Origin of the sequence: Verrucomicrobium sp. 3C (assembly GCF_000379365.1) — a bacterium.
Lineage (GTDB): Bacteria > Verrucomicrobiota > Verrucomicrobiia > Methylacidiphilales > Methylacidiphilaceae > Methylacidimicrobium.
In genome coordinates this window covers 1475707-1523816 of sequence record NZ_KB901875.1, presented here as the reverse complement: position 1 = coordinate 1523816, position 48110 = coordinate 1475707, and the positions used below count along the sequence as shown (strand labels likewise).

At 61.1% G+C, this 48110-nt stretch carries 41 protein-coding genes and 1 other RNA gene (1 of these 42 running past the window's edge); 14 read left to right on the top strand and 28 right to left on the bottom strand.

Features of this window, described 5'->3' with window-relative positions; translation table 11 throughout:
• Positions 1-928 (top strand): TatD family hydrolase (locus tag A37A_RS0108060; RefSeq protein ID WP_081616220.1); only part of this gene is annotated, 928 nt, incomplete at its 5' end.
• Between the two features lie 35 nt (positions 929-963).
• The gene (gene ilvD / locus A37A_RS0108055) at positions 964-2712 is read left to right on the top strand and encodes a dihydroxy-acid dehydratase (RefSeq protein ID WP_018291007.1); all 1749 of its coding nucleotides are present in this window, start codon (positions 964-966) and stop codon (positions 2710-2712) included.
• Between the two features lie 306 nt (positions 2713-3018).
• On the opposite strand, the gene ssrS is transcribed toward ilvD, so the two are convergent.
• The 5 genes from ssrS to A37A_RS0108035 form a co-directional block, all read right to left on the bottom strand.
• A non-coding RNA gene (ssrS, locus tag A37A_RS19185) (6S RNA) lies at positions 3019-3203 on the bottom strand.
• 98 nt (positions 3204-3301) lie between these two features.
• Entirely contained in the window at positions 3302-5602 is a 2301-nt protein-coding gene (gene pheT, locus A37A_RS0108050) for a phenylalanine--tRNA ligase subunit beta (protein ID WP_020494179.1), read from the bottom strand.
• Positions 5599-6288 carry a tRNA (guanosine(46)-N(7))-methyltransferase TrmB gene (locus A37A_RS18300; protein WP_081616219.1) on the bottom strand — a complete coding sequence of 230 codons (690 nt, stop codon included), beginning with the start codon at positions 6286-6288 and terminating at the stop codon, positions 5599-5601. The genes pheT and A37A_RS18300 overlap by 4 nt, the downstream gene beginning before the upstream one ends.
• Complete coding sequence (locus A37A_RS0108040; RefSeq protein WP_026195728.1) at positions 6245-6625, bottom strand: dUTPase; 381 nt, start codon at positions 6623-6625, stop codon at positions 6245-6247. The genes A37A_RS18300 and A37A_RS0108040 overlap by 44 nt, the downstream gene beginning before the upstream one ends.
• A gap of 76 nt (positions 6626-6701) precedes the next feature.
• A complete protein-coding gene (locus A37A_RS0108035; RefSeq protein ID WP_018291002.1) occupies positions 6702-7106 on the bottom strand; it encodes a thiol-disulfide oxidoreductase DCC family protein in 405 nt (134 codons plus the stop codon).
• Between the two features lie 187 nt (positions 7107-7293).
• On the opposite strand from A37A_RS0108035, the gene lexA reads away from it, so the two are divergent.
• From lexA to A37A_RS0108010, 4 genes are all read left to right on the top strand, one after another.
• Positions 7294-7902, top strand: coding sequence for a transcriptional repressor LexA (gene lexA / locus A37A_RS0108030; RefSeq protein WP_018291001.1), 609 nt, complete (start codon positions 7294-7296; stop codon positions 7900-7902).
• A gap of 203 nt (positions 7903-8105) precedes the next feature.
• The gene (locus A37A_RS0108020; RefSeq protein ID WP_018291000.1) at positions 8106-8858 is read left to right on the top strand and encodes a glycosyltransferase; all 753 of its coding nucleotides are present in this window, start codon (positions 8106-8108) and stop codon (positions 8856-8858) included.
• Positions 8833-9612 (top strand): polysaccharide deacetylase family protein, encoded by a 780-nt coding sequence (locus tag A37A_RS0108015; RefSeq protein WP_018290999.1) that lies wholly within the window; start codon positions 8833-8835, stop codon positions 9610-9612. Before A37A_RS0108020 ends, A37A_RS0108015 begins: the two co-directional genes overlap by 26 nt.
• Positions 9609-10772: a glycosyltransferase family 87 protein gene (locus tag A37A_RS0108010; protein ID WP_018290998.1), complete on the top strand. Its 1164-nt coding sequence runs from the start codon at positions 9609-9611 to the stop codon at positions 10770-10772. The genes A37A_RS0108015 and A37A_RS0108010 overlap by 4 nt, the downstream gene beginning before the upstream one ends.
• A 40-nt stretch (positions 10773-10812) precedes the next feature.
• Here the strand turns inward: A37A_RS0108010 and A37A_RS0108005 are convergent, their stop codons facing one another.
• The 7 genes from A37A_RS0108005 to trpA all read right to left on the bottom strand — a co-directional run bounded on the left by A37A_RS0108005 (position 10813) and on the right by trpA (position 16453).
• On the bottom strand, positions 10813-12120 hold the full coding sequence (locus A37A_RS0108005) for an aspartyl protease family protein (protein WP_018290997.1): 1308 nt from the start codon (positions 12118-12120) through the stop codon (positions 10813-10815).
• Between the two features lie 6 nt (positions 12121-12126).
• Positions 12127-12900: an imidazole glycerol phosphate synthase subunit HisF gene (hisF, locus tag A37A_RS0108000; protein ID WP_020494176.1), complete on the bottom strand. Its 774-nt coding sequence runs from the start codon at positions 12898-12900 to the stop codon at positions 12127-12129.
• Complete coding sequence (locus A37A_RS0107995) at positions 12890-13402, bottom strand: tRNA (cytidine(34)-2'-O)-methyltransferase (protein ID WP_018290995.1); 513 nt, start codon at positions 13400-13402, stop codon at positions 12890-12892. The genes hisF and A37A_RS0107995 overlap by 11 nt, the downstream gene beginning before the upstream one ends.
• Positions 13399-14298, bottom strand: a complete 900-nt coding sequence (truA, locus tag A37A_RS16465) for a tRNA pseudouridine(38-40) synthase TruA (protein WP_020494175.1) — start codon at positions 14296-14298, stop codon at positions 13399-13401. The genes A37A_RS0107995 and truA overlap by 4 nt, the downstream gene beginning before the upstream one ends.
• A 75-nt stretch (positions 14299-14373) precedes the next feature.
• Positions 14374-15081 (bottom strand): acyloxyacyl hydrolase, encoded by a 708-nt coding sequence (locus tag A37A_RS0107985; protein WP_026195725.1) that lies wholly within the window; start codon positions 15079-15081, stop codon positions 14374-14376.
• A 54-nt stretch (positions 15082-15135) separates the two neighbouring features.
• A complete protein-coding gene (gene ruvX / locus A37A_RS16460) occupies positions 15136-15588 on the bottom strand; it encodes a Holliday junction resolvase RuvX (protein WP_018290992.1) in 453 nt (150 codons plus the stop codon).
• Positions 15569-16453, bottom strand: coding sequence for a tryptophan synthase subunit alpha (gene trpA / locus A37A_RS16455; protein ID WP_018290991.1), 885 nt, complete (start codon positions 16451-16453; stop codon positions 15569-15571). The genes ruvX and trpA overlap by 20 nt, the downstream gene beginning before the upstream one ends.
• A gap of 222 nt (positions 16454-16675) precedes the next feature.
• On the opposite strand from trpA, the gene gltB reads away from it, so the two are divergent.
• On the top strand, positions 16676-21238 hold the full coding sequence (gene gltB / locus A37A_RS0107970; protein ID WP_040888703.1) for a glutamate synthase large subunit: 4563 nt from the start codon (positions 16676-16678) through the stop codon (positions 21236-21238).
• A gap of 6 nt (positions 21239-21244) precedes the next feature.
• Here gltB and A37A_RS0107965 read toward each other — a convergent pair whose 3' ends face one another.
• From A37A_RS0107965 to A37A_RS21370, 4 genes are all read right to left on the bottom strand, one after another.
• Positions 21245-21871 (bottom strand): MIP/aquaporin family protein, encoded by a 627-nt coding sequence (locus A37A_RS0107965; protein ID WP_020494173.1) that lies wholly within the window; start codon positions 21869-21871, stop codon positions 21245-21247.
• 395 nt (positions 21872-22266) lie between these two features.
• A complete protein-coding gene (locus tag A37A_RS0107960; protein ID WP_020494172.1) occupies positions 22267-22899 on the bottom strand; it encodes a hypothetical protein in 633 nt (210 codons plus the stop codon).
• Positions 22896-24299, bottom strand: coding sequence for a selenium-binding protein SBP56-related protein (locus A37A_RS0107955; protein ID WP_018290987.1), 1404 nt, complete (start codon positions 24297-24299; stop codon positions 22896-22898). Before A37A_RS0107955 ends, A37A_RS0107960 begins: the two co-directional genes overlap by 4 nt.
• Before the next feature lie 306 nt (positions 24300-24605).
• Positions 24606-24986: a LysM peptidoglycan-binding domain-containing protein gene (locus A37A_RS21370; protein ID WP_026195724.1), complete on the bottom strand. Its 381-nt coding sequence runs from the start codon at positions 24984-24986 to the stop codon at positions 24606-24608.
• Positions 24987-25268: 282 nt separating this feature from the next.
• On the opposite strand from A37A_RS21370, the gene A37A_RS21365 reads away from it, so the two are divergent.
• From A37A_RS21365 to A37A_RS0107940, 3 genes are all read left to right on the top strand, one after another.
• Positions 25269-26021: an ATP-binding protein gene (locus A37A_RS21365; protein ID WP_343122730.1), complete on the top strand. Its 753-nt coding sequence runs from the start codon at positions 25269-25271 to the stop codon at positions 26019-26021.
• On the top strand, positions 25985-26608 hold the full coding sequence (locus tag A37A_RS21360; RefSeq protein WP_343122724.1) for an ATP-binding protein: 624 nt from the start codon (positions 25985-25987) through the stop codon (positions 26606-26608). Before A37A_RS21365 ends, A37A_RS21360 begins: the two co-directional genes overlap by 37 nt.
• A 123-nt stretch (positions 26609-26731) precedes the next feature.
• On the top strand, positions 26732-27574 hold the full coding sequence (locus A37A_RS0107940; RefSeq protein ID WP_020494170.1) for an outer membrane lipoprotein-sorting protein: 843 nt from the start codon (positions 26732-26734) through the stop codon (positions 27572-27574).
• A gap of 991 nt (positions 27575-28565) precedes the next feature.
• Here A37A_RS0107940 and glmM read toward each other — a convergent pair.
• The 5 genes from glmM to polX form a co-directional block, all read right to left on the bottom strand.
• Complete coding sequence (glmM, locus tag A37A_RS0107935; protein WP_040888701.1) at positions 28566-29936, bottom strand: phosphoglucosamine mutase; 1371 nt, start codon at positions 29934-29936, stop codon at positions 28566-28568.
• 14 nt (positions 29937-29950) lie between these two features.
• The gene (locus A37A_RS20580; RefSeq protein WP_018290983.1) at positions 29951-30088 is read right to left on the bottom strand and encodes a hypothetical protein; all 138 of its coding nucleotides are present in this window, start codon (positions 30086-30088) and stop codon (positions 29951-29953) included.
• Between the two features lie 32 nt (positions 30089-30120).
• Positions 30121-30864 carry a diadenylate cyclase CdaA gene (cdaA, locus tag A37A_RS0107925; RefSeq protein ID WP_018290982.1) on the bottom strand — a complete coding sequence of 248 codons (744 nt, stop codon included), beginning with the start codon at positions 30862-30864 and terminating at the stop codon, positions 30121-30123.
• Positions 30861-31640: a dihydropteroate synthase gene (gene folP / locus A37A_RS0107920; RefSeq protein ID WP_155996523.1), complete on the bottom strand. Its 780-nt coding sequence runs from the start codon at positions 31638-31640 to the stop codon at positions 30861-30863. Before folP ends, cdaA begins: the two co-directional genes overlap by 4 nt.
• A gap of 223 nt (positions 31641-31863) precedes the next feature.
• The gene (gene polX, locus A37A_RS0107915) at positions 31864-33648 is read right to left on the bottom strand and encodes a DNA polymerase/3'-5' exonuclease PolX (protein ID WP_018290980.1); all 1785 of its coding nucleotides are present in this window, start codon (positions 33646-33648) and stop codon (positions 31864-31866) included.
• A gap of 142 nt (positions 33649-33790) precedes the next feature.
• Here polX and hemL point away from each other — a divergent pair, with 142 nt between their 5' ends.
• The 4 genes from hemL to A37A_RS0107895 all read left to right on the top strand — a co-directional run bounded on the left by hemL (position 33791) and on the right by A37A_RS0107895 (position 40219).
• Positions 33791-35077 (top strand): glutamate-1-semialdehyde 2,1-aminomutase, encoded by a 1287-nt coding sequence (hemL, locus tag A37A_RS0107910; protein WP_018290979.1) that lies wholly within the window; start codon positions 33791-33793, stop codon positions 35075-35077.
• A 41-nt stretch (positions 35078-35118) separates the two neighbouring features.
• Positions 35119-36888, top strand: coding sequence for a SpoIVB peptidase S55 domain-containing protein (locus tag A37A_RS0107905; protein WP_018290978.1), 1770 nt, complete (start codon positions 35119-35121; stop codon positions 36886-36888).
• A 133-nt stretch (positions 36889-37021) separates the two neighbouring features.
• Positions 37022-38047, top strand: a complete 1026-nt coding sequence (locus tag A37A_RS0107900) for a cytochrome-c peroxidase (protein WP_018290977.1) — start codon at positions 37022-37024, stop codon at positions 38045-38047.
• Positions 38048-38056: 9 nt separating this feature from the next.
• The gene (locus tag A37A_RS0107895) at positions 38057-40219 is read left to right on the top strand and encodes a WD40 repeat domain-containing protein (protein ID WP_026195723.1); all 2163 of its coding nucleotides are present in this window, start codon (positions 38057-38059) and stop codon (positions 40217-40219) included.
• Positions 40220-40292: 73 nt separating this feature from the next.
• Here the strand turns inward: A37A_RS0107895 and ftsH are convergent, their stop codons facing one another.
• The 7 genes from ftsH to A37A_RS16440 all read right to left on the bottom strand — a co-directional run.
• Positions 40293-42362: an ATP-dependent zinc metalloprotease FtsH gene (gene ftsH, locus A37A_RS16445; RefSeq protein WP_018290975.1), complete on the bottom strand. Its 2070-nt coding sequence runs from the start codon at positions 42360-42362 to the stop codon at positions 40293-40295.
• Positions 42363-42444: 82 nt separating this feature from the next.
• Positions 42445-43584 (bottom strand): aminofutalosine synthase MqnE, encoded by a 1140-nt coding sequence (mqnE, locus tag A37A_RS0107885; RefSeq protein WP_018290974.1) that lies wholly within the window; start codon positions 43582-43584, stop codon positions 42445-42447.
• Positions 43581-44444, bottom strand: a complete 864-nt coding sequence (locus A37A_RS0107880) for a 4-hydroxybenzoate octaprenyltransferase (RefSeq protein ID WP_018290973.1) — start codon at positions 44442-44444, stop codon at positions 43581-43583. The genes mqnE and A37A_RS0107880 overlap by 4 nt, the downstream gene beginning before the upstream one ends.
• Positions 44441-45001 carry a UbiX family flavin prenyltransferase gene (locus A37A_RS0107875; RefSeq protein ID WP_018290972.1) on the bottom strand — a complete coding sequence of 187 codons (561 nt, stop codon included), beginning with the start codon at positions 44999-45001 and terminating at the stop codon, positions 44441-44443. Before A37A_RS0107875 ends, A37A_RS0107880 begins: the two co-directional genes overlap by 4 nt.
• 134 nt (positions 45002-45135) lie before the next feature.
• The gene (locus A37A_RS0107870; protein ID WP_020494167.1) at positions 45136-45783 is read right to left on the bottom strand and encodes a hypothetical protein; all 648 of its coding nucleotides are present in this window, start codon (positions 45781-45783) and stop codon (positions 45136-45138) included.
• 115 nt (positions 45784-45898) lie between these two features.
• Positions 45899-46531, bottom strand: coding sequence for a hypothetical protein (locus tag A37A_RS0107865; RefSeq protein ID WP_018290970.1), 633 nt, complete (start codon positions 46529-46531; stop codon positions 45899-45901).
• A gap of 14 nt (positions 46532-46545) precedes the next feature.
• Positions 46546-48110 carry the 3' portion of an IS200/IS605 family accessory protein TnpB-related protein gene (locus A37A_RS16440; protein WP_231363886.1) on the bottom strand. The gene runs 19 nt beyond the window's last position, so only the last 1565 of its 1584 coding nucleotides appear in the window; the start codon falls outside the window, past its right edge; the stop codon is at positions 46546-46548.

Here is a 48110-nt window from a genome sequence, read left to right as displayed (position 1 = left end):
GGTCGCTCTGCGCCAGACCGGCCGCCGCATTATCCTGGCCTTTACAGGTTCCGAGACAATCGTTCCCTGTGCCGCATCGGACTGCCGGCGCATCATGGGGAGTTCTCGCGCTAAGTCTAAGTGCGACGGGCTGCTAACCATGTGGATGGACACGCATGCTCACTTGTATTTTCCCGAGTTCTCCGAGGATCGGGAGGGAGTCATCGACCGCGCGCAAAAGGAGGGAATCGATCGCATCGTCGTCGTCGCAACCGACCTTGCCTCCAGCCGAGCCGCTCTCGCACTGGCGCAGAAGCACGCGAGTTTAGCCTGCACGGTGGGGATCCACCCAAAGAGCGCCCATGCCGCGCCGCCCGGCTTCCTCGCGGATCTAGAGGAAATCACTGCCCACAAGAAGGTAGCCGCTGTCGGCGAAATCGGCCTCGACTATCACCGCCTCCCCCCGGACCCGGAAGCAGCGGATGCGGAGAAAGATTGTCAACGCCGGGCCTTCCGGGCGCAGCTCGCTTTCGCCAGAGAGAAAAATCTTCCGGTGGTCATCCATCAGAGGTCTGCCTGGGAAGACACCCTTGCGACGCTCGACGAAGTCGACAATGCGGTGAGCTGTGTCTTTCACTGCTTTGGGGAAGGACCGGATCGGCTGCAAGAACTGATCCGGCGCGGCCACTTCGTCTCTTTCACCGGCATCGTCACCTTTCCCAATGCCCCCCTGGCAAGGGCCAGCGCCCAGGCTGTGCCCATGGATAAATTCTTCCTGGAAACCGACTGCCCCTTTTTGGCGCCGGTCCCCTATCGGGGCAAACGGTGCGAGCCATGGCATGTCCGTCTCGTGGCGGAGGCGGTCGCCCGCCTGCGCGCGCTGCCCCCGTCCGTCGTGGCCGAGGCAAGTTCGCAGAACGCGCGGCTCTTTTTCCGATTCGACGATTGACAGCGCGTTCCGCCGCGTTCCAGAAAAGAAGTGCCATGGACAAGACGAACCAGAATCCACACCCCTCCCAAGGCCAATCCTCTGGATGCCATCGGGCCTACTCCCGCGAACTCTTCGAGGGAGCCGCACGCGCCCCGAACCGTTCGATGCTCTACCCGCTAGGTTTCCAAAAGGAGGAGTTCGACCGGAAAGACCTCATTGGCATCGCCTCGACCTGGAGCCAGGTGACTCCGTGCAACATGCACATCGACGGGCTGGCTCGGGAAGCGGCCGCTGGCGCAAAGGAAGCGAACGCCAAAGCCCTGATCTTCAACACGATCACGGTCTCAGACGGAATCTCGATGGGAACCGAAGGAATGAAGTACTCCCTGGTATCCCGGGAGGTGATTGCCGATTCGATCGAAACGGTTGCGGCGGCGGAGGGAATGGATGGGCTCGTGGCCATCGGCGGTTGTGATAAGAACATGCCCGGCTGCCTCATCGCTCTGGCAAGGCTCAATCGGCCCAGCGTGTTCGTCTACGGCGGGAGCATTCTTCCGGGCTGCCATCACGGCAAGAAGATCGACATCGTCTCCGTTTTCGAGGCAGTCGGCGCCCAAGCGAAAGGTGATCTCTCGCTGGAGGAGATGGCCAGCATCGAAAGCCATGCGATTCCCGGGCCGGGCTCTTGCGGGGGAATGTACACGGCCAACACGATGGCCTGCGCCATCGAGGCACTGGGAATGAGCCTCCCGGGAAGCTCGACCGAGCTTGCGGTTTCCAAAGAGAAGCTGGCTGGCTGCCGTGCCGCGGGGATGGCAGTCCTGCAACTGATCGATCGTGGCATCCGGCCTCGCGACATTCTCACGCGGAAGGCCTTCGAGAACGCGATTGCGGTCGTGATGGCACTGGGCGGATCGACCAATGCCGTGCTCCATCTCCTGGCAATCGCTCATGCGGCCGAGGTCAAACTGAGCCTGGACGACTTCCGGCGGATCGGCAAACGCGTGCCCGTTCTCGCCGATCTCAAGCCGAGCGGCCGCTTTGCCGTCGCCGACTGGACGGAGATCGGAGGACTCCCTCCTCTCTTGCGGAGGCTGCTGGGAAAGGGTCTCCTTCACGGAGACTGCCTCACCGTGAGCGGAGCAACCCTTGCGGAAAATCTCCAGACGATCACCGATTATCCCGCCGACCAGAAAATCATCCTTCCGTTCGATCAGCCGATCAAGCCGATGGGCCATATTGTGATCCTTCGCGGGAATCTGGCACCGCTGGGTGCGGTGGCCAAGCTGACCGGGAAGGAAGGGCTCCGCTTCACAGGAAACGCCCGTGTCTTCGACTCGGAGGAAGCGGCGTTGGGCAACATCCTGGACGGCTCGGTCACCAAGGGAGATGTCATCGTCATCCGCTATGAGGGTCCCCAAGGAGGCCCCGGAATGAGGGAGATGCTCTCCCCGACCTCGGCCGTCATGGGCCGCAGCCTCGGAAAGGATGTCGCTCTGATTACCGACGGCCGCTTCTCCGGGGGAAGCCATGGCTTTGTCGTCGGCCACATCTGCCCAGAGGCGGCGGCCGGAGGCCCGCTGGCGATCGTTCAGAACGGAGACCTTATCACCATCGACGCCGAAGCCGAAGAGATCCGGCTCGAACTCCCCGACGAAGAGATCGCGCGCCGGCTGAAAGCTTGGACTCCGCCCCCGTCCCGCTACTCGCGAGGCCTTCTTGCCAAATACCGGGCCCAGGTGGGCTCTGCCCACTTGGGGGCGGTGACCGACGGAGAGAGTTTGAATCGGGAGCGCCGATAACGGCGAACCCACGCAGAGGTTGTCTTCCTCCTCCTGGCTGCGGAGCGTGGTTTCCTACCAGTCGCAGCCTACCCGTCTCACAAGCGTTCTCCTGCGGCTTGCGAAATGGACCCGGCTGCTTCGTCGGGATTTGGTTTTTCCTCCTCGCAGTATGTCGTCATAATACCGCTCCGGGGGAAAACCGGCGCCTCGCCTCGCATCCAAGCCCATTTGCGGCGCCTCGGCTACGAAATTTGTGAGAAATGGCGGTAGGGTACGAACTCTGTGAAACAGGCAGGCCAGCCTCGGATAAGGGCCAAGTTAGAAAAGGTCCCCGTGCTGTCGTGTGGGAATGGGGCCTTTCGACCACTTTGCAAATAAGTGGGAACCTTGCCGCGTGCTTCCGTCTTCCAGTGAAGGCCTGACGTTGGCCGCGCGAGCAACTCCGGCTCCCGTAATCGAACTTATCGGAGGAAAGGCATGCATCCCAAGCACGAGCAGCATAGGGAAATTGTTCGTCGGATCTCTCAACCAAGAAAATAGTTTGCGAAAACCCAGCCGCCCGGGCTCATTACCCGTTTTCGTTCAAAGAACCCGCAGGCCACCGGGCTTACGACTCCCGCAACGACCAGCCTTGAGCTTGCAAGGCCGCCCTGACGTCGCCGAGCCATCCGTTGACCTCTTTGTCTGTTAGGGTGCGGTCGGAGGATCGGAAAGTCAAGGCATAGGCCAACGACTTCTTGCCCGCCGGCAGGCGTGCGCCAGATGGGTCCCGAAACAAGTCGAACAACTGCAATCCCTCCAGGCAGGGGAGCCGGCACGCTGCGACGACGCGGCAGATTTCCGAGTGGGTCACCGGTTCGTCGACGACAACGGCGATATCTCGCCGAACGGGCGGATAGACCGGCAAGGGCCGAAAGACCGCCCTAGACTCTTCGCGCGAAAGCCATGACTCCACATCGTACTCCAAGAGCACGACGTCCGCCTCAATCTCTCGCTTGGCCGCCTCCTCGCGGGGGATGGTTTCCAGCCGCAGACGCGCCTCTTTGGGAAAGGCAAAGGACTTCTCCAGGAAGTCGGCCAGTCCCTTCATGTCGAAAAAGTCGAACCGACGATCGCCGGTCAGCCAATGAGGCTCCTGCGCCTCCCCGGCGAGGAGAAGTGCTAGCCGCTCCCGCTCCTCCACCTGCCCCTGGCAACGATGAAACACTCGGCCCAACTCGAAGAGCCGCAAGCTCCGGTTTCCTTTTGCCCAATTGGTGCGGGCGATCTCGATCAGGCCCGATCCAAGCTCGACACGCAGGAATCGTAAATCGGCGTTCGACGGATTCGACAACTCGATCCCGACTTCTCCCGGATCGGTCGCCGTAAAGGGCACGCTAATGCACTCCTGCCATCCACGCGCACCGAGTGCGGTTCGTACCGTCTCCCGTCGATCCCACCGAGAGTCGGCCCGACTCTTCTCCGCCCATCCGATAGAAATCCGGGGAGCCGCCTCCGCCAGGCCGCGCATCCGAACGACTTCTTCCACAAGGTCGGCTTCTCCTTCCAGATCGGCTCGATGGCTCGGGATTTCCCAAAGCCAGCCATGCTCCTTCTTCTCGAGAAGCGCGAGCCCCAACCGGCCGAGGATCGCCTCGAGTTCCCCGGGCGGAAATGGCTCCCCGCAAAGCCGCTCCACGGTTCTCTTTTGAAGCCAGATCGGAGCCCTTTCCGAAGGGAGCGTGCCGAAAGTGGATGTCCCAACCAGCCGGCCGCCCGCCCATCGAAGCAGCAGTTCGATCGCCCTGTCCCGCGCAAGCCCCACGATCCCGGGGTCGACCCTTCTCTCAAAGCGGTAGGAGGCTTCGGTCGAAATCGAATGCCGGCGGCCGCCCGCTCGGATCTCGTTCGGGCGAAACCAAGCGCACTCCAAGAGGACGCGTGCGGTCCTCTCGGACACGGCGGAACGTCTGCCCCCAATCACCCCCCCTAAAGCCTCCGGCCCATGCCTGCTGGCAATCACCAGATCTGCTGGCTCCAGCACCATCTCCTGATCGCCTAGAGTGACCAGACGCTCTCCCTCCCTGGCGCGCCTGACCGCGACCTCGCAATCTGCAAACGCATCCGCATCAAAGGCATGGAGTGGCTCTCCAAGCTCAAAGAGAACGAAGTTGGTGACATCGACCACTACATTCACAGGACGCAGACCTGAGCTGCGCAACCGCTCTTGCAGCCACGGAGGGCTCGGCTTTACCTCGATTCCCTCGATCAGGCTTGCGGCATACCAAGGCGCCGCCTCCGGGACACTCAAGACGACCCTTCCGGGCAAGCGCTCGATGACGGAGGGAACATCGGGCCGAGGAAAGGGGAGCAAGCGTCCACAGCGCAATGCGGCCAGTTCTCGCGCCAATCCCCGGTAGGAGAGGAGGTCCGGTCGATTGGGCGTGACCTCGACGATCAACTCGACGTCCGTCGGGAGAATCGATCCAACAGGAACGCCAAGCTCGCTGCCGGTCGGCAGTAGGAGGATTCCCTCCGATCTCCTCTCCTCCAGCCCCAGCTCCTCCGCCGAGCAGAGCATCCCCTCGGACTCCTCCCCGCGAATCCGCCTCCGTGCGATTTCCAATCCTCCGGGGAGCACGGCTCCCACGAGGGCAAGAGCGACTCGATCTCCCCGATCGAAGTTCGTGGCGCCGCAGACCAGATCCACTTCCTTCTCCGGAATCCGTGCCCGCACGAGCCGGAGCCGATCAGCACCCGGATGGGGCCGCCATTCGACCACCTCGGCCACTACGATCCTCGGATCTTCTGGCCCCCGTTTCCTCCAATGCGTGACCTCCAGGCCGCTCATCGTCAAACGATCGACAGCCTCCTCGACTGGGACCGTGGATTCGCAATATTGATTCAACCATTGCCAGGAAATTTTCATGCCTTCCCCGTCCCTTTCTCCCCTATTCCGTGCTCCCCTGCTTTCCGCCAAATGGCTCCATGGAGAGCATCGCCTTTGGTCTGAAAGATGGTCTCGAAGTGACTTTTAGGGAATCCACGGAGATCTTCCGCCCGTTCGAACCCAGCCAGAGCGGCAGCCGCTTGCTCGACGGTCGCAGAATAGGCGGCATCATCCGTCAGGAGACGGAAAAAGCCGCCCGGCTCCAGCACTCGAAAGATGGCTGTCACGACCCTCACGCTCAGCGTCCGACGAATCTGATGACGTCGCTTCGGCCAGGGATCCGGGAAGAGCACATGGATTTCCCTGCAGGAATCCGGTCGCGACCAAAAGAGCAGCAGCTCGTCCCATTCCATCCAGAGAACCCTGAGATTAGGAAGCCTGCGAAGCTCCTCAGCTCGCTGGATCTTCCGGACCCTTGGGAGCCTGCGCTCCACCGCCAAGACATTCCATTCCGGATGGAGTTCCGCGTAGGCAGCCGCAAAGCGGCCGTTGCCGGCTCCCAGATCGCAGACGATCGGAGCCGGACGGCAAAACATCCTCTGCCAGTCGTCCTGAGGAACGAGGAGATTGGTCTCGCCCGTCCCAGGCGTCCAAACCCCGCATAGAGGGAGGTCTACGGACTCACACATGCCGGCAGTCGTCCGGGTCCTTCTGGCGATAGCCATCGGCGATCCTCTCCCGGTTGACTTGATGCTTCTTTTGATAGGCCAGGAAGAGGTCGTCGGCGCTCATGCCGAGCACCTGTGCCGCGGAGACTAGGAAGTGGAAGAGGTCGACGAGCTCCACTCGGGCATTCTGAAAATCGCGCTTCTGGTAACGCGCCCACCATTTCCAGGGCACGCTGTCCGTCAACTCAGCAATTTCTTGACTCATGGCCCGCGCATAGTTGAGCAGCCATCGCTCCCTTCCCTCGTCATCGAGCAAGGCGGTTTCGATTCCGATTTGGCGGTTGAGGCCTTCCTGCAGCGCAAAAATCGCCTCGAGCTTGTCCGAATTGTTCACCTTTTCTCCCTTCCTCCGGCCCTTCCTAATGCGGATGCGCGGCAACTGAAGAGAAAAGAAACACTCCTCCGCCGTTTCAATCGAGAAAATACCGCTGCTCCTTCCCGGTCGGCTTTCGACAGCTCGCGCTCTTCCCACAAAGACGATACCGATTGGTCGCCACCAAGTCATAAAGCCAATCCAGGCATGGCAAGGGGAGGATCCGCAACAAGGTCGCCAGGAACCAATACCCTCGCAACCGCTGCAAGACCTCAAGAACGGCTTGCCCGCGCACAAACACGGCCGGTCCGCCTTTCCCCGCCTCCCAAACGACCACCAAGGAATCGGAGCCATTCAGACCTTCCTTCCCCTCCGCGTAACGACGGAATTTCTTTCCCTGAAGCGGCGCGAAGCGGAAAACATGTTCGGGATCGTGGCGCAATACAAACCGGACAAAGCGGTTGCAAAGGCCGCAGACCCCATCGAAGTAGATGATTCCCATCTCCGTATTCCGGATTGCGTCTCGAAGTAATCTGAGGCGCTCACCAACCGCCGCAAAGGAGAAACGTCGGTGAGCGCGGCGAATATCCCATCCAGGATCCCTCTCCCATGCCGATTTTGGCAGGCGAGGCGGCTGTCCACTCGGGAAAACATTTGACAAGCTTTCTTTACGCGATCACTGATTCGTTATGCTCGTGGATAAGCGAGGGTCGCGAACGCGCATTCTCCAGTTCATCCATTCCTATCTTCAACGCCATCACCGGCCTCCCACCGTGCGAGAAATTCAACACGGCTGCGGCTTCCGGAGTCCGCGAGCCGTCTCCTATCAACTCGAGCGCCTCGAGGCGATTGGATCGATTTCCCGTCAAAAAAACTCTCGAGGGATCCTCCTGCGAAAACCGTTGGAAGAGGGATTCCCCATTCCGTTTTTTCCCGCCATTCCCGCCGGACCTCCGGCCCCGATGCAGGAACCGGAGGTCGACAGCGTGCGCTTGACTCCGGAATTCTTGGGCATTTCCGATCGGTCCGCCTGCTTTGCCGTGCGAGTGCGCGGATCGAGCATGGTCGGCGCGGGGATTCTCGATGGCGACCTGGCGCTGATCGAAAAGAGACCTCCTCGGGAGGGGCAGATCGTTGCCGCACTGATTGATGGAGAATGCACGCTCAAAAGACTGATCCTCGATCCGGCGCATGGTTTCATTCTTCGATCGGAAAATCCGGCCTTCGCCGACCTGCTGCCAGCGCGCGATCTGGCGATTCAGGGAGTGTTGATCGCCGTCTTGCGAAAAGTAACATGAACGAGGGGACGAAACCGCCCGACGGCGGGGAGACTTCTTTCCGCTTTTGCGTCTTGCCAGAAAACCTATCTTCTCCGTTTAATTCGTTCGCGAGTCTCGGAAAGGCAGCGCGCGCGACCGGCAAACCCACGAGCTGAGGCCGGCCGATCCTGCGGAGGACTCAAGCTCATCGCCATTGTCGCGCACCCCTCCCTTAAGTTTTCATGCACCCTTCCTTAACCATCGTGCTGCCGGTTTACAATGAGGCGGGAATCGCCAGGGAGGTCGCCACCCGGGTCACGAGCTTTGCGGAAAGCCACCCCAGCTACGAGTTTCTCCTGGTCGACGATGGTTCGATCGACGCGACGGCGACGATTCTTTGCGGGATCCTCGAGAAGGAAGGCGTGCCCAATGTTTCCCTTCTCCGCTATGCTCCCCATCGGGGGAAAGGGCACGCCATCCTCTTCGGATTCCAAAGATCTAGCGGAACATTCGTCTGCTTCACCGATGGCGACTTGGCCTATCCGCTCGACTACCTCGACCGGATCGCGGCGGAACTCAAGGAATCGGAGATCGTGATCGGCTCCCGCAGCCGCTGCCGCGCCTCCCATGGAGATCCCAATCTACGCCGCCGCTTTCTTGGCATCGGCTACAATTGGCTCGTCCGTCTTCTCCTGGGGCTGCCCTATGCAGACACCCAAGCCGGTTTGAAAGGATTCCGCCGGGAATCGGCGGAACGACTCTTTCCTCTCCTCCGTTCCACCGGCTTCTCCTTTGACGTCGAACTCCTGTTTTTGGCAAAGAAGTTAGGGCTCCGCATACGAGAAATGCCCGTTCAGCCGACTAGGGAACACTCTTACAAAACGGGAAAAGTGAAGCTCTTGCGGGACTCCGCAGGCATGCTGGCGGACCTTTGCCGGATCCGGGCACGAGACTGGCTAGGGATTTATCATGAGGGACCCACTCGCACTCCTTAGCTTTGATCTCGAGGAGTTCGATATCCCCAACGAGTTCCAGCGGGCGCTCCCCAAACCTGAGCAGATCGAAGTCACCCTCGCTGGTCTCCGGCGGCTGACAGCCCTCTTGGCCGATCGAAAGATCGTCTCCACGTTCTTCTCCACTGCCGTGTTGGCAATGAATGCCCCGCAGGAGGTCCGCGAGCTGGGGCAAATCCATGAGATCGCCTCCCATGGATACGCCCATACGGGGTTTTTCCCATCCGATCCCCATCGTTCGAAGAAGGTGCTGGAGGAGATCACGAACAAGCGCGTCTTCGGATATCGAAGCCCCCGCTTTCGTCCCGTGGCGGATCGTCTCCTCCGAGAAGCGGGTTATACCTACAACTCCTCGGAGAACCCGATCTTCTTGCCGGGACGCTATTGCGGCCTATTTTCTCCACGCAAGGCGTACCGGAAGGGCGATCTGCTTCGGATCCCAGTCTCTGTCTCTCCCTTGGTTCGCTTTCCTTGCTTCTGGCTGGCTTTCAAGAACACTCCGCCCCCTCTTTTTCGGGCGGTTGCCGCCTGGACCCTCGCGGAGGGGGGCTATCTGCATCTGGTCTTCCATCCTTGGGAGTTTACCGATCTCGCCGGTTACGGTTTGCCCCGCTGGATCTCCTTGCCGTGCGGGCAAGAGCTGCTGGACCGGCTCGCTTCCTTCCTCGATTGGCTCGGCGCACGAGCACGCTTTACCACTCTGGCCGACTTCTCCGCGGCATTTCTGGCGCAATGAAGCGGGAATCTCTGGCGGAAAGCGCTCTCTCCCGTACGGGGGTTCTCCTTTGGCTCGGTTATCTCCTCCTGCTTTCCCTTGTCGTCGCTCACGCTCCCGAGCACGCGGTGACACCCACCTATGCCCAGGCAAGTCAAGCCTGGTGGCAGCATCGCAACCTTTACGACCTGCAGAGCGTGCATGGATTTCTCTATCTACCGCAATCGGCGATCCTCTACGCGCCCTTCGCTCTGCTGCCCCCCGTCCCGAGGGAGATTCTCTGGCGGGCGGTGAATCTCGTCATCTTGGCCAGCGCCCTGGCGCGCCTGGCGCGCCTCCTGCCCCGGCCCTCCCGATCCTTCGTTCTCCTAAGCCTTCTGACGATTCCCGCCTCCCTAGCCTCTGCCCGCAACGGCCAAACCAACCTTCCGCTGACGGGTGTGATCCTCCATGGTTTCCTGGAAGCCTCGAACGCCCGATGGGATCGAGCGACCGTTTGGCTTCTCCTGGGCCTGGTCTATAAGCCGATCGCGATTGTCCCCTACCTCCTGGCGGGTGTTCTCTTCCCTCGACTCCGCTGGTCGTTGCTTTCCGGGACCGTCCTCCTTCTGGCATTGCCCTGGCTCTTTGCACCGCCAGCATTCGTGCACGAAGAGTACCACCTCTTCTGGCAGAAGTTTCTGCTTTCCGGCCAACCTCATGAACCGAGCTTTTCGGATCTCTCGGGCCTCTTGGATACGCTGCGGATTCCTCTCGATCCCTCTTGGCTCCTCGGCTGTCGTGCGCTCTCTGCTCTGTTGACCCTGCTGCTCGCTAGGCTCGCCCTTCGCTGCGATCGCAGCCACGCCACCCTCGCCCTGTCGGGCCTCGCCGCCGCCTACCTGATGCTTTTCAATCCGCGAACGGAGGCCAACTCCTACATTCTCCTCGCCCCGTCAACCGCCGCTTTCGCCCTATGGGAGCTCGCACTCGGCAGGCGCGCAAGCGCTGCAGCCCTCATTGCGATTACCCTTGGCTTCGGCTCGTCGAGCTATGGGCCGATTCATGGCTGGACCAACCTCTGGTTCCAGCCGCTCCTCGCCCTGATCTCCTTCGGATACCTCTCCCTCCGCTGCCTTCGGCCGCTTCCTGCCGCCAATCCGGCGGCCGTACCGTCCCCCTCGGGCAGGGAGAGCGGCTGATTTCTGTTCCAACGCCGGGCAAGCTTGCCAAAAATGGCGGCTAAGTTTCGTTCTCCGGAAGGCTCAGGCGGAGTCGCATGCGGGGGAAATCGATCGTCACCCGGAACGGACGACAAAAACCGCTCCCCAAAAATCCACCCAAAGGCAACCCTTCTCCGCGCGAGATCCGAGGGGGAAATGGGGCAATCACCCCCAAAACATTGTGCACGGAGAAGCCCGCGAATCGCACCTCGCCCACAAGGATGGGCAAGGCAAGATAACGGCCGCCAACCCCGGAATACGAATCTCCGTGACTTGGTGCCTTCAGCCCGAGTCGAGTCGCCGCCCCCCGGCTCAACGCCAACGCCGTCTCCGCCGCACCGGTGTCGAGAAAGACCAGGAGCTTTTCTCCAGAAGAGACCTCCATCGGAACCACAACAAGCCCTCCCGGAGTCAGGCGCAAGGGAACGTCGGCAAACCGACGGCCGATGACACGTCGGGACCCCTCCGCCATCGCTCCCCTCCCCGCTTTCTGGAGCGAAAGCTGCCGCTTCGGATAATCGAGGGTTACGACGAAGCGCTGCAGAAATTCCGACCCCAGGATTCCTTCGAACGGCTCGCTCGTCTTCTCGGGCCGATGGAGATCGACAACGACAACCGGGATGTTCTGTACTTTTACAGCGCCCAGTTGGAGCGAATTGAGTCGTCCCAGCTTGCCATTCGCCTTTTTCGCGCCCGCACCGAGGAGTGGAGCCGATCCCACGGTGGGAAGGTGAATCTCCTCGGCCAAGCGCCGATCCAGGACGACGCAGGACGACCCCGTATCGACCAGGAAGTTGGCCGATCGCCTCCCTGCGACTAGAATCCGCACGACGGGTCGTAGCCCCGGTCCCACCCAGTCGAGCCCGACTTCGTCGGGGCCGCTTTGCCGAAACGGTGCTACGTCTCGAAACCCGGCCAGTTGCTCTGCTTCCGCTTCGCCACCCAACCTGCGCAAGAGATTGGCCGCGTCAGAAAACCTCCCTTCCCGCCTCCAGAGCGTAGCCATCAGAGCCGCCGCTTCCGGATCCGCGCCGTCCGCACGCAAGGCACGTGCCAGCGCCCTCTGGGCTTGAGGCATCCGACCCTGCTCGAGTGCAATTGCGCCGAGGAGTCTCCACGATTCTCCCTCAGCGGGATGGAGTGCGGCTTGCTTCCCGGCCAGCCGTGCCGCCTCATCCAGGTTTCCTTCCGTCAGGCAGTGGCGTGCTTCGTCGAGAAGACCCGGGGAGTTCGCTGCCCGAGCGGGAATTGTCCCGCCGGCAAGGATGAGCAGGAACATCAGGCCGCCCAAGCGCACCGCCGCTTCCAGGCCATTCCTCCAGCCCATACTGCATTACATGCGAACGGGAATCCCCCGAGTCCGCAGGTAGCCTTTGACCTCGGGGATCGAGACCTCCCCGGAGTGAAACATTCCGGCGGCAAGAGCCGCATCGGCATGGCCTGAAAGAAAGACCTCGCCGAAATCCTCGATTTTCCCCGCGCCTCCGCTCGCCACGACAGGCACGGGAAGCGCGTCGGCCAGAATACGAATCAACGCTTCATCGTACCCGCTTTTCATGCCATCGCAATCGATGCTATTGCAAACCACTTCCCCAACTCCCAGATCGACCCCTTTCCCGGCCCAATCCAAGACTTCCCACTCTGTCGGACGTCTGCCGCCGTGGCTGAAAACACGCCAAGATTCGGAACCCGTTCGCCGAACATCGACCGATAAGACGATGCATTGAGAGCCAAAGCGTTCCGCCCCCGCCCGTATCAAGTCGGGATTCGCGAGAGCCGCGGTATTTACGCTGACCTTATCCGCTCCCGCCAACAGCATTTCCCGAATGTCATCCGCCGTTCGGACCCCGCCGCCTGCGGTCAGAGGAATAAAGCAGCGATCCGAAACCGCCCGTAAGACATCGAGAAGCGTCTTCCGTCCCTCTACGCTCGCCGTGATGTCGTAAAACACGAGTTCGTCCGCTCCTTCCTCGTTGTAACGAGCCGCCAACCCCACAGGGTCTCCCACGTCCCGCAAGGCTCCCTCTTCCGCTCTGCCGAACTGCACGCCGCGAGTCACGCGCCCCGCGTGCACGTCCAAACACGGAATGATGCGTTTAGCAAGCACCGGGACGCTCCTCTCCCCCCTCGCCCGCCCGTTCTCCTGCGTTGATCTGGCGAAGCGCCTCGTAGAGGATGATCGAGACGGCGTTCGCAAGATTCAGACTGCGCACCTTGGGGTTGTAGATCGGGATCGTGAAAACATTCCTTCCGTATTCCGCCAAGATCCTTTGCGGCAACCCACGGCTCTCCTGGCCGAAAAGAAGGATGTCGCCCCACCGGTAGATCGCCTGCGTATACGCGTGATAGGGGCCCGTCTCGAAGAAGAGAAGCCTTCGGCCCGCCATGGCCGCCCGAAAATCCTCCCACTCTTCCCACTGCCGGATGACGACCTCGGGCCAATAGTCGAGGCCGGCCCGACGTACCACCCGGTCGTTCAGCGAGAAGGGAAGCGGTCCGATCAGATGCAGGATCGACCGGGTTGCGGCGCACAGACGGGCAATGTTGCCCGTATTGGGGGGGATCCGGGGCGCAATCAGCCCGACCTCCAAAGGAGCCTGGTCACTCACTCGTGTCTTGCTCTTGCTCCTCGGGTTGGCCAGGAGGAGGTTCCATCCTTGCCGAAGAAGCCTTTGCAACCGTTCCGCCTCCTGAAGGCGTAATAAACCCGGAGAAGATAGAGTCCACGCGCAGGAGCGGAAGCGGGGGCCTGCTTTCGTTCCCGGCTCTCGAGAATTCTCCGAAGATCCTCCAGGGACAGCCGTCCCTTGCCCACGCGAACCAGCGCGCCAACGATATTCCGGACCATGTGGTAGAGAAAACCGTCGCCCGTGACCTGGATGCGCACCGAAGGCCCTCGGCGAGACACCACCAGATCGGAGATCGTGCGCACCGTCGAAGAATAGGTTCGTCCGGAATTGGTGGCAAAGGCGGAGAAGTCCTTCGTCCCGACAAGGAGATCACCCGCCTGCCGCATCGCAGGAATCGACAAGGGGACAGGAACGTGCCAAACCCGGTCGGCTAGGAAGGGATCCAGTACCGCGTGATTCCACACCCGGTACTCGTAGGTCTTGGCTCGCGCAGCAAACCGGGCATGGAATCCAGGAGCAACCAGCTTGACTTCCCGAACCCGGATGGGACTCGGCAAATAGTAGTTGAGGGCTCTCACCAACTCTTCGGCTTTCAGCTTCTGCGGGGCGGCGAAAGAGGCCGCCTGTCGCACGGCATGCACGCCGGCATCCGTTCGGCTCGCCCCGACCAGAGCGATCGGCTGGCCCCAGATCCGCTCGACCGCAGATTCCAGGGCTTCTTGGATCGACGGCTTTCCCTTCTGCCGCTGCCAGCCGGAAAACTCCGTGCCAACGTAGGAGAGCTCGATCCGGTGTCCAACGAGCAGAGGTTCCGCAAGGCTCTTGCCGGAAGACCCTCCCCTTGCGATCGTTTCCACGGCCTTCCGGATAGGCATTTCCTGGCCCAATAGCTGGTTCTTCCAATGCGCCCCAATGGGAACGTTCGAGAGACTAGGCCCCAACGCTCGATCCTAATCCGATCCCAGCAAGTACGAAAATCCAATCAGACCGCCCACTTCGTTCACGCCGATGTTGCGCGCGGCCATGTCGGCATTGGACATATGATGGAAGAGCGCTTCGGCATTGATCGACCAGTGCTTTGAAAGCATGTAGCGGAATCCCGCTCCGGCCTGTGGGGTGAACTCGATCGCTTGGCCCACCACCGACTGGTTGGGCACCGTGTAGGCATCCGTGTAGACAAAACCAACCCCGCCCTCCACATAAGGAACGATGCGCCAGTTGGGCTGGACGAAGTTATACCGAACGAAGACGTTGGGACCCACCACCACGTTGCCGCTCATGGGGCCCGCGAAGATGGCGCTTGCGTAGAGATCGACGAGCACCTCCACGTTGCCCCGGAAGATCCCGTTCCCCTTTGGCGTCGTCAGCATCCAGCCCCAGCTCAGGATGGTTGGAGCCTCGTCGAACGTATACCTGCCGCCGCCGCTTCCCAGGGAAAAGAGCGCCCCGGACATGACCTGAATTTCGTTCGTGCCCTCCCGATAGAGGGCAAGCTCGGGAATGCTTTCGGTGTCCAGCGCAACCCCCTCCTTGGCGCCGCCGCCCTTGGCCTCGAGGCTTGCGGGAGCTGCCTGCGCCGGGTAGGAAACGGCCGCACGAGCACTCCACGAGCCGGCCAGAAGTCCCAGGGCCAAAGCCGCAACTAACATCCTCCTCATGGGTCTATTTGCTTAACAGCCGCAACGCCCTAGCGGCCAGCATTTTTCCTTTTCTTATGGTCCTCCAGGGTTACATTGCCCGTCCAACTCCCCCCGAAACAACAACTCGTCGAGATAAGACTGCAGAAGGATCGCGGCGGCGACCCCGTCGATTTTCTGCCGACTCTCCTTTTCCTTCTGCCCTGCTTCCCGGAGGTAGTGTGCGGCCAACTTCGTGGTGAGCCGCTCGTCGCGAAGTTCCACAGGAATCGGGACCAACTGCTTGCACTTCCGGGTAAACTCCCGCACTCGCTCTGCCGCCGGTCCATAGGATCCATCCATATTCCGAGGGAGCCCGACCAAGAGAAGGCTCACCTCGTACCGGCGAATGAACTCCTTGAGCTGCCGGACGAATTCCGCAAACGGCGCCGCCGGGAGGTAACCGAGGGGCAAGGCGAACGTTAGCGTCGGATCGTTGACGGCAACGCCGATCCGCTTGCTTCCATAATCAAGCGCAAGAATTCCCAACTCTCCCTCTTTCTCCCTCTCCCGTGGGCTCACGGAGGAGGGCTCCGCGCGCGCCCCCCTTTCCCGATACGCGATGCACACCTTCGGCCAGCGGCCGCGCCAATTGCTCGATCCTCTCGCAGAGGTCCGGTGTCAAACCCCAGGCTCCGATCCGCTCCACCAGAGCGCTGCCGATGACTACGCCATCCGCGTAAACCGCCACGGCCGCGGCCTGTTCCGGCGTGGAAATTCCGAAGCCGACGCAAGCCGGAACCGTGCAGAGCGTCCTCATCGACCGGACGATCTCCTCCGCTTCGGCGGGAACCTCGTCGCGCACCCCGGTGGTGCCGAGACGGGCCACGCAGTAGACAAACCCTGCCGCCGCTTTCGCGATGGTCTGCCGACGCGGCAACTCAGTCGTCGGAGCCACTAGGTGAATCCGCGTGAGGCAAGCCTCCAAGCATTCCAAGCCGGGGAGCCGTTCCTCCAAGGGCAAGTCGACCAGCAGCACTCCGTCAACCCCCGCCCGGCTCGCCTCGGTGGCGAATCGTTCGAGTCCCCGTTGAAGCAGCGGGTTCAGGTAAGTGAAAAGAACCAGAGGAATCTGCGAACTCTTCCGGATCTCCGCGACAGTCTCCAGGACACCTTCCACGGTGGTTCCCGCCCGGAGGGCTCGCAAGGCCGCCGCCTGATTCACTTCTCCATCGGCAAGGGGGTCCGAAAAGGGAATTCCCAACTCGACCAGATCCGCCCCCGCGCGTTCCAGCGCGCGAACAAGGTCGCGAGTGGCAGAAAGTGCCGGGTCCCCCGCCGTGATGTAGGGAATAAACGCCCGTTTCCCCTCGAAGGCGAGAGAGCGGAACTTCTGCGCGATCCGGCCGCTCACGCGCGAGCTCCTGCTTTGCCCATATCTTCCCAAGAATTTTAATCTCGCATTCCCCTCCCATCCAGAGACGAAAGAGGGTTAAGTTTTTTAAACTAGTTCTTTCCGCCCCACAGCTCCAGCATTTTTCCTCTCTTGGGAGGATCGCGCTCTCGCGTGTTTTTTTTCTCGCTCCATGGAGCGGAAGCCTTGCTTCGATCGGAAGATTTCCGTATCCTTGACCGAATGCACGTTGGGAACCACTCGAAACTGAACCGCCCGGTCCCAACATCCCTCTGGCACTCCAACCAGGAGCGGGCCGGCTGCGGCGTGGGCTTTGTCTCCACCTTAACGGGAGCGCCCTCGCATAAGATCCTGGAAACCGCCCTTTCCTGTGTCTGCGCCCTTTCTCATCGGGGAGCGGTCGACGCCGACATGAAGACGGGAGACGGAGCCGGGGTCATGACCCAAATTCCGGCGCGACTCTTCCGCAAGGACATCGAGAAATGGGGCGCAAAGCTTTACCGGGACGACGACTTGGCGGTCGGCTTTTGCTTTCTCCCTTCGGGAGACGCCTACGAGCAAGCGCATTGTCGAAAAATCATTCAGGAATCCCTTGCCGAACACGGGCTTTTCGTCTTCGGCTGGAGGAAGGTGCCGGTGCGCAGGGATGCACTCGGCGACAAGGCCGCGCGCACCTGTCCGGAACTGGAGCAAGTCCTGGTTGGCAAGCCGGAAGATCGCTCGCTTTCCGCCCTCGAATACGAGCGAACGCTCTATCTCTGCCGCAAAAAGATCGAACAACGAATCGCCCAGGATGGGGTGACGGAGTTTCATCTGCCTTCCTTCTCGAGCCGCACGATCGTCTATAAAGGGCTCTTCGTCTCTCCTCAGCTCTCGAAATTTTATCGCGACTTGCAAGATCCCTCCTTCGACACGGCGCTGGCGGTCTACCACCAGCGCTATAGCACCAACACCTTCCCTGCCTGGCGGCTCGCTCAACCGTTTCGTGTGCTCGGCCACAATGGAGAGATTAACACGATCCTGGGCAACCGGCTCTGGATGCGCGCGCGAGAAAGGGACTTCGCAGAGTCCCAGTGGGGAACGGAGGCCAGTAGCCTATCTCCGGTGCTTCTTCCCGCCGCAAGCGATTCGGCGAACCTCGACAATGCGGTCGAGCTGCTTTTGCACTCCGGCTACGACCTACTTCATGCCATGCTCATGCTGGTACCGGCCGCATGGCAGGCGGAACCTCGTCTCTCGCCCGAAGAGCGCGCATTCTACGAGTATCACGAGCTCCTGAGTGAGCCTTGGGATGGACCTGCAGCGCTGGTCTTCTCCGACGGGGTAACCGTCGGCGCCTGTTTGGATCGCAACGGCTTGCGTCCGATCCGTTACAAAATTTCCGAGGATGGCACCGTGGTTCTCGGTTCGGAGGTGGGCATCGGAAACCTCGATGAGAAAACCATCGTTGAAAAGGGCCGGTTAGGACCGGGAGAGATCTTGGCGGTCGACACCGTGGACCGGCGTCTCTTTCACAGCCCGGAACTTAAGAATCGCTTCACCGGGAAGCTTCCCTATTCCCGATGGCTGACCACCCGCTGTCACCGGCTCACCTCCCGGACTCTCCCTGCGGGGGCGCCGTCTCCCCACCTCGGCCTCTCCCCGCAACTGTCGGCCTTCGGTTACGACGACGAGGAGATCAAGCAGATCCTCAAACCAATGGCGGAAAGAGGAGAAGAATCGATCGGATCGATGGGCGACGATGCGCCTCCCGCCATTCTCTCCCGTGAGCCGAGGATCCTCTACTGGTACTTCCGGCAGCTTTTTGCCCAGGTCACCAATCCTCCCATCGATCCGTTGCGGGAACGCCTGGTCATGTCTCTGGAAATGTGGGTGGGCCGGCGGCCAAATCTGCTGCTGCACCGGCTCCCCGAAGGAGATGTTGTCCGGCTCGCCTCCCCTTTTCTGACGGACGCCCGGCTCTCCGAGCTGCGCAGCCGGCCCGAGCCGAGCCTGCGAAGCCAGACGATCTCGTGTCTCTTCCCGGCCGGAGAATCCCAAGAGGGCTTCCTGCGGCGGCTGTCGGAGATTCGCCAAGAGGCCGAGGTGGCGGTGGAGGGCGGAGCCTCGATCCTGGTGCTGAGCGACAAGGGCGTTTCGCCGATGGACGCGGCGATTCCGATGCTCCTTGCCGTTGGAGCGGTCCATCACCATCTCATTCGCGCGGGGAGGCGGATGCGTGCCACGATACTTTGCGAAACCGGCGACTGTCGCGACGTCCACCACTTTGCCTGCCTGATCGGCTTCGGCGCCGCTGCCGTCAATCCTTATCTCGCCCTTTCGCTCTATACCGATCTCGCTTGCCGCAACGAACTCAAGGCAGCCGATCCGGCGGTCATCGAACAAAACTATCAGAAGGCCATCGAAAAGGGGCTGCTGAAGATTATCTCGAAGATGGGCATTTCCACCCTGTGGAGCTATCACGGCGCCCAGGTCTTCGAGGCCCTGGGGCTTGGTCCGCAGGTGATTCAAGAATGTTTCGAGGGCGTCGTCTCCCATCTGGGAGGTGTCGGATACCCGGAGTTGGCCCACGAGGCGCTCCGCCGACATGAGGCAGCCTTCGCTCCCGACATGAAACTCGCCGATCGCGGTCACTACCGATTTCGGCGGGAAGGGGAACGGCACGCGATCACGCCCCCTCTCATTCAAAGCATCCACACCTTCGTCGGCCTCAAAGGGCAGGACAAGGCAGGCCGGAATGAGGATTACCGGAAGATCGGGGAAGCCCTCTCGACCAATCAGCCCCTTGCGCTCCGGGATTGTCTGCGCTTTCGCAAGGAGGAGGCGATTCCGCTTTCGGAAGTCGAACCCGTCGAGGAAATCCGTCGCCGCTTCACGACGGCAGGGATGTCTTTGGGAGCCCTCTCTCCGGAAGCCCATGAGACCTTGGCGCTGGCCTTAAACCGGATCGGCGGAAAGTCGAACACGGGAGAAGGAGGGGAAGATCGGGCCCGATTCGTCCGCTTGCCGAACGGAGACTCTTTGAGCAGTGCCATCAAGCAGGTCGCATCCGGGCGCTTCGGAGTGACCGCGGAATACCTAGCCAGCGCTTCGGAAATCGAGATCAAGATGGCGCAAGGTTCAAAGCCGGGAGAGGGCGGCCAGCTCCCTGGACACAAAGTCACGGCCTTAATCGCTCGCTTACGACGGAGCACCGCCGGGATCATGCTGATTTCGCCCCCTCCTCATCATGACATTTACAGCATTGAAGACCTCGCGCAGCTCATCTACGACCTGAAGCAGGTCAATCCGCGCGCACGAATCTGCGTGAAGCTGGTTTCAGAGGCTGGGGTGGGAGCCATTGCCGCAGGGGTCGCCAAGGCCCACGCCGATGTGATCCTGATCAGCGGCCATGACGGGGGCACGGGGGCCTCTCCTCTCTCGTCCATCAAATATGCGGGCAGTCCGTGGGAGATCGGACTGGCGGACACCCAACAGGTACTGCTTGCCAATGGATTACGAAGCCGGGTAACTCTCCGAACCGACGGCGGGATGCGCACCGGTCGCGATATCGTCGTTGGCGGCCTCCTGGGTGCGGAAGAGTTCAACTTCGGAACCATGGCCCTGATCGCGCTGGGCTGCGTTTATGTTCGGCAGTGTCACCTGAACACCTGTCCCACGGGAATTGCGACGCAAGACGAGCGGCTGCGGAACAAATTCCGCGGCACCCCTGCGGGCTTGATCGCCTATTTCGACGCAGTGAGCCAGGAAGTGAGGGAGATCCTCGCCAGCCTCGGCGTCCGGACCTTCAACGAGATCATTGGACGAACAGCTCTTCTGGAGCCGAAGGAGATTCCCGATCATCTCAAGGCCAATCTCGTCGATCTCCAATCGCTCCTCTCCTTCCCCGGCGTGGGGGAAACCGAGCCCCGCTACCACACGTGGGAGAGGAACGACCCACAGGGCGATCGCCCGCTGGACGACATCCTGCTTCAGGAAGCAAAAAGCGCCATTCATTCGAAGGAGCCGATCGAGTTGCTCCACCGGGTCACGAATGTACATCGCTCCATTGGGGCCGGACTCTCCGGAGAGATCGCCTATCATTTCGGTGACGAGGGTCTACCCGACGGGACGATCCGGCTTCGGCTAACGGGAACGGCCGGTCAAAGCCTGGGAGCCTTCCTCGTCAAAGGGATCAACATCTTTTTGGAGGGAGAGGCGAACGATTACGTGGGAAAGGGAATGTCCGGAGGGGAGATCATCCTCGCTCCGCCTGCCGGATGCCGCTACCGGCCGGAGCAGAGTGTCATCTGCGGCAACACCGTTCTTTATGGTGCCACCGGTGGTTTCCTCTCGGTGCGGGGGAGGGCCGGCGAACGGTTCGCCGTCCGAAACAGCGGGGCACTCGCGGTCGTCGAAGGCATTGGGGATCATGGCTGCGAGTATATGACCGGCGGGATCGTGGTCGTTTTAGGCCCGACCGGAAAGAATTTCGCAGCCGGCATGTCGGGTGGGCTAGCGTATGTCTTCGACGAGGAAGGAAGCTTCGAGGAGCGGTACAACGCGCAAATGGTCTGCTTGGAGCGGGTCTCGCAACCCCAAGATCAGAAACAACTCCAAGAGCTTCTTTATCGTCACCTGGAACGAACCGGCAGCTCCCCCGCAGAGAGGATTCTGCGGGCGTGGGAACGGTTCCATCCTCTCTTTTGGAAAGTTGTCCCGCTTCCGCCTCCCTCTAAACCCGCAGAGGCGCCGAAGCTGGAACAAAAGCGAGTTCCCGCCAGCGCGGTAGAGCCACAGGGTTGATCGCAATCAGCGATCTTCCGGATTGAGACCGAGGAACATCCACGCCGCACAAGCACCGCCCAAGAACTCCGCGGCCAAATACAGCGCGAGGTTCGACCACGAGATCAGCCCGATCCAGCCCAGCCCGACGGCAACCGCTGGATTAAAGGCCCCGCCAGAGATCGATCCAACGGCAAAAGCGCCCACCATCACCGTGATGCCGATCGCAAGCCCGTAAAAGGAGTTCCCCGCGGTTGCCTTGGCCGTTGCTGTGTTCAGAACCACGTAGACCAGGGCAAACGTGAAGAGGAACTCCGCGGCGAAGACTGGACCGACAGAGAGGGTCATTTGGGTAACTGGACTGTGTCCCTTGATTGTCTGCGCGGCGATGGACGCCAAGAGGGCGCCGAATCCCTGGGCGATAAAATACGGGAGGACGTCTTGCACTGAGCACCGTCCGCGCAGCCAGACTCCCAGCGTCACCGCAGGATTGTAATGACCGCCCGAAAGATGGCCGCCGGCATAGACCATGATCATAAGTGCCGATCCAATCGCCAGCGGCGCAATCACCCCAGCGGGCGCAGCAATCACGCAACAGCCCACGGTGAACATGAGAAAAAAGGTTCCAATCATCTCGCCTACGTATTTTCGCATCGCTTCTCCTTTTCCGGGTTTTGGTCGACCGACGTCCGCCCGGCTCATGCCGAATCCCGCTTACCGATAAAAGGCTGTAATCGCTCCTTAAATGGGAGGCAAACTTATTCTTCCTGTTTGCAATGGAAAAAGAAGCGGAATGAGTTACACCCCGTTCTCTGTTGCCGCCGCAGAGGCCCAAAGTCTTACTTACCGAGCCGGGATGTCTCACAACGTTCGTGACCGAGGCGCGGCGAAGGGGGCCTGGGTGCAAGGCGGGGCGCCGGTTTTCCCCCGGGGGGTATGACGACATACTGCGAGGAGAGAAAACCAAGGCCCAACGAAGCAGCCGGGTCCATCTCGCAAGCCACAGAAGAGCGCTTGGGAGACCGTGCCGGCTAAAAAGGGAGAAAGCCTCAACGTCCGGCCTGCTGCGGGAAGAGCAATAAGCTGGCGGCGGCAAGAAGAAGTGCGGTCCCCCAAAGCGCGTCCAAATTCCACCAGGCCTTTCGCAGAAAGGAGAGACCAATCTTCTCAAAAACGAAAAGCGAGATTCCCAGGGCTACCACCCAGTACCCGACCGAGTGAACGGCAGCCACTCCAAGAGCTTCTCCCAAGGGAAGCCGCTCGACCCCCTGGCCACAAAGGCCTACGGCGCCGAGCACCGGCAAAAGCATGAGCCCGGCTCCATGAGCAGTAGCCATGAGGAATGCCCAGAAGACCAGGTCCCGAAAGCCCACGCGCATGCCAACCCAGCGAGGATGCCGGGCCCGCAGAAGCCAATAGAACCCAAAAGCCGCCAAGAGAACGGCGGCACCCGCGGCAATCCAATGCCAAGGAAGCCACGCACCTACCGCCCAAAAGAGGATGACCGCGGCACCCACGGCAAGCCAGTGGCCGACGAACAAGGCGCCAACGGCTTGAAAGATTGCTCTCCTGCAGCCCTCTTGATAGCCGAGCGCCACGGCAAACAGCCAGCCCATGGCCGGATTCAGGCCATGAAAGGCACCCAGCCCCAATGCCATGGCCCAGGGGAGTAGTCGGGTCACGGGAAACAGAAGGAGTCTGTAGAGCAGTCTCCTCCTTGGAGCCGAATTTGATGCGCGCGATGGGTCTGCGGAAACTCCACCAGGAACCTCTCGTCCCAATGAAGTCCGTCCTCCCCGGCATGAGCCAAAGCCATCCAACCCTGGATGCCTTCCGGATAGAATTGCTCATCCCATGCTCGATAGAGGGAGTTGGTCAGGTAGACCCGCTTCCCATCCCGGCTAATCTCTACCATTTGACAGCCACCGTTCAGAGGCTTTTGCGGCAGCCGGGGATGGGCGTTCCTCCGCGCAATCCCGCCTAGGCGAAGGCTGCTGATCCGCTTCGGATGCATGGGCTCCGACACATCATATTGCAGGATTTCTCCGGTGCCCCAGCACGACAGGTACAGGAAACGATCATCCAGCGAGAGATCGAGATCGGTGAGCACGGGCGGAACCGCCCGGAAGCCCTTCAGAAGCGGCGGGAGATCCTCTTCCTTCGCAGGCTCCGCCGGAATTTCGATCACTTTCCGGATCGCCCAATTCTCGCCATCCCGGTACCACAACCAGACGGAACTCGATAGATCCTCCAGAGAGATCACAACGCCGGTAAAGCCATAGGACTTTCGCGGGTCATGGGCGGGACGGACCTCCAAGACCATCTGCTGCTTTTCCCCCACGTCGAGCGTTTGGAGGTGGCGGCGCTTCCGGAGATCCCACACATGGAGGGCGCGCCCGTAGGCGCCCTTCATGAGCTGCTCGGGCAAGAGACCGTCTTCCAACATCCAGGGAAGTCCCCATTCGCTGCTGATCAGGATGTCCTGATTGATATGCCACCAGAAGTCGTAGGCGAAAACCTGCGGTCCGCGATCCATTTCCCAACGTCCGAGCGGCTCGAACGAGAAATGGTCCAGGATCAAGATGCCGCCGGGTCCTTCCCCTTTTTCGTTTCCCAAGGCGCTGACATAGATGCCATCCGGTCCGCAGTGAACCGTATGGGGCCGAGTGTATCCCGTTTTCCGCACGAGTTCCTCGGGCTCAATCTGCTTTACGATTTCGGGCCGGCGCGGATTCGCCTTCGTATCGACAATGTAGATCCGGGACGAGCGAATCCCTGGGATGACCAAGTAACGCCGCTCCAAGTGGGGGTGGGGAGCATAGGGGCAGAGCGCGGAGCTGCAGGCGTTCCAGCCGAAGTGGTGAAATTCATCCCCGATCGTGGGAGTTGCAAGCCAGTGAATGATCCTGCCGTATTCGCGCGAATCCGGATTGAGATCGATCACCGCAAGCGCATCGGGATTCCCGCTTGCGCTACCCCCGTCCGCCGCAAGCGCTACGACGTAACCCAACTCTTCGCGGGGCCCCTCCATCGCAAGGCGGGCAGAAGGATAAAACGTGGGATCGGGAGCGGTAAACTTCATGCTTTCCTCTTTTCGTTTACTTTACACCCATTGCCGAGGAAGCCCAAGGATCGCTTCGATCTTCCAGGTGCAACGCATCCCCTCGAACGCCCGATTGGACGTTCACAGGGCCCAGACCGTTTTCCAAGCCCGCTCGACGCTTGAACAGGAACCTCGATTCGCCCAGGACGGAGCGGCTCTCTTGGCACCCGCTTCCCGGGCGAGCGGGAGCAAAGGACTCCTATCGGCGGCGCCACCAATGCGGACACTGCAGCCGCGTCGCTCTGCTCACACCGAAGGCGCGGCTGCCGCGGGTCCTACGGTCTTCTACGGCTTCTTGCTGGCTGGCGGATTCGGCGTCGAGGGAGGCAGAGGAGTGCCGCCAGGCAACTCGGCTTCCTCTTTCTTTCCCTTTGCTGCCGGAGGAGGAACGATGAGCTCCTGACCAATCTGCAGCCGATCGTTTTTCAACCCGTTGGCCTTGCGAAGCGACTCCACCGTAATTTTGAACTTCCGGCTGATCTTCCAGAGGGAATCACCTTGCTTCACGGTGTACTTGGTTGAGCCCGGGGGAGGCAGCTCCGCCGGAGCTTCAGCGGATGCGGGGGAAGGAGAAGCGGAGGATTCTTGGGCCTTGGCGAGAGGAAGCGTTCCACCACAAAAGAGAGCGATCCATCCCGCGCAGGAAAAGAGACAAAAATGCTTCATACACATAGCACCATCATAACTTGCTTTTGGGACAAGAGAAGACGGAACCTTCCCGATTCGCCGAAAAGGTGACACAATGCGCGCCCGCATGGTCGCCCGTATTTTTTCCGCCGCACTTTGGGGAGTAGAGGCCTTACGCGTTGAAGTGGAGGTCGACAATTCGCCGGGGGCTTTCCTGACACGAGTCGTCGGACTACCCGACGCGGCGGTGCGGGAGAGCCTCCACCGCGTGTCTGCGGCGCTCCAAATGCGGGCTTCCGTGCTCCGACCGGTCGTACCACGATCAATCTGGCCCCTGCGGACCTCCGCAAGGAGGGGCCCAGCTTCGACCTTCCCATTGCCTTGGCGGTCCTCAGCGCCACCGATCAAATCGGAAGTCCTCACACCGAGGAATGCTGGGCGCTTGGCGAGCTCGCACTTTCCGGTGAGCTGCGGCCCGTCCGAGGGGTCTTGCCGGCGGTGTTGGAAGCCAAGCGGCAGCGGGCTAGGCATCTGCTGCTGCCCGCAGCCAACTCCGCCGAAGCGGTCGTAGTCGGCGGGATCCGGATTCACCCGGCCCGCTCTCTTGCGGAAGCCACCGCCTTTCTCCGGGATCCGGAAGCTTCGCCCCAGCCGGATGGCTCGAACGATCCCACAGCCCTCGAGCCTCCTTCCGAACTCGACTTTGCCGAGGTCAAAGGCCAGTTTGCTGCAAAGCGGGCGCTGGAGATTGCCGTTGCTGGCGGGCACAACGTCCTGCTCATTGGTCTACCTGGGAGTGGAAAGTCAATGCTCGCTCAGCGAATCCCGACGATCTTTCCACCCATGACCTTGGATGAATCGATCGAAGCGACTCGGATCCACAGCGTCGCCGGCCTGCTTCCCAGTGGCGTGGGTCTACTCCGTCAGCGCCCCTTCCGCGCACCTCATCACTCCACTTCGGATGCCGGCCTAGTCGGCGGAGGGCCCCGCCTCTTGCCCGGTGAGGTCAGCCTCGCTCACCATGGCGTTCTCTCTTCTTGCACGAGCTTCCCGAGTTCGGCAGGAATGCCCTAGAGGCTCTCCGACAGCCGTTGGAGGACGGACGGCTCACCCTTTCGCGCGCTGCGGGTACCGTTACGTTCCCCGCCAGCTTTATGCTCGTAGCGGCCATGAATCCCTCGCCCACCGGCGGTTTCGACGACGCCGCCGGCGGAAAATGCACGCCCACGGCCATGCGCCGCTATCTTAACCGGATCTCGGGCCCGCTCTTGGACCGAATCGACCTTCACGTAGAGGTGCCGACCATCGACCGGCAGCTTCTCCTCCGGTCCGAACCGGCGGAGGGCTCGGTAGCGATTCGGAGCCGTGTCGAACGAGCGCGTGCCAGTCAGGCTCAGAGGCTGTCGGGATGGCGCAAGATCCATAACAACGCGCGAATGGGACCTAGCGAGATCGCGCGCTTCTGCATCCTCTCCCCGGCCTGTCGAAGCTTCCTCTCCACCGCCATTTCGGAGCTCGCCCTTTCCGCGCGAACCTTTCACCGCATCCTCAAAGTGGCCCGGACCATCGCCGACCTGGCCGGACGAGAAGAGCTGCGGGAAGAGGATCTAGCCAAGGCGATCGGTTTTCGCTCGCTCGATCGGCGCATCTGGGGCGAATGAACAAGCGGAGGGACCTGTCGATCCTGCCAGCCGGTCCGCCCGTGTTACGTTGATCCCGTTCGACCGAGCCATTTGCTTTCTTTTTGGAAAAGGCAGGCACCCAGGTTACAGGTTATTGTGCGCATGAAAGAAATCACGACCCCGAAAGGGGAGCGCTCCCGCACTTGTCGCTCCCTGACCAAACTTGGATTCTTTCTCGCGAGCGTTCTCTGGATGTCCGGATTCAGTCGCTCGGCTTTCGCCGCGCCGGATCCCGCCAAGCCTTGTCCACCTCTTGAGTTTCTGCAAGGCCGCTTTTGGAAGAACTTCCGTCTCCAGGATTTCGCGCTGCACGGGGTGATCGAATCGGAACGAGAAAGTTACCCCATCCAGCTCATTCTCCATGACCGTAAAATGATCTACGATTTCCTGAATCCCCCCTTTCAAATTCGGGTCGAGATCCAACCGGAGCGGAGCCTGGTCGAGCGCCGAAGACAGAAGAGGGACCCCTGGCAGCCGGTCTCCGGTCGATCCAGGCAGAGCCCGATCCTGGACACCGACATTACCTATGAGGACCTCTGCCTCGACTTCATGAGGTGGGACAATGTCCGACCTCTGGGGACCGACCACGTGAAGACCTTGACGGCCTGGGCATTCGACGCCGTTCCCCCTCCCGAAACCAGCGCCTACGCCCGAGTGCGTTACTGGATTGCCGCCGAGTATTACGCTCTTTTGCGCGCCGATGGATACAATAAGGCCGGAGCACTGATCAAGAGGCTGGAAGTCAACGGGGTCCAACGCATCGGGGATGCCTATGTCATTAAGGAAATGCAGGTGTCCTCCTTCGATCCGAAGAAGGAAGGCTCCTCCCGCACCTTTATCAACATCCGCCGTGGGGAGCCGCTTTCTCCCGAAGCCGGTCCCCACTCATCGCGGAACCCATCTTCCTCCCGCTTGCCGAGCGTGGCTGACGAGCTTTCTCGCTAGCCTACATAGCTCACAAAGTTCGTACCCGAGGCGAGGGCCGATGGACCTGGATGCAAGGCGGGGCGCAGGTTTCCCCCGGGGCTGTATGACGACATGCTGCAAGGATGGAAAACCAAGCGAGAGCGAAGCAGTCAGGCCCATTTTCCAAGCCGCAGGAGAGCGCTTGTGTGGAGTCGAGGAGTGGCGCGGTGCGACGTAGGAGAGCCATAGCGGGAGCTGCCCCTTTCGGTATGACAGTGCCTGAGTATCTCTCCCTATCGGCCGTTTCCACTCCCCGCTCATCAAACCGAACAGGCGGATTTCCCGCATTCGGCTTCCGGACAAGGTTGGCGCAGGATTATGCCCACGGTAAGCTCCACGTACAGCTCCCGAGGGAGATGAGGTCGAACTTGCCTTCGCTTTCTCCTGCAACGTCATCTGGAGCCTCCGAACACGCAAGGGAGGTTGTAGGCGTACCGCCACTCTCCGTTCTCGCTCCTTCCGACGTTTCCCTTGAACTAAGGCCCCTTCCCTCCCTCGGACTTTCTCCGAGCTCACAGGTAGTATGGACCTATCCGACTCCCACCTGGTCCCGCTTCGGCCCCTCGCAGGGCAGCGGTCGGTCCGCTCGGGGCCAACCCGAGCTCCCGGCCAGATGGGCCTCCCGTGTTGATGCATCGTCCTTTGCCCGCATGCCCTCGCCCAATACCCCGGCGGCTCTCCCCAGTGCACGTATTGCTCTCCTTCCCAGGGAGACAACGGCCTTCGCTTCTCTCTCACGAGCTCGGCGTCCGCATTGCCGGTTTCGAGGCTTTGTTCAGCGTTCACTTTCCTTAGGGCCTGCTTGCTCGCTGACCCGCTTCCCGGGCCTTTTCCCCCAGAGGCTTCGACCGCTGGCGTTACCACCAGTAGCCGCTCCGAGTGCTTCCGGCTGGAGCAATCATTGCCGGGTGGAGATCACTCCCTCCCCACTGGGCGATGCACCCTTTTCACGGCGCACGAGACAGGCAGGCTAGGAAACAACGATCTCTTCGTTCCGGAGCGCGGCGAGCAGCCGCTCCTCCCACTGTTCCAAGACTCCGGGATCGGGTCCCTCGATCAGCAGGCGGATCTTCGGTTCGGTTCCAGAATAGCGCAAAAGGACTCGGCCCTCCCCCTCCAAGACGCGCTCGGCTTCGGCGACCGTCTCTTTCACTTTCGGCATCTCCTCTAGCGGCTTCTTTTCCCGCACGGCCAAGTTGAGCTGCCGCTGGGGATATTTCCGCCAACACCGGCGGAGTTCCGCCAGAGGGATGCCCGTAGTAGAGACAATGCGGAGAATTTCCAGGCCGGCGCGCAAGCCGTCGGCGCTCGCCGCCTGGTCCAAGAGCAAGAGATGTCCCGATTGCTCTCCGCCGAGATTGAGCCCGTGGGCGCGCATTGCGGCCGCGACATGCCGGTCGCCTACGGGCGTTCGCAGAACCCGCACCCCGGCCTGCTTCAACATTCGATCGAGCCCAAGATTGCTCATGACCGTGACCGCCACCGTCTGGCCGGCGAGCACGTCACGATGATGGTAATCCAAAGTCAGGATGGCTAGGAGATCGTCACCATCCAGTACCTCTGCCCGATGGTCGCAGCAGAGCAGGCGATCCCCGTCGCCGTCGAGGGACAAGCCGACGTCGGCGTTCGCCAGTCGGACCAGTTCGGCAAGCCTCTCCGGATGCATGCTCCCGCAATCGAGATTGATATTGATTCCATTGGGGTGCGCCGAAAAGATAAAGGGTTCGGCCCCGAGGGAGGCGAAAAGGGGACCCACCAAGTCCGATACCGCCCCATTGGCTGCATCCACGGCGATCCGGAGCCGAGAGAGATCGATTCCTTTCGGCCATTGCCTGCGCAATGCGTCCAGATAAAGCTCCCGAGCCTGCGCAAGCGGCTGAAGCCGACCCACCAGCGCACCAGTCGGACCTTCGGAAGAGAGCCACGGATAAGCGGGGAGACGGCTCGCGATGTCTTCTTCCGTCTCCTCCGAGATCTTGGCCCCATCCGGGCCAAACAGCTTGATTCCGTTGTCCGGAAAAGGGTTGTGCGAGGCACTGACCATCAGGCCACCTGCGGCTCCGATCTGTCTTGCCAACTCACCGACCGCCGGGGTCGGTAGCACCCCCAGGCGTACCACGTCCACACCGGCGGAAAGAATGCCTGCGACCAATGCCGATTCGAGCAACTCGCTCGAAATTCGCGGATCCCGTCCAACGACTATCTTCCTCTTTTCTCCTCTCGTCAGGGCGGAGGCGGCGATCGCCCCCACGGCAACGGCGACGGTTGGGGTCAGCGGATGTCGATTCGCCGTACCTCGAATGCCATCCGTTCCAAAAAGCTGCTCCGCCGGTTGTCTCAAGCCATGCTCCACGACTACTTCTCTAGCCCAAGCGAAGAAAGAATCTGGTCGATCGACCCCGGTTCGATCGACTCCCGAAGGATCGCCCAGACTGCGATGGCAAGGACCAGGGAAATGAGCTTCTGTTTCCAATTATCCAGCAGCAAACCCATGGCGCTTTCCCAGTTTTGAGCGCATTGTCCGGCTAAACAAGGATCTCCGTCAATCGTGCGCGCAGCCGGTCCGGACCGAAGTGACGCTCCAGCTTGCCCTCCAAGGCAATGGAGATGGCACCGGTCTCCTCGGAAACCACCACGACGACGGCGTCGCTCGTCTCGCTCAAGCCCAATGCCGCTCGATGGCGCAATCCGAGCGGTCGCTCAAGCCGGTCGGTCTCGCTCAAGGGGAAAACCGCAGCCGCCACAACGAGGCGATTGTCCCGAATGACGACCCCGCCGTCGTGCAAGGGGGTGCGCGGATAAAAGGTGGTCACCAGGAGATCCGCGCTCAACTTGGCATCCAGGAGAGTCCCCGTGTCCCGGGCGGGTCGGTAGATGTCTTCCCGCTCCATGGCGATCAGAGCTCCGAAACGCTCTCGCTGGCAAATTTCGGCAGCGTTGACGATGTGCTCGATCACCTCCGCCTGTTGCTGCCGACCCGCACTGGTGACGCTTCGACGCCCCACTTCCGCGAGCACCTGCCGCAATTCCGGTTGAAACAAGACGACCAGTGCAACGAAAAAGGACGGAGAAAAGAGCCGGATCAACTCGGTGATCACCCGCAGGTGGAGAACGGCGGAAAAGAGGGTGAGAACGACAAGGACGATCAGAAGGCCAGTCAGCACCTGGACGCCGCGCGTCCCCTGCAGGAGCTTCCAGACTTGATAAATGACCGCAGCGATGATCAGGATCTCCACCGCCCAGGAGAAAGGAGTCCCGTAAGACTTCACGGCCGGCCTCCCTGGAGAGCAGCAAACACCTTCCGAGCAGCGACCGCCCCGTCCACGTCATGCACTCTCCAGACCGCCGCCCCCTTGGTCGATGCTAGGATTTCCACAGCCAAGCTCGCCGTATCCTGGCCTCTCACGTCTGCCAATTCCCGGAGGAAGCTCTTCCGGGAAACTCCCACCAGGAGAGGCCGTCCCAATTCCGCAAAGGTGGGGAGATCTCGCAGCAACGCCCAGTTTTGATGCCCCGTCTTGGCAAAGCCAAAACCCACGTCGCACAGGATCCTCTCCTGGGGAATTCCGGCCCCCACGCACTGGCCCAGGCGAACCCTCATCTCTTCCTTGACTTCGCGCACAACGTCCCGATAGAGGGCATCCGCCTGCATGGTTTTCGGCACCCCGCGGGAGTGGACCAGAACATAACCCGCCCGGGCATCCCTCACTGCCTCCCAGAGACCTGTGTCCCATTTGCCCCCGGAGACGTCGTTGACGATCTCCGCTCCCTCCGCAAGAGCGACCCGAGCCACGCTGCTCTTATACGTATCGACAGAGATTGGAACGGTAAGCCTTCCGACGACTGCCTGCAACACAGGAAGGAGCCTGCGCAACTCTTCCTTTTCCGAGACCGGGTCCGCTCCGGGCCGCGTCGACTCTGCGCCGAAATCCACTAGGTCGACCCCGATCTCCTCCATGCGCCGCGCTTCTTCCGCCGCCTCCCTCACGGAGGGCAGTCGGCCTCCGTCCGAAAAGGAGTCGGGAGTCAGGTTGATGATCCCCATGATGAGCGGCCTTTGCGGCGAAAGCACCAGGGAACGAGCCGAAGTCGCCCATCGAGCAGGGCGGCTCGCCTCTGGTCCGGCTCTATGCGGAAGCGCCCCACATCCTCGCACTCGCGAATCGACGGCGCACCACTCCTCCGCTTGGTCCGATCGCTGATCTGTTTCGATGCGCTTTCCGTGGGCGGATGGAGACGTTTTCTTGAAAGCAAAGATCTCCACTCCGTCAGCCGCCGCCTCCCCGCTTGGTCCTCAACGCTCTTTCTACGAGATTCAGCGAGAGTGTATTTACCACGTCTTCCCGGCGAAGCCAACCCTTCCTAGCGATGTTTACACCGATTCGAAGGAACGCAAGTTCCCGGGCATGATGCGCATCGGGATTGATGACGCATCGGACTCCCTTGTCCCTCGCCGCGTGCCACCAACGCCAATCGAGGTCGAGCCGCATGGGCTGTGCGTTGAGTTCGATCCAAGTCCCGGTCTCGGCCGCGCAGTCGATGATTTTCTCCAGATCGACGGGATAAGGCTTCCGCATCAACAGGAGTCGACCGGTCGGATGACCGAGCATGGTCACGTAGGGACTTTCCATCGCGCGGAGGATCCGACGAGTCATCTCTTCCTCGCTCGAGGAAAAGCCGGCATGTACGGACGCCACCACGTAATCGAAGCTGGCAAGTAGCGGATCGGAAAAGTCGAGCCGGCCATCGCGTAGAATGTCACACTCTGTCCCGGAAAAAAGCCGAAAGCCTTGAAAGGTTCCGTTGAGCTTTCGAATCTCCGCCTGCTGGCGACCGACTCTCTCCTCATCCAGGCCGTTGGCTTGAAAAGAGGACTTCGAATGATCTGCGATTCCCAGGTATTCCAAGCCCAGGGCCTGCGCCGCTTCGGCCATTGCTTCCAGCGTGCTGTGCCCATCGCTCGCCGTCGTATGGCAATGAAAGGTACCGCGCAGATCGGTCCACTCGACCAGTCGAGGAATCCGGTTGCTCTCGGCCGCTTCGATCTCGCCCAGATTCTCCCGCAGTTCGGGCGGAATATAGGCCAGTCCAAGTTCTTCGTAGATCTCGGCTTCATCCCGACAACGGATTGGCTCTCCGGATGCCTCCTCTTCGGCCGCGGAATCCTTCGATCCATCGGAAGACCGGACCCGGGGTTCCCGAAAAAGTCCCCATTCGGAGAGTTTTTTCCCTTGAGCGATCGCGCGCTGGCGTAGGGCGATGTTGTGCTCCTTGCTTCCCGTGAAATGGAGAAGCGCACAGGGATAATCCCAGTCAGGCACCACCCGGAGATCGCAGGCAAGCCCACCTTCCAAGAGCACGGTCGCCTTCGTCTGCCCATGGTTGACCACGCGCTGCACACCGGCAGAAGAGATAAACGCTTCCATCACCGATAGCGGCTTCGACGAAGAACAGACCAGATCGAGGTCCCGAACGATCTCCTTTCCGCGCCGGAAGCTGCCTCCCAAGCTCACGCGAACCACGTCGGGATGAGCGCGAAGCCGCTCCACCAGTTGCTCGGCCAACCCGATCAGATCGCCGTACCGATGATAGGCCGCGTAGGAGCGTCTCTGTTCGATGCCGGCGAGGATATTCTCTTCGGTCTTCGGACCGAAGCCAGGAAGCTTGCCCACTCGATGGCTTTGGCATGCCGCTTCCAGCTCGGCCAGATCCCGGATCCCCAGTTTCTCCCATAGAATCTTCGCCTTCTTGGGCCCGAGTCCCGGAATGTCCAGAAGTGCCACCACTCCCGCCGGGAACGATCCCTTGAGTCCTTCCAGATAGGCCGAACGGCCGGTGAGAACGAGCTCCTCGAGTTTTACCCGGATTCCCTCGCCAATGCCCTTGACCTGGTCCAGCTTCCCAGCCCGGACGAAGGACTCAAAATCTTCGGAGAGCGAGTCGAGCGCCCGTGCCGCAGTCCGGTATGCCCGAGATTTAAAGGGATTCTCGCCCCGCAAATCGAGTAGCGTCGCGATCTCCTCGAGCTTACCAATCGCCTCTTCCTTCGTCATGGCGCCTCCCTCGGACCAACGTATCTGCTCCAAAGGCTTTCGCCAAGCAGGGGCAGGCCCCTCAGCAGACCCACCCAATTGTCCACCCGCCGATCATCCTCCCGTTGCGCGGGGACTCCGGGTCCAGTAGACTCTCTTCACGGTGGATGATCGTTCATCGGCAAGCCTCTGGAAAGAGGCGAAGGAACTTTTCCCTGGAGGGGTCAATTCCCCGGTCCGGTCGTTTCGCGCCGTAGGCGGGGAGCCATTCTTCTCCCGACGGGCGGCGGGGGCAACAATCTGGGACGCCGACGGCCGGCCCTACATCGATTACGTCTGCTCCTGGGGAGCGCTTCCGCTTGGTCACGCGCACCCGGTCATCGAGGCCGCCTTACTGGAGGCGCTCGCGGAAGGAACCAGCTTTGGAGTCCCCAACCCTCGGGAAGTTCGACTGGCAAACATCATCCGCGCCGCCGTCCCCTCGATCGAAAAGCTGCGAATGACATCCAGCGGGACCGAGTCCTGCATGACCGCGGTTCGGTTGGCGCGCGGCTTTACCGGTCGAGATAAGATCGTTAAATTTGCTGGCTGCTATCACGGTCACAGCGACTCTCTCCTGGTGAAAGCCGGCTCCGGAGCCCTTACCCATGGAGAGCCCGACAGCGCGGGAGTGCCTACGGCGCTGGCGGAACTCACGGCCGTTTTGCCATGGAACGATCCGGTCGCGGCAAGAGATCTCTTTGCCCGGGAAGGGAAAGAGATCGCCGCAGTGATCCTGGAACCAGTCCCGGCCAATGCAGGGCTTCTTCCTCCCTTACCTGGATTTCTTGACCAGATCCGCGACTTGTGCGACCAGCACGGGACACTGCTCATCTTCGATGAGGTGATCACCGGCTTCCGCCTGGGCATGGGGGGAGCGCAGGAGCGCTTTGCCATCCGGCCCGACCTCACGATACTCGGTAAGATCGTCGGCGGAGGCTTGCCGGCAGCCGCCCTGGGCGGGCGGGCTGACATCCTTGAGCGACTGGCTCCCGAAGGCGATGTTTACCAAGCGGGGACCCTCAGCGGAAACCCGCTGGCGATGGCCGCCGGACTTGCGCAGATTAAAGAGATGGAGCGTTCCCGCGCGCACGCTCGGCTCGAAGAACTAGGGGCATTCCTGGAGTCGGAAATTCGAGATCTTCTCCGGCGCCGAGGGGAGTGTCACGTCCAGTTCCATCGCATGGCCTCGCTCTTCTGTCTCTTCTTCACCGAAAATCCGGTCTGCTCACTCGAGGCCGCGCTCGGTAGCGACCGCAAGCGCTTCGCCCATTTTTTCCATTCGCTGCTGCGGCAAGGGGTCTTTTTTCCACCTTCGCCCTTCGAGACCTGTTTCCTTTCCACCGCACACTCGCTGGCGGACATCGGGAAAACGGTCATTGCCATCGACCAAGCCTTGAAGGAGTCCTAACCTGCATGTCTCACAAGCGTTCTCCTGCGACACGTAGGCGAATGGGTAACCGACGGCTTCCCGCGCTGTTGCTCCTTTGTTTCTGGCTCTGCCCGCTGGTGGGGATGCCCTCCGCCGTTCCTCAGGAGTCGATCTTCCCCAAGAACCAGCTCCGGCCAGGGATGCACGGCCTCACCTACACCGTATTGCAAGGAAACAAAATCGAACCGCTTCAGACCGAGATCTTGGGAATCGCCAAGGACTTCGTCGGTCCCGGGCTCGACTTGATCATCGCCAAGCTGGTCGACGCAAAGACGGCAACGACCGGCGCGGTCCACGGTATGAGCGGAAGCCCTCTCTACGTCGAGGGCAAGCTAGTGGGCGCGCTCTCGCGCCGGATCGCCTCCTTCGAAAAGGACGGTCATTGCGGCTTTACCCCGATCGAGGATATGCTGCGAGTGGAGCAGGAGCCGCCCTCCGATCCCCGCACCCGGCCCTCGCCCATCCAGTTGCGCGATGCTTGGCATTGGGCCGCACCGCGTCCCCTACGCGGTGCGCTGCTTCGGGCCGACTATTTGGGCATCCCCCTGTCGGTCGGGGGTCTCAACCCACGAGTGGTAGGCCAGTTCTTGGAAGCGCTCGGCCTCCGCGGGACGCCGGTGCTGTCCGTACCGGGCGGAGGGACCACGACCATCGCGGGTGGCGGCTCTGCCTTGGAGCCCGGAGCGCCACTGGCCGCGGTAATGATGACGGGCGATATCAATATCTCGGGGACCGGAACGCTGACCTGGCGCAGCGGCAATCGGGTTCTCGCCTTCGGCCATCCGATGTTCGGCTTTGGCAAGAGCACCCTCCCGATGGCCGCAGCCGAAGTGGTGACGACCGTCCCCAGTTACGAGACCCCCTACAAGCTCACGAACGTGGGACGCGTCGTCGGAACGATCTTGGAAGACCGACTTTCGGCGATTGGAGGGGAAGTCGGTCAAATGCCCAAACTCGCCTCTTACCGGATCGAGCGCTTTCACCGGGGACGGCCGCTGCCGACGCTGCAGGGAGAGTTCATCTCTCATCCTCTGTTGACCCCATTTCTCGTGGAGTTGGCCATGGGTCAAATCTTCTCGGCGACGGATAGCTTCGGACGCACCTTTACCCTTTCCATCGATGGGCTCGTCCATTTCCGAAATCTTCCCTCTCTTCACCTGAAGGGCATCTACTCCGGCGAGGACGGCGATCTGGCGTCAGCCATCCTGGAGATGGTGCAACCGCTTCAGCTTCTCTTTCAACAACCTTGGTCCGAACCGATCGTCGAATCGCTTGAGCTGAAAACCGCGTCCACGGAGGTCGAAGAGAACTGGGCGATCGAAAGGGCCTCGGTGGACAACGCGCGATGCAATCCCGGGAGCACGATTTGGATCCACCTGCTCCTTCAGGAACGGCACGGCCGTCGGATCTCTCGCAGGGTTCCGCTCCTTCTGCCCCGGGGACTTCAAGGTCAACCGGTCACAATCCGGATCTCGTCCGGACACGCGCTGGATACGCGAGCCCTTCTGCGCAAAGTACCTTCCGCGGAAAGTCCGGAGGAGCTCATCGCTCTGCTCAACGAACAGCGTCCGAATAACGTACTCTACGTGCAGGCAGTCACCGAATCCTCCGGACTGGTGTCGGAAGCCGCCGACCTGCCCGCCCTCCCGCCCACGATCCGGGCCGCCCTTTCTCCCGCCACCTCCTCCAAGAAGGAGGAGACTTGGAACGATCTGGTCTGGTCCGAAGCCACCCTCACGATCGACGGAGTCGTCAGCGGCGAGCAGCTTCTTCGAATTGACGTGCGCTAAAGAACCCTACTTGACGATCTTCCGCGGAATCGGGTAAACAATTTCACGCAATTGTTTACAGAAGCTTGCGGATCGGGAGATTCCGTAGGCGCGTAGGTCTCTTGTCGCATTCGATAGGGAGGACGGACTGATCATGAGGCGCCTGCTACTATGGGTTCTTTTTTTGACGAACGGCTGCGTGATTCGTTCAGCAATCGGACAAGCAGTCGATCCGGACCAAGCCAAGCAGATCTTCGGCGTTTTGCCGAAAGTCGCCGATAACCTGCAGAACCCTGTGACCCCTGAAAAGGTCACGCTGGGCAAGTCTCTCTATTTCGAGCGGCGATTGTCCAAGAGCAGCTCCATCAGCTGCAACAGCTGTCATGACCTCGGCATGGCCGGAGCCGACGGGCTCTCCACCTCCCTCGGCTACCGCTGGCAGCTTGGCACCCGCAACGCGCCCTCCGTGCTCAACGCTGCCTTGGAGTTTTCCCAATTTTGGGACGGCCGAGCCAAGGACGTGGAAGAGCAGGCCAAGGGCCCGATCGTGAATCCCAAGGAGATGGCCGCAACCAAGGAGCTTGTCGTGCAGCGGCTCAAGAGCATCCCGGCATACGTGGATGCCTTCCATAAAGCTTTTCCGGAAGACAAGGATCCTGTTTCCTACGAAAATACCGCGAAAGCGATTGCCGCCTTCGAGCGGACTCTGATGACCCCCTCTCGCTTCGACCAGTTTATCGCTGGAAATCCCTCCGCCCTCAGCGAACAGGAACGACAGGGATTAAATACCTTTGTCGGCCTCGGGTGCACCGCTTGCCATAACGGGGTCGGAATTGGAGGAGGAAGCTTTCAGAAATTCGGCGCAATCCACAAGCCGGACTGGCTCAAAGATTTAGGCCGATACGAGGTGACGAAAAACGAAGCGGACAAATATGTCTTCAAAGTCCCATCTCTTCGGAATGTTGCCTTGACCGCCCCCTATTTCAACGACGGCTCGGTCTGGAGCTTGGAAGAAGCAGTCAAGATTATGGCCTATGCCCAATTGGGCCGCACGCTTACGGATGCCGATGCCAAGAGCATTGTGGCCTTCCTGAATTCCCTCTCCGAGGACCCAACCCTCACGGTCCCGACGCCGGTCCTGCCCCCGTCTTCCCTCTCGACTCCCAAGCCCATGCCCTAAGGTGTGCTTTTGCGATCCTACTTCCGACGGATCGTTGCTCTGCTCCTCGTTCTGCTGGCATGGTACGGTCGCGTAAGTCCTGCATTGGCCATCCATCCAGAGCGGATCGTTCTGGACACTTACTCGGATTTTGTGCAGGGAACCGCCGAGAGCGTGACGGTCTGCGATGCCGGATTGCTCCAACCCTCTCTCCCGATCGAGATGGTCGCACGGCTCCCAGCCGATCAACTTTGGGCGATCCTCCCGGACCCTGATGGGAGCATCTTGGTAGCAGCCTCTCCCGAGGCAAAGATCTTCCGCATCGGGCAGCATCGCGACGTAACGCTCCTGGCATCGTTTCCCGAACATCAGATCTACGCGATGGCCCGCAGCCCGAAGGGTGAGCTTTACGCCGCGACCTCTCCCAACGGAAAGATCTATCGAGTCCCCGCCAAGGGAGAACCAGTCGTCTATTTCGACCCAAAGGAAAAATATATCTGGTCCCTTCTCTTCGACCGTGACGGCACTCTCTACGCGGGAACCGGGATCGGAGGGAAACTCTTTCGCATCGAAGGTCCGCTCAAGGGAACTCTCGTCTGTGCGACCGGAGAGACGCACGTCCGTTGCCTGGCCTGGGAAAAACCGGGAACTCTCCTGGCAGGCAGCGCACCCCACGGGCTCCTCCTCCGGATTCTTCCCGGAGGGCGAGCCGTGGCTCTTGCCGACAGCGAAAGGGAGGAGGTGAACCAGATTGTCATCTCTTCGGACGGTTCGATCTTTTTCTCCGCGGTCGGTACGCGCCATCCGCCCCGTGCGCCGGGATCCTCCTCGGAACCAGGCTCCGCGACCACGGAGAACTGGACACCCGTACCACTCGCTTCCGAATGGGAAGAACCCTCACGAGAGATAGGAAGGGGACTACCCCCCGCCATGTTCAAGGCCGCAACACCGCCCCCTCTCTCCCAGCTCTGGCTAATTGACCGTTCCTTGGTTCCTCGACCAATTTGGGGACATCGCCAGTCTCTCAATTCTTTACTCCAAGCTCCCACAGGTCTTTTGGCAGGGATGAGCGGCGACGGCGACGTCTACCGCATCAGCCGGGAAGGAAGGAGCGATCGCCTATTCCAGATCGACGCTCCCGCCGTTCAGGTTGCGGCTCTGGCCCCCTCTCAGCAGCTTGTCCTGGGTGCCAGCAATCCCGCTCGAGTCTTCTTGGCGGGAGCCACCCCACGTAAGCAAGGAATCTATCGCTCCGCCCCTTTGGATGCCGGAAGCTACGCCCGGTGGGGCCGACTGCTTGTCGAGAGATCGGGGATGGTAGAGATTCGCACGCGCACCGGCAACACCGCCAAGCCGGACGAATCCTGGTATGACTGGGTTCCGGCTCCGGGGGGACGCTGCCAGAGCCCAGCAGCCCGCTATTTCCAGTTCGAGCTTCGCTTGGCCGAAGGGAGTTCCGTCAATCGCGTTCAGGCTGTCTTTCTACCTTACAATCTGCCTCCCAAGCTTGAGAAGCTTCAGATCCTTCACCCTGGTGTCGCCTATTCGGAGTTGCCCCCGCCTCCCACTCCTCTGCAAGCCCGTTCCCTAGATCAGCTTCTCTCGCAAGAAGGCAAGGCGGAGGTCATTGTTGACCCCTTCTCTCCCCTGCCACCTCGCTATCAAGCAAAGGAAGCCCGAGGACTCCGCACGGTGGTCTGGAAAGCGGAGGATCCAGATGGCGACGACCTCCGCTATTCGGTCTTCTACCGCTCCGAGAAAGAGACCGGCTGGCGCCTCCTCGTCAAGGATTCGGAACAGCCGCTCTTTAGCTGGGACACCTCGGGATGGCCAGATGGCCGGTATCTGCTTAAGGTAGAGGCCTCGGATGCCCGAGACAATGCGCCTGGGGAAGGACTCACAGCCTCTTTGAGTAGCCGTCCCTTCCTCGTCGACAATTCTCCACCGCAAATCCGCATTCTCTCTTCCGGAGGAGGCAAGCTGCGCTTCCGCGTGAGCGAAGATGCCAGTGGCATCCGGTCAGTCCAGATTTCTCGGGACGGTCGCGAATTCTTGCCGATTCCGCCGGTCGACGGAATCCTCGACTCCGAAGAAGAGGAGTTCGAACTACCTCTGTTCAAGGGAGAATCCTTGTTCATCCGAGCCGAGGACGAGGCCGGAAATGTGACGAGCGCCTCGGCGAACGGCGGCTAAACGGTTCCGTTCGCTTCCTGATCAATCTCCCAGGACACAATCGCCTTCTTCCGCCGCACGACACACTACGGCTTCACGCGGGCGATCCCTCCAGACCGGGAAGGAGGCCGCCCGCGGGAGCTTCACCGGCGGGGGTCGGAGCGACGGCTCCGGCAACAGACGGAATGGCACCGGTTGGAGGCGTGGGACGCTCAGGCGGAGATTCTAGTCGTCCGGTTTTCACAATCTCCTCCGCCTGTCGGCCATCCAAGGTTTCGTAATCCAAGAGCGCTTTTGCTAACGCCTCCATCTGCACGCGATTTGCAACGATCAGATCCTTCGCGCGCCCGTAAGCCTCGTGCAGCAACTGCTTGACTTCCCCGTCGATCGCCTCGGCAGTAGCCTCGCTATATGCCCTCGCCATTCCCAGATCCCGACCCAGAAATGTCATCGTCGGATCTTCCCCATAATGGACCATGCCCAGCTTCTCGCTCATGCCCCACTCGCAAACCATCCGCCGTGCGTACCAGGTTGCTTGTCGGATATCCCCACTCGCTCCACTGGAAATGTCGCCCAGGAAGACCTCTTCCGCCACGCGGCCGCCCATCGCGACGCACAGGGTGTCGAGCAGCTGCTTCTTCTGGGTGTTATACCGATCTGTGGCCGGCAGCATCATCGTGACGCCTAGGGCAGCTCCGCGGGGGATGATGCTCACCTTATGCAGGGGGTCGGTATGCTCCAGGAGCACGTTGAGGAGGGTATGACCGGCCTCGTGATAGGCCGTGATCCGCTTCTCCTCGTCGGTCATCGCTAGGCTTTTCCGCTCCCGCCCCCATCGCACCTTGTCGCGAGCCTCTTCCAACTCGGGCTGCCCAATCGACTCCTTCCCGCGGCCTGCGGCCAAAAGAGCCGCCTCATTGATCAAATTAGCCAGTTCCGCGCCCGAAAAGCCGGCAGTGCCTCTGGCCAAAGCGTGGAGATCGGCCCTCTGCGCCAACTTCACTTTCGCCGAGTGCACCTTCAGGACTTCCTCACGACCCCGAACATCCGGCAAGTTAACCCGGACCTCCCGGTCGAAGCGCCCAGGACGGAGCAAGGCCGTATCGAGCACGTCCTTGCGGTTGGTTGCGGCAATGACGATCACGCCTTCCTGAGATTCGATTCCGTCCATTTCGACGAGCAAAGCATTCAGCGTCTGCTCACGCTCGTCGTGACCTCCACCCAAGCCGGTTCCTCGGCTGCGCCCGACAGCATCGATCTCATCGATGAATACGATGCACGGGGCGTGACGTCGGGCCTGCTCGAACATATCTCGGACCCGCGATGCCCCCACCCCGACGAACATCTCCACGAAATCGGAGCCACTGATACTGAAGAAAGGGACATCCGCTTCACCTGCGATCGCCTTGGCGAGCAAGGTCTTGCCTGTTCCCGGAGGCCCGACCATCAGGACTCCCTTGGGGATGCGCCCGCCCAGCTTCTGAAATCGCTTCGGGTCCCTGAGGAACTCTACGATCTCCTGCACCTCCTGCTTGGCTTCCTCAATCCCCGCCACATCTTGAAAGGTGACCTTGGTCTTCTCCCCGGAAAGGAGCCGCACACGGCTTTTCCCGAAGCTGAAGGCGGTTTTTCCTGCCATGCGCATCTGCTGTCGGAAGAGCAGGTAGAGAGCCAGAATGAATAGGAGAAAAGGAAGGATGCTCAGCAGAGCTTGGCCCCAGAAGTTGTGGACGACCCGGATGTCGACTTCCGGGAAGCCCTTGGCGGCCAGCAGATCATGAAGATCGCGGTTAAAGTCGAGATCGACGATCGTCCGAAACGGGACGAGAACCACTCCTCCCGAAGAATCGGGCGAGGGTTTGACAAAGCGGCCTTCCAGATACGTCTGTCCGTTCGAGGTGTCCCGGACGAAGGCAATGGACTTCACCTGCTTCTGGTCGAGCAGGCGAACGAGCTGCGGAAGCGTCTTGCCCTCGATTGTAGAAGTCTGCCCGGCACCCGCAAAATAGAGGAGGGCAGAAAAGACAAAGGCAACGCCCAGGAAGAAGACCAGCCCCTTCCATTTGCCGTCTCCTGGCCCTTTCAGGTCCCGCGGGGAAGTCTCGTTCTTCTTGCCTCGAGGCGGCTTGCCTCGCCCGGGAGATTGGGTCGGGGTCAGCGCCATCGTATTTTTTCTCCTTCCATCCGAGTACTGCTCCTGAGCATATCACCGCTCTCCTGGACGAGCAAACGCAGGCCAGATCCCTTCACGCCCCGACTCCAACCGTTTCTTGCGGTGGGCCAATCACCGGATGAATCCGGTAGTAGGTGTCACGCGCGACAGGCTCGCGCCCACTCTCCCGGATCGCGGCCGCTAGGGCGTTGGCGGTTTGGCCAACGGGGGTTTTCGACCCTGCCATATGAAAGATCCTTTCCTCCTCGATCGTCCCATGGAGATCGTCCGCTCCGAACGAAAGAGCAATCTGGCCCAGCGACAACCCCGAACTGATCCAATAGGACGTGATATGGTCGATATTGTCGAGATAGATGCGACTGACGGCAACGGTACGCAAAGTGTCCATGGCGCTTGCTCGCCGAAGGTGAGAAAGCTTGGTGTTCGCTGGCTCGAAAGCAAACGGGACAAAGCCGCAAAACCCTCCTGTCTCGTCCTGGAGCTCTCGCAACCGGCGTAAGTGATCGACACGGTGCGCCGGTGTCTCCACATGACCAAAGAGCATCGTCGCCGTACTCTTCTTTCCGAGCCGATGCCAGATCCGGTGTACCTCGAGCCACTCCTCGGCCGTTTCCTTCCCCCGGCAGATTTCGTCTCGGACCTCCGCGTCAAAGATTTCCGCTCCTCCCCCGGTGAGGGAGTCGAGGCCGGAACCAGCCAGATCCTCCAATACCTCTGGAATCGGCCGGCGGGCGATTCGCCGGGCCATATGACGGATTTCCACGGCGGTAAACGCCTTGATCATCATCCCGGGGCAACGCTCCTTGATCGCCGAAACGAGATCCCGGTAGTAGGAAAACGGCAGCTTGGGATGGAGACCTCCCACGCAATGAACTTCGACCGCCCCGCTGCGCCAGGATTCAAATGCCTGATCCGCCATCTCCTCGACCGAATAGAGAAAGGAGCCAGGCTGGCCCTCGCGGCGATAGAAGGCACAAAAGCGGCAGCTCAACAGGCAGATGTTCGAATAGTTCAAGTAACGATTCACGAGAAACGAACCGCGCAGCCCGTTTTTCCGCCGAGAAACCAAGTCGGCGAGGGCGCCGACTGGGCTCGTCTCCCCACAGGCTAACAGACGTTGGGCGGATGCGTCATCGATCCTCTCCCCCGCGACGACTCGCTCGGCGATGTCTGCGATCCCCGCCCTGCGCCATGCGTCCCAAAGGACTGTCATCGCCACAAACTCCCGACGACACCCAGTAGGAAAAGCAAGCTCACCGCGACGTTGACTTCGAAAAATGCTACGTTCAGTGCCCGCGTATCCGTCCTCTGGCAGAGTCGATGTTCATAAAGGAGCGCTGCCCCGGCGATCGCGCAAGCCAACCAATATGCTCCCGAGAGACGAGCCTGCAAGCCGAAAGCGATCCAACCAACCCAAGCCGCCCCATGGAGAACCTGTGCCATCCGAAGCGCAGCATCCGTTCCGAACCTGGCGGGAAAAGAGTGGAGCCCAAGCCGAAGATCCACCTCCCGATCCTGCAAGGCGTAGGTGAGATCGAACCCGAAGGTCCAGGCGAGCACGGAGGCTGCGAGCAGATAGGGAGCGGCCGTCGCCAACTCTCCACGGACCGCGACCCAAGCTCCGAGCGGGGCTAGGGCAAGGGCGAGGCCCAAGAGAGCGTGGCTGAAGGGAGTGAAGCGCTTCGCATAGGAATAGGCGAAGATCACGGCTATGGCCAGAGGGGCGAGAAGTCGGCAGAGGCCGTTGAGCAACAAGAGCCCAGCGCCGAAGACGGCAAGCCCTCCCAAGCTGAGAGCCAAAGCCTCTCCCCGGCTCGCCAGCCGGCTTCTCTCCACCGTTCGCGGATTTTGACGATCGATCTCCCAATCGACATAGCGGTTAAAGGCCATCGCAGCGGTCCGCGCACCCACCATGCAGATCACGATACCCAAAACGACCGAGGCAGCCGGTAGGCCCCGGGCTGCGACCAACATGGCGGCCAGCCCAAAGGGAAGCGCAAAAAGCGTGTGGCTGAACTTGATCAGCCGCAGCAGATTCCCAATTCGGATTCCTGGGGACAAAAGAGCCCTCACGATCCCTCCTCCTTCCAGCGGGTCACCAGATCGTTTCGGATCTGCAAATGGTCAAGGACGCGGCCGACGATGGTGTCCACAAGATCCAGGACGCTCGCAGGCTTCCCATAAAACGATGGACAGGCCGGAATCACCATGGCTCCCGCTTCCATGAGGGTCACCATGTTGCGTGCGTGAATCAGATTCCATGGGGTTTCCCTAGGAACGAGAACGAGCGTTCGGCGTTCCTTGAGGAAGACGTCCGCCGCCCGACCAATCGCCCCTTCCGACATCCCGTGGGCAATCCGCCCTGCCGTTCCCATCGAGCAGGGGATAATGACCATCGCCGAAAATGGGTTCGACCCGCTCAAGAACGGCGCACCCATCGACCGCTCTCCGTGGAGAACAAAACGAGAAGGAATGATCAGACTGCCCTTCTCCAGCTCGGCCCTTGCGACTCTCCGCGCACAGGAACTGACGACGACATGGACCTCATGCTCTTCCCGTTCCAAAATGGAGAGAAGCCTCTGCGCATAGAGCACGCCGCTTGCCCCGGTTACCGCAACGACCAAGCGCATGGGCGGTCTATTCCTGGAACTCTCCCGGTCGAGCCGCTGGCCGCGCTCTCGGCCTTCTTGCGCGAACCCGCTACCCTTGCTCCGGAAATTCCCCTTTTCCCCTGCCTAGGAACGAGCGGATCCAAGTCCGCTCGCTACACCAGGTCGTAACCCCCATCGGAGCCTCCAGAGTCATCTAGATCGTCATCGGCAAGGCTCCCCGAGGGGTCGGAGTCACCCTCCTGGCTGTCGCAACAACTTGATGGTTCGCCCGACGGCTCCTGGCGACCAGGCTCGCCCCAGGACCCCTCGCGCGGCTGGTTCTGCTCAAGGATGACCTCGGATGGGGGTTGCGCGTGCGGCCCAAACACCCGATCGAGCATCCCACCCATGATCGCGCCCAAGCCCAGAAAGCCCGCAGCCTTCGCCGCCTCCCCTAGCGGATTGGAAGGAGCGGGGGCGGGCGTGGTCGTAATTGCCGGCCGTTCCCCTTGCCGGGGCGCTTGGTCGAACCGGGTCGCCACACCTGACGCGGCTGACGCGGGCGCCCGGGCACCGTCCGCGATGCGGGCCGCAATCGCCTCCCGCAATGCTTCCACGGAAGGGGCTGGAATCGGATAGGGGAAGATCAGCGGGGCAGGCTGGTCCTGAGAAGCGCTCTCTCCCTTCCGGACCGCGCCGGCAAGCCACTCTCGCTCCGCTGGAGAAAGAATTGACGGATTGAGTTCCAGTACGGTGCTCTCCGGCGCGTCAATGCCTCTGCGCAGGGCTTCCACGGAATCCACGGCACAACGAAGTTTCATAAGTTCCTCCAAATCGAGTCAGAACAGGTTAGTCCTTTCAGGCTGCCCTGGCAAGCCGACCTTTTCCAGAGATACGCTCCCAGGGGAAACGCAAAAACCCATCGCTTTCAGCAACTCACGGGATATCGCTTGCGGAAATCGGATGGAGGAAAAAGGGATCCCGGAAGAGGGTCTCCAACTCAGCATTCACGCCGGGGTCGTTGGCCAACGCGAAACGACCCATGGCTGCCTCCATCCTCCACTGAATCGACCATTGGCCGTTCTTCCTGCTCGCGTCCGCGCAGACCGCTATGGTGCCAGGACGCCAATCGCTCCACTTCCCCTCTGGATACGAAAAGAACCGAACCGCCGTTTTCGGTTCCAACGTCACAGGGTCCGCTACCCTCGGAAGAAGCAAAAAGCCTCCTCGCCACTGGAGCCCTTCGCGCCTCTCCCCCGGAGAAATGTCGCGCGAGCATGACCAGACCTCCGGACCCTCATAGTTGGCGACTTCCGCCAGCCACGACCAGCTTTTCAAGGAGCCCGCGGATGGCCGGAAAGAGCGCAGGAGCAGGGCTCGAGGTTCGTGGTTCGCCGCCTTCAAGTAAAGATGACCGTTCGCCCCAATCCAGTATCTTCCCTGAAGCTGTCGGAGGACGATCTCTCCGAACTCCTTGGCATAGCGATCTTTCGGATGCGACCAGGTCAGCCCGTTCGGGATCGGGATCACCTCGTGTTCCCATGTCTGCCAAGCCGTTCCTAAAACCATAGACAAGCATTCCTCTACCAGGGTAGATCGTCCAGGACGCCGGCCGAACAGTGCTGCCGACGGTTCGCGTGCCGGGGTTCCGCCGGCAAAGCCCGGGTAGCGCCCAATGCCCGCGCTTTCGGGGACAGAGGCGCGGGAGGCAGTCGATTGGCTCCCGACCGGGCATGCGCTGCATGCGCCGCTTTGAGCCTCTTCCGAACGCCCGCCCAGAACGACCATACATGCTTCGTCCGATTCCTCACGGGTAGGACGAAGGTGACATAACCGCCATTGCGGGTCGGCACGATTGCCTCCCGCACGGACGGTCGCTCGGATAGACCCAATCCTCTCCGGGCGACGGCATAGGCCGCGCCCTGGTGAGAACCGATACCATGACGGCGAGCGTGGTTCACCGCGCCGATCACGGAAGTGTAGGCCGGGTTGACTTCGATCACTTCAACTCCGGCACGAAAAGAAGCCGCCTTGAGCATGGAGATCGCCTTGGCGTAGGAGAAGGAAGAGAGCGAGCGAGCCCGAACGGGATCGACCGACTCAAGCTCGACCTTCCTCTTGCAAAGATCCAATCGCTCGATCACGAGCGGCTTGCCCGATTCGGTGCAGGCCCGGACGATCTCCCGGCACGCATCGCCGATCGCGGCTTTCGCCTGCTCCTCGCTCCTGCCATAGAGATTCAATCCAAGCCGGCGAATCCTCACCAGGTTGCCGAAGCGCTCCGTTTCGGCTACCGCCAGATGGTCCTCGTTGATGTCGAGGCCGACCGCGCCGGCAAGGCGGCGTGTCACCAGGGCAACAGGTTGCGCCTCGACGCTCGCAAACACCCGCCACCCCGATCGGTCCCGCACGAAGCGGTAGCTCACCGCGGATCCCTCCCGCTCGCGGACGAGTTTCCCTGTCTTGGTTTGCGCGGTCACGATCCGGCTGGCGGAGAGCGCCTGGAGAATCGCTTCCTGTCCGTAGGCGAAGCGCACGCCCTCGAGCACCAGATGCCTGCTCGGCCCGCCCAATCCGTCCGGCAGCCGCAACCGCAGCCGCAGGCTGCCGTCCGGGGCGACTGCTTGGCAGGACTGGTTGCCCGCCGTCTCGTCCTTCGACCCGAGCACGAAGAACTGGCTGCTCCGCTCCGACTGCCAATCCTTCTTCCAAGCGGTATGGTCCGCATAGCCGTTCTCTTCCAGAGCAAACTGCTTGCGGAAGAGGCGGCGGGAACCGAAGCAGAGCCGGACCTGGCCGGACTCCGGATCGGCAAGGAGCGCCTCGAGCTTCGTCCGTAGGATGGCAAGCCGCCGCTTTTTCTGGTGCAGCACGCTTGAGCCCGGCTCCTTCTTCTCAAGTCGGGCCATCGCCTCTTCTGCTCGTTGGATCCGCTCTTTGGCTTCCTCGATCCACTCGGGCCGCCTTTCCTGGATCGAGGCGATCTTGCCTTCGAGCTCGACCCGGATGGCGTTGAACTGCCGGGCGGTGAGGCCGAACCGGAGCAGGAACCACCGCTTGAGTTCGTTCAGGGGAATGCCCGCCCGCATCTTGGGGAAGAGGCTCCGCCCTGCGCGCCCGTGGAGCGCCGCATAGGCGTCGAGAGACG

Excerpts from the sequence above, each read along its gene's own strand:
- A37A_RS0107900 (WP_018290977.1), top strand. The coding sequence starts at position 37,022 with ATGAGGCGCCTGCTACTATGGGTTCTTTTTTTGACGAACGGCTGCGTG.
- A37A_RS0107955 (WP_018290987.1), bottom strand. The coding sequence starts at position 24,299 with ATGAAGTTTACCGCTCCCGATCCCACGTTTTATCCTTCTGCCCGCCTT.
- A37A_RS0108020 (WP_018291000.1), top strand. The coding sequence starts at position 8,106 with ATGCACCCTTCCTTAACCATCGTGCTGCCGGTTTACAATGAGGCGGGA.
- ftsH (WP_018290975.1), bottom strand. The coding sequence starts at position 42,362 with ATGGCGCTGACCCCGACCCAATCTCCCGGGCGAGGCAAGCCGCCTCGA.
- A37A_RS0107985 (WP_026195725.1), bottom strand. The coding sequence starts at position 15,081 with ATGAGGAGGATGTTAGTTGCGGCTTTGGCCCTGGGACTTCTGGCCGGC.
- lexA (WP_018291001.1), top strand. The coding sequence starts at position 7,294 with ATGCTCGTGGATAAGCGAGGGTCGCGAACGCGCATTCTCCAGTTCATC.
- A37A_RS0108005 (WP_018290997.1), bottom strand. The coding sequence starts at position 12,120 with ATGGGCTGGAGGAATGGCCTGGAAGCGGCGGTGCGCTTGGGCGGCCTG.
- truA (WP_020494175.1), bottom strand. The coding sequence starts at position 14,298 with ATGCCTATCCGGAAGGCCGTGGAAACGATCGCAAGGGGAGGGTCTTCC.
- A37A_RS0107865 (WP_018290970.1), bottom strand. The coding sequence starts at position 46,531 with ATGGTTTTAGGAACGGCTTGGCAGACATGGGAACACGAGGTGATCCCG.
- A37A_RS21370 (WP_026195724.1), bottom strand. The coding sequence starts at position 24,986 with ATGAAGCATTTTTGTCTCTTTTCCTGCGCGGGATGGATCGCTCTCTTT.
- A37A_RS0108015 (WP_018290999.1), top strand. The coding sequence starts at position 8,833 with ATGAGGGACCCACTCGCACTCCTTAGCTTTGATCTCGAGGAGTTCGAT.
- A37A_RS0108035 (WP_018291002.1), bottom strand. The coding sequence starts at position 7,106 with ATGGGAATCATCTACTTCGATGGGGTCTGCGGCCTTTGCAACCGCTTT.
- folP (WP_155996523.1), bottom strand. The coding sequence starts at position 31,640 with ATGGGGATCATCAACCTGACTCCCGACTCCTTTTCGGACGGAGGCCGA.
- A37A_RS0108010 (WP_018290998.1), top strand. The coding sequence starts at position 9,609 with ATGAAGCGGGAATCTCTGGCGGAAAGCGCTCTCTCCCGTACGGGGGTT.
- gltB (WP_040888703.1), top strand. The coding sequence starts at position 16,676 with ATGCACGTTGGGAACCACTCGAAACTGAACCGCCCGGTCCCAACATCC.
- ilvD (WP_018291007.1), top strand. The coding sequence starts at position 964 with ATGGACAAGACGAACCAGAATCCACACCCCTCCCAAGGCCAATCCTCT.
- A37A_RS0107940 (WP_020494170.1), top strand. The coding sequence starts at position 26,732 with ATGAAAGAAATCACGACCCCGAAAGGGGAGCGCTCCCGCACTTGTCGC.
- A37A_RS0107965 (WP_020494173.1), bottom strand. The coding sequence starts at position 21,871 with ATGCGAAAATACGTAGGCGAGATGATTGGAACCTTTTTTCTCATGTTC.
- A37A_RS0107905 (WP_018290978.1), top strand. The coding sequence starts at position 35,119 with ATGGGTAACCGACGGCTTCCCGCGCTGTTGCTCCTTTGTTTCTGGCTC.
- pheT (WP_020494179.1), bottom strand. The coding sequence starts at position 5,602 with ATGAAAATTTCCTGGCAATGGTTGAATCAATATTGCGAATCCACGGTC.
- polX (WP_018290980.1), bottom strand. The coding sequence starts at position 33,648 with ATGACGAAGGAAGAGGCGATTGGTAAGCTCGAGGAGATCGCGACGCTA.
- mqnE (WP_018290974.1), bottom strand. The coding sequence starts at position 43,584 with ATGACAGTCCTTTGGGACGCATGGCGCAGGGCGGGGATCGCAGACATC.
- A37A_RS20580 (WP_018290983.1), bottom strand. The coding sequence starts at position 30,088 with ATGGGTTTGCTGCTGGATAATTGGAAACAGAAGCTCATTTCCCTGGTC.
- A37A_RS0107875 (WP_018290972.1), bottom strand. The coding sequence starts at position 45,001 with ATGCGCTTGGTCGTTGCGGTAACCGGGGCAAGCGGCGTGCTCTATGCG.
- A37A_RS0107870 (WP_020494167.1), bottom strand. The coding sequence starts at position 45,783 with ATGAAACTTCGTTGTGCCGTGGATTCCGTGGAAGCCCTGCGCAGAGGC.
- A37A_RS18300 (WP_081616219.1), bottom strand. The coding sequence starts at position 6,288 with ATGGCTATCGCCAGAAGGACCCGGACGACTGCCGGCATGTGTGAGTCC.